Below are 55,377 nucleotides of genomic sequence, written 5' to 3' on the forward strand. Positions count from 1 at the left end.
CTGGACGGCAGGATGTTGGAAAATACCTGCATACAACTCTCAATCAGCTTCTCCGTTTTTTCCGACCAAAGTGTGCTAAGGGCTTTATCGAGAACTCCGTGCGCTTGACGCCTGTTTCTAAATTCGACCCATTCGATCAAGGCTTTTGACACAGGAGTCTGGACCCCGCGGATGAGTTCGAACCATCCAGATAAAAATTGTTTATCAAAGTGAGCCCGTACGAAGGGCACTAAGTTGTCCAGGATTTGTAGGGGAAGGCCATCCGATGGCTTTTGAAATCTATCCGCTAACTCTGCCAAGTCGCTTTCGTCATGCGGCGTAAAGTTTTTTGTTATTTCAAATGTACAAATAACTGCGGTTTGCAATATTGAACGCAATATTGAAGTCAGGAACGTTAGCTTTTCTGTATGGTTGTCAATACTTAAGGCTTTAGAAAAGCTCTCTTGATAAATCCGTTTCATGGCTAGTCCTTGCTAAGGTTGTAGACTGTTTTTACGGCGCACAAAAGCACTGGCTGTTAGTTATACTGCAAACGTTGACTACCAGTATTGATGCGGCGCGCCAAGGACTATCATCATCTTTTTTTTGATTGGCGGCAAATTTTGAGGACGAAGGTGGGACGGGGGCTTGCCTCTCCTATCTGAAAACGGGCTAGGGTTGCGAATGCCTATTGTCCTGGATGCCAGTCATGAGGACAGGGGGAGAGCTTGTCTGATAAGTGACACTTGAATTCCTTCGGATCTTCTAGTGTTATGTACGGTTATTTCGCTTATCTAAAAGCGCAACAAATACGACGCAAAATATTTCAATATAGATAAATTAATTAACCGCTCAGCCCACTAGACATATGATGTCTGCTCTTGGCCGAAAGCAGACGTTCATTATCTACAATTAATCGTCCACAATTGATCCAGGCGCGTCGTATAGCTCTGGCTCATCATCTCCCGCCGCATGCCCCAGTCCGGATTCCTCGGCACACTGGCGGAGCGGAGCGTCCCCCTGCCCCACCGTCCATTTATTTCGTCCAACACCGCCATCACCCTTGTCGCGTCAGTGGGCTGAGAAATGGCGAACAGATCGTCCGTGTATTCACCCTGTTGGCATAAATTCAGCAGGAGAACTTCCGCTTTGCTGTAACTGAAACCAGGACGGAACACGCAGTCTAGTGCGTCGACGGCCGCCGTCGTTAGCAGCCGAACGTCATCCGTTGGATAAGGTAGATCGATCACGACACCGTTTGCGTATTTAGCCTCATCGGGGTTGAACATTCCGGTGCGTATGCTGACCCGAATCTTCTTGCACAGCGACCGCTGCGCTCGGAGCTTTTCTGATGCACGCATCATGTATGTCGCCACTGCCTCCTTGATTGGTGGCAGCTGCGTCAGTCTTTTGCCGAACATCCGGCTGCAGCAGATCTCTTGCTTGGGCGGATCTGGCTCATCCAGCTCCAGGCACGGTGTACCAGCCAATTCCCGGGCAGTTTTCTCGATCACTACACTGAAGTTTTTTCTCAACGTCCACGGGTCTGCTTTGGCCAGATCCATGGCGGTCTTGATCCCCATGCCGTCGAGGTGCACTTTCATGCGGCGTCCTACTCCCCAAACCTCCGCTACGTCCGTGTTACGCAGCACCCAGTCGCGCTTGATTGGGTCGCAGATGTTCACAACGCCACCGGTTTGCCCCTGCAGGCGTTTGGCGGTGTAGTTGGCCAGCTTGGCCAAGGTCTTGGTGCGCGCGATACCGACACCAACAGGTATACCCGTGCAGCGCAGTACCTGGCTGCGGATCTTGCGGCCGAGGCCGTCCAAGTCATTGATGCCGGTGAGGTCGGCGAAGGCTTCGTCAATGCTATACACCTCAACGGCCGGAACCATCGACTCAATCAGGGTCATGACGCGTTCGCTCATGTCGCCGTACAACACGTAGTTCGAGGAGAACGGGACGATGCCGTGCTGCTTGAGCTTATTCTTGATCTGAAAGTACGGCTCGCCCATTTTCACGTAGGGCTTGGCATCGTAGCTGCGGGCGATGACGCAGCCGTCGTTGTTCGAAAGCACCACGATGGGCACCTTGGCAAGGTCAGGGCGAAACACGCGTTCGCAACTGGCGTAGAAGCTGTTGCAATCGATTAGGCCGAACACCGGCGTTACTTTAGACATGGCTGCGCACGCTGCCGATGATTACGCCCCAGATGGCCAGCTCGTCCCCTTCCAGCACATAGCGTGGTGGATACTTGGGGTTCTCCGACAAAAGGATCACATCCTTTCCGCGGATGCATAGTCGTTTGCACAGCGGATCGTTGTTCAGCAGCGCCACGACGATGTGACCATGGGCCGGCTCCAGCGAGCGATCTACCACAGCCAGGTCGCCGTCAAATATTCCTGCCCCTTGCATGCTTTCGCCAGTGATTTTCACCAGGTAGACATGCGGGGCGCGGATGTTCAGCACCTCATCCAGGGAGATGTGTGCCTCAATGTGATCCGCCGCCGGCGAAGGAAAACCAGCCGGTACTTGGAACAGACATAGAGGCAGCTTCCGGCCGACCTCTGCAATACGGCCTAAAATTGAATAGCTCATGACGCACGACTTCCGACACTGTACGAATGTACAGTTAACTTTCAGAAGCGCTTGCGGTCAATTTTTGTAGGAGATATCTGATAGGCGGGCGAGCTATGTGCGGACGACTTTCACAATACGACGGTATCCACGACTTTATGGTGGCGCTGAGCATTCCTAACGCGCTGGTTAATAAAACAGGCGACCAGCCCTTTGAGCGCTACAACGCAGCTCCCATCACCCAACTGGCGATTTTTCATCAGGAAGGTCAGTACCTGCACGCCGACCTGGTCCGTTGGGGATGGCGTCCACACTGGGCGAAGGACCGCGCAGCCCCGATCAACGCCCGGGTAGAGAAAGTGGCCCACGGCCCATTCTTCCGCGCAATCTGGCCGCACCGGGCAATTATCGCGATCAACAACTGGTTTGAGTGGGTCGATGAAGGCGGCCCAAGAAGCAGCCCTACTTGATTCGCCGTCGAGAACGCGTGCCGATCCTCTGCGCCGCAATTGGACAGTATCCCAATGCCGAACATCAACCAGCAGAGCACGACGGCTTCGTGATCATCACGGCGGACAGCGCTGGGGGCATGGTGGATATTCACGACCGGCGGCCTGTGACACTGTCACCGGAATAGGCTCGAGAATGGTTAGACCCGGCCACACCCAAGGACCGTGCCGAGCTGCTGGTGTTGCAACAAGGCGAACCTACAGAAACTTTCGAATGGTTCAAGGTCGACCGAGCCATTGGCAATGTGCGCAATCAAGGGAGGGGTTTGCTAAATCCTAAAGAGGAATAGCGCTTAATAGTTACTTTCGGACCCTCCCGGCTAGTCAACCACCTTTATTTCGTCATTTCGTCATTTCGTTAATTCGCTAATTCGCTAATTCGTTAATTCGTTAATCCATCACTTAATAAATATCCTTTGGATATCCTTTGGATATCCGTTGAGTATCCTTTAGATATTAATAGTTGCAAAAGCACTAGTGCAAGGACGAAGATATCGCCTCCCATACACCTATTGCCCTATGACAGGGTGCCGTTATACACCCATTGCCCTATGACGCACTCCTAGGCCTGCGTAACGAGTTGATACTTGACGAGACGCGACAATTAAAATTAAGGTGCCACCTAAGGAACTTATAGCTGCAACATCAAACGGCACCTTCCAGCGCCGCGACCTTACTTACCTTACGAGAAGCCAATGAAATACATTAGCTATGCGCGTCTGTGCCTAATTTTCGCAATTGAGTTTATTCGACTGCTTCAGCTTCTCGTTAAGAAATTGCCATGGTGATAGTTAAAACAACCCGCCCAGTGATTCTGGCGACCAGTTCATGATCACCAGCTCGCCGCTCACCTCAGCTTTGCCTTGCCGCTGGTTGGTATTTGAATAACGGATGTCCAACGTCTCGAAGTGGAAGCCCTCGAACACGCGGCGGATGTCGGGATGGTCATTGATACTGACCATCACTTTGCCTTTACAGCGGCGCATGAAGTCGGCCATCCGCTCGTAGTTTTCGAACGGAAAGTCCACTCCGTAGCCGGCGGTCTGCCAGTAAGGCGGATCCATGTAGTGGAAGGTATGGGCGCGGTCGTAGCGTTCAGCACATTCAAGCCAGGGAAGGTTTTCGACGTAGGTGCCGGACAGGCGCTGCCAAGCGGCCGAGAGGTTTTCCTCGATCCGCAGCAGGTTGATGGCCGGGGTAGTCGTCGCCGTGCCGAACGCCTGCCCAGAGACCTTGCCCGCAAAGGCGTGGTGCTGCAGGTAGAAGAATCGGGCAGCGCGCTGGATGTCGGTGAGGGTTTCGGGGCGGGTCATTTTCTGCCATTCGAACACCTGCCGAGAACTGAGCGCCCATTTGAACTGGCGCACAAATTCTTCGAGGTGGTTCTGCACGACGCGGTAAAGCGTGACCAGATCGCCGTTGATGTCGTTCAGGACTTCGACCGGCGATGGCTGGGGCTTCATGAAGTAGAGCGCGGCACCACCGGCAAAGACTTCGACGTAGCATTCGTGTGGCGGAAAAAGCGGAATGAGGCGGTCGGCCAGGCGGCGTTTGCCGCCCATCCAAGGGATGATAGGTGTAGACATGAAAGCAAGACCTTTACTGTATGGATAAACAGGTGCTAGGCTCGCCGCGCTTTGTGCACGGAGCAAGAGCCTTGGCTGGACTTGCAGGGATCATCTGCAGGGACGGCGGTCGATCCGGATGTTGACGCATCCGGACCGGCCGCTCTTTTTCACTTCGGTGTTGAGACTTCTTTGGCGTATACCTGACAGGCCGCGAGGGCGATTAGCCCCCGGTCGCCGTCATCGGTGACGCCGATAATTCGTTGAGCATGCGCTGGGTCAAGTTCGGCTCTTGTGGGGCCATGAACCACGCCGCCGGTGGCGGTGGTGGCTGACAATGATCCGTTGCCGGCGCCGGTGGTGGCGTCGAGTAGGACTGACAGGCGCAGATCAGCAGTGGCAAGGCGGTCGCGCAGGCGACCTTGATCACGTTGGGCATCACTCAAGGCTCGGTAATGGATTTGTTCGCTGGTAGCCAGGCGCTGCTCGAGCGCGAGGCGTTTGTCCTGTTCGGCACGCTGCTGATCGGCCGAGGCCTGATTCAGTTGGTTAAGAATTTCGGTGTGGAGTCGGGCCTGCTCTGCGAGCTGTTTGCCGTAGCGCCAATCCTGGACTTGCCAAGTAATGGCCGCGGAACCACCGACCAAAACGACCAGCAGCACTCCTTTCGCCAGCAGCCAACATGGCGCCGGGATCAGTTCGCCGAAATGCATAGCACTGCCCTCGCCCGCCCCCACAACTCCAGCCGATCCTGCAGGCCATTGAGACCGCCATTGATCCTGCGGGTAATCGTGTTGAATTCATTTTGATCGGCCAGCGCGTTCAGCCCATTCACTGACCAGAACCATGCGGCCGACTCGGCGGCCCACTGCGGCAGCTCCAGGAGCTCAGGCGTGCGCAGCAATCGCTCATCACTGAACAGCGCCAAGCTGCAGCGCAGGTAGTTGTCGTGGCCGGTGACCTGGATCAGGCCGCGACCACGATAGCGCTGGCCATCACCATCCGCTGCCGGGGTATTGCCCAGTTTCGCAGCCAGGTTGCCGGTGTCGTATTTGCTCAGGTACTGGTCGCCGCCCAGCTCCCGGACGTAATGCAGTTGGCCCGACTCGTGACCGACTTGCGCCAGAAACGCGGCTTGGCGCTTCGGCGTGTCGATCTGCCGATGGGTCATCGCTGCGTTGAGCGCGGAAACGAAAACGCCCGCTTGGCGGCGGGCGTTGGGCATGATGCTTTGCAGCTGTTGTTCAGTGATGGACATACAAACTCCAGACGTAAAAAAACCGCACTCAGGCGGCGATGGAATGCGGCTATTGCTTCTCGATGTTCACAACCTTGAGTGGTGGTTTCGGCCCTTTCTTTTTCTTGCCCTTGGATTTACCGGCTTTGCCGGCGTTGCATTCGACCGTGGTGGACCAGCCAGACTGGGTGAACACCTGCTCGACCGAATCCGCCAGGTATTCGCCATCAAGCCCTACCTTGAAACCCTGAGCGATGATGGGACGCTCGGCGAAGATGTCCGTGCGGCCGGGCATTTCAAGGCGCACATCGGCGGTCGAGCGATTGAACGCCGACAAACGTGCCTTGGCCGCCGCTTCAGCAGCGCCTTTGTCAGGGTAGATATGTCGGTCGGTATGCACTGCCGGCAGGCCATCCGGAGCGTCATCATTGTCGATGGTGACCACCGCCAGCTTGCCGTTCTTTTTGTCCTGATGCTTGGTGGCCACCGCCTTGTGCGAATTGCGATCGCCGAGACTGAATTGCCAGCGGCTAAGGTCAATGCGGGTCAGCGTGATAGCGCCAAATGCTTTGCCGCTGGCCGTCTGGCCACCTTGGCGCGGCATCACCAACAGCTTGCCGTCGGCCACCTTGGCCGTGCAGTCGTATTGCTTGGCCAGACGGGTGATGAAATTAAAATCGGACTCGTTGAGCTGGTCGACCCGGGAGACCTTGGTCGACACCGGACACACCGGCGTCCAGCCATTGCGCGCGGCGACGTCAGCCACGATCTTCGACAGCGGCACGTCTTCCCAGCTTCCGCTACGAATGGTCTTGCCACTGCCACGCATGTCGCTGGCCTTGCCCTTGATCACGATCGTGTCCGGCGGGCCTGATACCTCGACCGTGTCCACGGTGTAACTGCCCATGCGTGCCAACGTCGTTTCGGCATAGCCCAGGTAGATCTCGATTGAGCTGCCACGCCGCGGCAATTGCACTTGTCCGTCACGGTCGTCGATGCGCAACTCAAACTCGTCGGACTCCATGCCCGGCTTGTCAGAAGTGCGCAGCAATAACAGCCGATCATTGATCTTGGCCGTGACGTCGGCCCCATCGGCGACAATTCGAAACATCGGAGTCATGGTTTTTTCCAATAAAAAACCCGCACAAGGCGGGCCAGAAAAACAAGGTGTCGTTACGCGTAACGCGACGCGGTGCCGGCGAAGGCATCGCCCCAGGTCAATCCCACAAGCTGACGCCCTCATTGGTCGGGCTGGGCAGATTCGGCAGGACGATAATCACGCCCGACCGAAACGGCTGAGGTTCATCAGCCAGCCCCTGATTGGCATCGAGCACGGCCTCGACGCTGCCATTCAGATGGCCGTAAACGTTGTTGCAAATGACATCGAGCATGTCGCCGTCAGACGTCCTGCATGTCGTCGCCATAACGCTCAAACTCCAATGTAAAACCCTGTTTGCGCGCAATCCCGCCGTGCAGCAGCGCGGACTGTTCCTCGTTGATGTTTTTCAGGCACCACGTCCCGATCACCTCGCCATAGCCCGTGGTCAGGGTCAGCGGTTGCAGCCTGGCCCCGATGGAACGCAACGTGTCGAGCTGCTTTAATCCGCCTTTGAAGCCTGGGTAGATCGTGCCCTTGAGCGTCAACTTTTCATCCCCCATACCGATGGCCTGCTTTGCCGGCCGGCGCGTCAACCGCTCCTGCGAAGCCCAACGGAATTCGGTCGAACGGCTCAGCTCGTCGAACGCTGCCGTGTCCAGGTTGAAGTAATACGGCTCAATCTTCGGATCGCGCGGCTGAATGATCATCAGGTGCGGGAACGGTTTCACCGCCTCCGGTGCCGGCGTGGCTTCCCCGGCAAAGGAACTGGTGGGCACGATGTTGGCCAGCGACGGGCTGACCTTGCCGGCGACGTTGTTGATCGCCGTGGCTGCCTTGCCCGCCTGTTCCTTCAACGTGCCCAGCCGATCCTGCACTTCAGCCGCTGCCCGGGTGGCGCGGCCGTACACCGCCACCACCTGACCGACCTTGGCTTGAGCTGCGTCGACGCCGCGCATCACCCGCTGAAGTTTGGCGCCGATGGTGGGACCGACAAACGGGATGTTTTCCAGCTCGGACGCGGCGCCGGTCAATTCGCGGATCGCACCGTTGACCGGGGTCAGCATGCCGTCAGCACTGCGCCGCCCAGTTTCCGCTGCCTCGACCAGGTACTTCAGGCTCGATTGCATTTGCTCCATGTAAGCCATGAATTCTCCTTAGACATGGGGTTCGTCGTACAGCTTGGCGGCGTTACTTTTCGCCGCGTCCGCCATCATTCGTTGCATGTGCGGCATCAAATCCTGAGCCAAGGCTTGCGGGTCTTTCACGTCCCCCTGCACAGTGACCGGCATGCTCAGCGAGTATTGAAACTGCTGATCCACCTTGGCCGGAACTGGCTTCTCCGCCTCCTTGGGCTGGATAGCCAGCGCCGCCGACTTGAGCGGCGCCGTCACTGCCATCGAGCGCGCGACATCCCCCAACGCCGGGCCTTGCTGCGCCGCTGACGCCATCATGAGCGGAGTGACTGGCACCGGCGCCTTTGCCGTTTGTTCGGGCTTTTCATCCTCACCACCGAACAACGACTTACCCAACGACCCGCCCAGCGCCGCACCGCCCTGACTGCCCAGATAAGCACCGATCAAGCCGCCAATGGCCGTACCGATGATCGGCACCACCGAACCGATGGCGGCACCAGCTGCTGCGCCCGCCATGGTGCCGGCCAGGTTGCCAGCGGCAGCACCGTAGCCCTCGGCTTTTTCATCCTTGGTTTTGGCGTTTTGAAAGGTTTCAAAAGCCATCGCGCCGGACTCCAGCAGCGTGCCGCCAGGAATGACCTTGGCCGCCTTGCCGACCTTACCGACGGCTCCAGCGACGACGCCGAGCTTGGACAATGCCCCACTTGGAACGGAAGGGACTGATCGCGATGGGATCGAAACAGGTGGCCGTGAAACCGGAACAGATGGACGAGGCACAGACGGGCGAGGACCTCTCGAACTCGGCAATGCCCGGCGCCGAGCGCTGCGCCTTGACCCACGCCCACGTCGGCGCGATTCGCCCGACGCATCCACACCGCCACCCATAGCGCCGGCATTGACGACAAAAACCTTCTTGACGCCGTCGTTACCTGCACCACTTTCAGTACCAAGGCCCCCACCTGTTGCCGCTTCCTTCACACGCGAAACAACATCCAGGCCAGTCGCTACCAGATCAAGTTCTCCTGGGTTTTTATTGCGGGCTTCGCTCTCGCCCCTGCCACCGCGCAACCCACGCGCAAGGTTTAGCAGCCCCTTGCTGATCTTGATCGTGCTGAAGATACCTTTTAATGCAATCAGCCCCGCCCCGACCGTGGCGATACCGGCAACTACCCCGGGCGCACTATCAGCCAACGACGTAATGCCTTTAGTAACCTTGGTCAACGACTCGGCCACGGTGTCTGTCACCGGGCGCAGCGCATCACCGACGCTGCGCATGGCGTCATCCATCGACTGGGCCATTTCAGCCCACTTCTGCGATGACGACTCACGCCGCTCGGCGAGGTTTTTGTCGAGGATCCCGGTGGCGTCACGCGAATCGTTTTTGAGCTGGCTATACAGCGCCTTGTTCTGCATGTAGGCCGACAGCGCGGCCTTGACCTGCATATCGGCGAACAGGTCGCCGGTGCGCAGAGATTCTTCCAGCGAGGCCATCATGGCCTTGGCCTTTTCGGGATTGGCTTCCTTGCTGATTTTGGACGTCGCTTCGGCCATGGCCGCCGCACGCTTCGGATCGGTCGCCTGAATGTATTTCTGAGCCAGGGCCATGCTGGTCTCAAGCGTCGACATACCGTTTTGCAAACCGGTCTGCATCGATCCCTTGTAATCGATCCCGGCTTTTTCGTAAGCCTTGACCGTATCGGTCGAACCGATTTTGCCCATCCAGTTTTTCAGGTTGTTGGCCGCTTCGTCCGAGCTGCCGGCCTGCTTCATCTGTACCTGCAGCATGGCGCCCAATTGCGTCACCGCATCCAAGCCGGTGATGCCGTTGCTGGCCATGTTGGCCAACAGCTCCGGAAACCACTTGGCCATGTCGGCCGCTTCAAAGCTGCCCGCCTGCCCTTGGTAGGCGATCGCCTCCAGCGCCTGCTGCATCTGCTTGGGGTCGGTGATCTTGGCGTTCTGCCCCAGGGCGTTGATCATCTTCGCCGTGTCGACACCGCTGGATCCCTGCCCCACGACAAACTTGGCCGCGACAGGCGCGTACTCCAGCGCCTTGCTCAGATCCATACCGGCGCCGACCAACTGATTGACCACGTCGGCCACATCGTTGCGCGCCATGCCGGTATCGCGTGACGTGTCGATGATCTTGCGCGACATCTCCTGCTCTTGCGGCTTGTTGGCAATACCGGCCTTGATCGCGATGTCACGGACAATCGCGCCAAAATCAGCGCTGACCTTGGCCGGCACCGCCATGGCACCAACACCGACCACCGCCGCACCGACAGCGCCCTTCATGCCCTTTACGCCAGAATCGATCTGCTGATGCCCCTTGGCTTTCAGCTCGGCTTTGTTGGCCGTCTGCCCCATGGAGCGATAGGCTTTTTCCAGCTTGCCGACCTCGATCCCCTGCTTTTTCAAACTGTCCAGGTTCGAGTTCAAACGGTTGAGTAATTTGGACGCACCGGCCGCGCCGGTGTCGTGAGCCTTTTTCCATTCTTCGCGCAAGCGGATGGTGTCGCCAATCGTGCGCTGCAGCACGCGCGCTTTGTTGCCTTCAGCCTCAAGGCGCTTGATGCGCCCGGTCACGTCCTTGAACGCGGAGCCGACCGTGGAACTGACGGCACCGCCGATCACCAGCCCGAGGGCGATTTTGTTTGCCATGTCATGGACCTCATGTGCCCAGCACTACCGGTGGCGGCTCAATCCGTGAGCCACCACACCATATCCGCGAACGGCATCGACTGGATCTCAGCGGCGGAAAATCCGGTTTCCGCCGCCAGACGTTTCGCCGCCGACTTGATCACACCGGGGTTAAAGCCCGTCGTCGTTGTCCATGCGAAAATAGCCGGCCTGCAAGCGGTTAAAATCCACCAGCTTCAGCCCCTCCAGATCCGCAACCGACGTGCCGGACAACGCAGCGAACAACACCAGCTCGCGCTGCTCATCGTCACCACCCACTTCACGGTTGGCGGCACGCACGTCGCCCACGGTCGGCGAACGCAAAACCAGCTTGTCGACCGTCACGCCGTTGATCTCACTCGGGCACGCGAGCGTTACCTGCACCTGATCGGTGGTCAGCGACAACCACGCCGGCATCGAGTCCGAATAATCGGTTTTCGGTACCAGGTGCGAATACGCTGTTTGCACGCGGCGATAATCCGTCAGCTTGAGGCCTTCCAGATCCTTCAGTCCGACTTCGGCGAGACCTGCGAACAGCATCAGTTCACGCTGTTCATCGTCGCCGTTGGCAGCACGATCAGCCGCCCGCACTTCACGCACGGTCGGATTGCGCAGGTTCAACGTCTCGACGTCGATGCTATTGGCTTGGCTTGGCCGGGTCAGCGTTACAGCAGCGCCGAGTGCACTGAGCGACAGCCAGGCCGGCAGGTTTTGAGCGATTGCTTGAGTCATTCGAATCTATTCCTTACAAGCCGAGTGCGTTGCGCACTTCGAGCAGTTGGTCTTTGCCGTCGATCACTTGAATGCCAGCGACCATGTCGATCTCGTACATCAGGCGCCCGTCGATTTCGAGCTTGTAGTACGTGACCGCAACGGCGTGTTTGATCTCGGCGGCATCGCCCGCTTTCCAGTCACCGAGATCGACCTCTTTGAGCCGGCCGCGCAGGGTGGCAACGACTGCCGTTACCGCGCCCTTTTGGCCCTTGAAGGCACCACGGAACGTGGCGTTGAACGCCGTGCCGTCGGCCAGGCCAAAGTATTTGAGCGACTCGCGGCGCACGCCCTTGGTGACAAACGAGGCTTCAATTTTTTCCAACCCCTGATCCATCTCGATGGGGCCGGCCATGCCGCCCCCTCGATATTCGTCGGTCTTGGTGGTCAGCTTGGGCAGCGTCAGGCTCGGCACGTCGCCGGAGAAGTTCACGCCGTCGACGAACAGGTTGGTGTTGTACAAAGTCTGAGGAATCATTGGTTACGCCCCCTTAGGCTGCTTCAAGCACTTCGGTCATCCACTGATCGGTGACTTCGAAAAGGAAATTCGGGTTTTCTGCCGGCGGCACGTCGGTGAAACGGATGCGCCAATACACCTTGCCCTGGGCGATCTGGCTGGCCGTGTTCAATTCGGTGTCGGGAAACACTTCAAAGTTGATGATCGCGCCCTGAGCTTTCAGGTCGCGCATGAATGCATCCAGACCGTTGGTGACATCGGTCACGTAGGTCTTGGTGATCGAGCGGTCAACCGCCCACTTGTGCCCGGCCTGCACCGCGTCCATGAGGATGAACAGCGTGCGAACGCGGGTAACGAACGCCCACTTCGGATCGCTCGACAGCGTGCGGTTACCCCACAGGCGATAACCGTCGTCGCGAATGATCGTGGTGATATTGGCGTTGTTGAGCAGGTTGGCCCGGCAGGTCTCGTCGCCGTCCAGGTACTCGACCGCGCGACCAGTGCCGGTGATGCCGGTCAACTCTTTGTTCGATGGCGAGGCCCAGAAACCGTATTCAGCATCCGTCCAGGCAAACAGGCCTGCTGCCCAAGCAGAACCGGGTGCGTCGACGGTCTTGCTGGTGATGGTGTCCCAATACTTGACGCCCGGGTCGACCATGAACAGGTTGCGACTGCCGAAGTTATCGGCGTAGGCCATGGCGGCCTCGTCGGTCGTACCGGGGCCGTCGATGATGCCGATGGCGCGCAGTTTCTGCGCCAAACCATCGAGCGCCGTGGCCACCGCCTGAGTCGCGGTATGGCCCGGCGCGATCAACAATCGCGGTTGCGCATTGAACAGGCTTTTACCGTCGAGCAGCGCCTGTAACCCGGTGCGCTGGCCCGAGGCCAAAACGCCGCCGATGATCGCCGAGGTTTGCAGCGCAGCGTCTTCCAGCCTGGGCACGCCGATGGCGACGATCACCGCCTTGGCTTTGACGTAAATCGCCTGACAGGCCTTGGTGATCGCCGAGTCGGCGCCGAAGGCGGCAATGGCTTCGCGCTCGGTGGTGATCAACTTCAGCTCGCCCGCCTTGGCCGTACCACCGCCCAGAACGCCAGGCGTGAAGGTGTCGCACAGACCGATGATCGAGGACGACGGCAACGAGATGGTGCGCGCGCCAGTGTCGACCGACGTGGTCGTAACGCCGTGGAAAAAACTCATAAGGGTCAGTCTCCAGAAACGAAAAAGCCCCGCATAAGCGAGGCTGTGAGGATGTTGGTGTTACGCGTAACGGAAAAGAAAACGCCCCAACAGTGCGGGGCGTCTATTGCAGGTCAGTGACCTTGGGTGAAGAGGAGTCAGGCCAACCCTCGGTCAGCATTTGTTCGGTGTAATCACCCGTCTCGACAGCTCGCAGCAAAGCCAGCTCACGGTCGAAACAGGCCTGCACGTGCGCCCGTACAGCTTTGGCAATCACAGCGATTTGCTCGGAGCCGATTTCGACAAACCCCGTCGCCGTTTTGAAATTGCAACGATAGTCAGGATCATAGATGGCCGCTAACCCGGTACTGGCAATCAGCGCCTGGCTGTCGCGTGTTGTCTCGATGGACAGCCCCTCGACCACGACGCCCGTACCCTCTCGGCGGAAGCGCTCGGCGGCAATGATTTCGGCAAGCGGCACAGGGGTTACCACCGCAAAGCCCGGCGGGGAGAACTGCCAAGCGCCGTCGGTCTCGACTGCTTTCCAGCCCACCGCCGGCATCGGCTCGACGTCGTCCACGCACACCCACACCATGGATGGGTGATACAGCGTCGCGATGTCGCCGCTTACCTCGACGAACTCAAACACCTGCTCGCCGTAGACCCGCGCATAAATACTCATGTCCATTCCTCAATATCGATCCAGCCATCAGCACCATGACCGCCGCGCAAATGCGCAGGGTAGGAAGGAAGCGCAACAGCACCGCCACCACCCGAGCCCGGATTAACCGCGTCAGCCCCCTGCGAACTGGTTGAGATTGAGTTACCACCCGGGCCCATTTCGCTCGCACCGCCCTCGCCAGACACGACAAAATCCGTCTTTGGCCCAATGACGCCACCGCCACCCTTGCCCTGCCCATTTTTCACAGTCGCGCCGACTGCCGGCTGTGAATTCGGGGTCTGGCCGAGGTAAAGCGGCGGCACCACGTTCGCCGACAACCCGCCACCGATTCCGCCCGGCGCGGTGACATGTGATCCGAACGAAGTTGCGCCGCCGTTATTGCCCGGACCAACCAGCACACCGGGACCGCCCTTGCCGATGGTGGCCATCACACCGTCGAAACCGCTGGTGATCCACGTATCAAATGGCGCGCCCGCACCGCCACCACAACCGGCGGAAACCTGACCGGTGGCCGTCGATGCCGCACCGCCGCCGGCAGCGCCGGCACCCTGCCCCCTCACCCGGACTTTGTTGGTTCCAGGCGTCGACCAGTAAATCTGAGTCGCGCGAATTCGGCGCGTGCCAATCATTCGGCCTGTGGCCAGACGCACCTCATTCGCCAAAGCACCGACATCGATCACGCCTTGGTTAACTGGCGCGTTCCACGCTTTGATACACCACATAACTGCGACGTTACGCGGACGCATAACGCCGCCGCCTGACGGGTAAGGGCTGTAGCTCACGCTGGCGGACGTGAAGGTAATCCCTACACCGGGATAATCAGCCTCCTTGTAAACGTCCGCCTGAGCATCGACAGCAGACCCGCGCACGATGTCGACCGACGCGCCGCCGGGGTAATTACTGTCGAACACGGCAAGCGTACCGAGCTGGGCGCTGCCAATCGCTCGTCCCGTATCAATTCCCCGGCCATGATCCCAGCCGCGCAGAAATTCAGCGCGCAGATCCGGCAAGCGGAAATTGCCGGCGCCCTCGTTACCCTTGTTGAAGGCCGTCCCGAGGAAGGCCGACAGATCCGGGTAAGCGGCGACACTCTTGACGCTGCCGTCCAGCTCCAGAAACCCGGCCGGCTGCTTGTCGACCGGGAACGACACAATGGCGCCAACCGGCATGGCCGTGGCCTTGGCAATCAGCGCGTCGACCTGTGCCGACGTATAGCTGTCGGTGATGCCCATGCCGGCGAGCGTTTCGGGGTTGTCTCCCGACACTACGATCCCATGGTCGTTAGTCTTGACCCGCGTCCACTGGCCCGGCGTTTTGTTCTTCGGCAGCACCTCCAGGATCGCCGTGTCGACGTAGGACCGCGTGGCCAGCACCACGGCTGGGTCAATCTTGAGCTGAATGTTGCCGGTGCTGGTGACGATGAAGTTCATCCGCACGATTTGCGTACGGCCCGAGCCTTGCGACAGCAACGGCTTGAAGCTGGGCGCGCAGTTGGCCACCGCCACCAGATCGCCGTCAGCATCGTAGAGGCCGATTTCGCGGATCCACTTACCGCCCTCGTCGGCCGGGATGATCTGCTCAGCGATGATCACCGCCGGTTTTTTTGGGTCGACCAGCAATTGATTCAGCGGCTGACGGCGCCACTCGTTGAGCAGTTCGGTTTGCCCGGCCGAGGGCACCGGGTTGGGCGGATCGGCCAGCCCGTTTGGGTTGGCATCCCCCACGCCCATTTGCGTGATCAGCCAGGGAATGCCGAGCGCGTCGGCGTTCGCCTGCTTGGCCATCCCCACATTCGTAAGGATCGCGAAAAACTGCGAATTCGCATCAATCATAATAAACGTCCAGGGTATCAATGGTGTGTTCGCGACCGACCACGCCAAAGCTGCCAGTGACCTCGATGTCACGCATGACGGGCGGGTAAATGTCGATTTCGTCGCCCTCGTAGAGAGACACGGCGATATTCAATTCGCCTTGAGTTTCCAGGCTGATCGCCAGCCCGGTCAGTTGGCGGGTGACGGGTTTGGCGTCGTCAATCAGTCGCTCGAGCTCCTGATACATTTCTTCGGTAATGCCGGTATCCAGCACCCCGACCTTGAGCGCGAAGGTGCCGGGCACCCCCTCGGGCATGGTCTGGAACCACTCGACAATTTCGATCAGGTAGCCCAGCGGCTCGACCACGCGGCGCAGCGCACCGATCGTGCCCTTGTGCTTGTGGATATAGAACGACGCCCTGATGGCCGCGCGCTTGGTCGCTTCGCTCCACCGGTAATCCCAGCGATCCACTGACCACGCCCATGCCAGGTGCGGCAGTAGATGCACCGGGCAGGTATCAGCGTTGTAGAGGTCGCGCAGAGGGACAATCGTCTTTTCGAAAAACGCGGCCTCCATGGCCCGTTCCAGTTGCGTGCTGTTGAGCGGTAGTAGACTTTTCATATCAGCCCGCCAGCCTCACGTTGTAGCGTGTACAGAACGCCGCTTGCGCCTTGGTCGGGGCCAGGTCCTGCCATCCGACCAACTCAACCCGGGCAACGCCGGCAACGTGCAGCTGGGCGTCGACAGCGGAGCGAGCGACCTCGACGCCCAGCCGCTTGCGTGGATTGACCCACGCTGCCAAGCGACTTTTCGCCTCAGCCAAACTGGCATCCGCTTCCGGGCCGGCGCTGGCCATGTGCAAAATGGCGTCAATCTCGTAACGGATCACCTGCGCGCTCTGCACGGTCACTCGATCACCAACCGGGCGCACGTCATCGTCATTCAGCGCAGCGGCCACCGTCGCCAGCAGCTCTGGCGGCGCTTCGCCTTCCCCGTCCAACCCCAGCACCGTGACCGTGACATAACAGGGCGCCGGGCTTTCGGCCGTGGCATCTGCCACCAGCCCAGAGGCGTTACGTGCATGCAGGATGTAGCTGTTACGCGGGCCGGCCGTGGTCAAGCCTTCATAGGCCAACTGGATGCGCTCGCGAAAGGGGTCGTCGTCTTCCATGACCTTGGGCACCGGTGGCACCGCCAGCAAATCCTCGGCCTGAATGACCAGGCGCTTCAGATTGACGTTGGCCCCCAAGTGATCGAGGTCACCGCGAATTGCATGTGCCAGTAACAGCGCCTTGCCGGCGTCATTGACTCGGGCGCGGTTGCCGACCTTGTTGTAAGCCCCGACCTCAAGCACTTTGACTACGGGATCGCTTTCCAGCGCGGCCGTCCAGTTGCCGCCCATGTACCCGCGAAAGACGCCTAAACCGTCCTGATAAACCTCTTCGAAGTCCAGAGGCTCCAGCACGGTCGGCGCCGGCAGCGACGAGAGATCAACGGTACTCATGCAGCCACCTCCAACGTGACGCCGTCGCCCAGGTACTTCCCGACGATTTGCAGATTGATTTGCCCACCAATGACGGAGAGGACACGCACCTGGTCGAGTTTCAAACGTGGCTCCCACCGCCCCAAAGCGCGGGCGACCTCAGCCTGTACGGCGCTTTTCCAGCCCTCGTTAACGGGCAAATCGACAAACCGCCGCAGCTTGCTGCCGTACTCCATGCGGTGCCGGCGACTGCCCAGCGGCGTGCTCAAGATGTCGGCAATGGATTGCCGCAGGTGCTCGATGCCGGATATGGGTAGGCCGGTCTGGCGATCCATTCCGATCATCGATGTCACTCCTTGAACGGCTCGTATTCTTCGCTGGCTTTCAGGAACTTGACCGCTTCGAGGTCGGAGGCCGGCACCACGACCGTTGCCTTCTCGACCGGATAAGAACGGTCAGTACCGGGCACAATCAACAGTCGCGACGTGTAGAGCTTGTCGCGGTATTTCAAGAACTCGGGCGATGAGAACGTTGAGGATGCAATTGCCGGTTCCGAGGACGTTTGAGCCTCGGTTGAGGTCGTATCGATCTTGGCCATCTGTTTCTCCAGGCATGAAAAAGCCCGCACGGGGCGGGCTGTGGTGAATGAATTAATGCGTGTGGTGATTACTGTTGCCAGTGGCGTCAATGATTGCGCCGGCGCTGGTGATCCCCTTGGTAACGTGTAGCGCGCCGTCGATCATCACCGCCGCTTTCAGATTGATGTTGCCGGTGGTCACGCTCACGGCGCTATCGGTTACAACCGCTTCCGTGCTCGCCACTTTGATGGTGACCGTGCCGCTCGGCAGCGTGATGCTGTAGCTCTTGGCCTGCCAGTCGTAGATCAGAGAGCCGCCATCATCAAAACGCCAGACCTCGACATGGTCGCGGTTATCTGGCGGCGGTCCGGCATTGCCATACAGGCCCGGGACAAACGTGCCTTGCGACACGTCACCGCTGGGACTGATCAAACTGCCCTGCTCGCCCAAAGACGGCGCCCGCCAGTGCCTGGCCTTGCCCGCTGCAATGCTGTGCCACCGCACCCAGGCGCTGACCCATTCACTGCCATCCGACACGCGACATACTGGCGGCGAAGCGGACAGATCCACCGCGACCACGTAGCAAGCCTTTACCGCACCCGCGATCATGCGGTCATGCTGCGCGCTTGCGTAACTCACGGCAGATCCTCCGGCCTGAATTGCCCGTCACCCGGATCGACTTCAAACACTAACGACCCCGGCGGTTCGTCCGGCCACGGCCATTCCTCAAGGCCGAGATAAACCTGCTGAGTCCACTCCACCAGCCACACCGTGTATCCATCCAGGTGCGGCTGGGTCCAGTCCTGCAGCGATTGCACAAACTCGGCGGGTTCAACTGCCAACCCCCACGTTTGCGCTCGCAGCAGCACCGCCAACTGCGTCGCTAACTGCACGGCCTGCCGATGATGGTGCGGCTTGATCGGGTCAACAATGATCCGAGCCTCGAACTTGCAGACCAGCGAGGTTTCGCCGGTGCCGATATCGGTACCCGGCTCGATCTCGGCCACTTCCAGAAACACCGCGGGCAGCAACACGCGATCCTTAATGTCTGGCCAGGCTGTGACTGCCTGCACGCCAGGCAAGTGGGTACGCAGATGCTGTTCTATGGCCCGATAAAGCTGGTCCAGGCTGAACGGTTCCTCAGACATTGCCGATCCTCTTAAGGTATTTCTGCAGCTCAAAGTTGAGCTCCTGCTTGAGGATCTCCAGCAGGCGCTCATCCGCCTTTTTTACCCAGCTGTCGAAGTGGGGCCGGGCTTGCTCCAGCGATACCTTGGCCTTGGCCAGCGGGAAACGACTGCCGTTTTCGGCAACCCAACCCGAACTCGGCCCGCGACCAGGTGACACCGTGCTGTCGGGGTAGTCGTCCGCGTTGAAATGCTTGCTGGCCGTGCGGATCCAGATATCGGGCTTGTTGCCGTAGACCTTCTTGAGGAAAGCCCCTTGGTAACGCCGCCCCGCTACTGACACGCCGCTGCCGCTCTGTCGCGCCCGGCCGATCCGGCTGGACTCGATGGCGTTCAAACCGAACCACAGTTTGCCGCTCGCAGCCCCGCCGGAAACCGGATAGCTGCGCAAACGCTGACGCACCGCCGCAACAGCAATGCGCTCCGACCGGCTGACCGCTCGGGCAATGTGCGTGCGCAACCAACCCAACGTCTTGTTGATCGCGCGCCGATGCGCCGCAGCGGCCGCTTTCGGTACCACCTTGGCAAAGTCCTGGAACGCCTGAAAGTCTGCGGCCGAGGACTGGATGGAGATCATCCCGCCCCCGGCCGAGGGTTTGAAATAGCTACCGACACTCATGGCCGCAACCTCAGAATCAGGGCGACCAGGCCGTCGCCGCTCGGTTCGAGCTGGATCAAGTCGTAATCACCGCCGCCGTCCAAGGCAGGCAAGTCGACGCTGACCAGCATGCCCTGTTCCAGACCTTGCGAATCGCTGACGCGGATCTCGAAGCGCGGCTCGCGCAACCCGGTGTTGAGCTTGCCGAATTTGGGTTGCAGCCAGGGCGCGGCGAACATGCCGAACACCGGCTCGTCGCGACCCTCGATCCGCGCCGTATCGCCCAGCGTTTCGAACACCACTGCGTCGACTTCGGCGATCAGATCGCGAAAGCCCATGGTCAGAGTTCCAGCAGGACTTGGGCACGCGGTCGAGTACACAGGTGCAGTGGGTTCGACTGCGCCTCACCGGCCATGCCTTTGTTGAAGGGCAGCGGCTCGATCATGCTGTAGTACGGAATGCCTTGAGTGTTGACCGTTTCCATGTAGTCAGCCGGCGCAAACACCGAGATGTACAGATCCGGCACGCCTTCCGGAACCAGAAGCGCCTTGTCGTCATGCACGAACGAAACGCCAGCGACCTTGCCACGGTAACGCTCCCAGATAATGCCGCCGAACTCGAAGCTTTCCCGGGCATCACCGCGCAGCGCGGCCGCTTGCTGACTGTTGAGGTAGGTCTCTTTGACCGACTTGTGAACAATCAGCTTGTTCCAGAAGTTCTTGCCGCAGAAAGCGCGCGAACCGGTACTGGTCACGCTGCCCAGCGCATCTTCCTGCATGTCCAGCGCCTCACCGCACATGACCCGCAGCTCGGTATCGGCCTTAGTCAGCCCCATGGACATCTTCTGACGCTGCACACCGAAGCGCTCATACAAGTCCAGCAGCACCGTCGAACCATCAGCGTCGAGGATCTGGCCGTTGAGTGCGCCCATGCGCTGGAACTCATGCGTGGCGTCCAACTGACGACGCGCCTTAGCTAGACGCGCATTGACCACGTCCTGCACCGCCTGCAACTCAGTGCGAGTACCGAAGGCACGGATGCCTTGGATCTCGTCAGCCTTGATGGTGAAGCGCTCAGGCAGGTGCACAGTGTTGAACGGGATCAGGTTGCGCTTGCTGGCAGCAACCACCAAGCCAGAACCACCACGTTCACCAGCGGGCACCAGTGCAAGGGTGTCGCCGTCCTTTTCAATCTGCACGGTCAGCGTGGTAATGCCTTCCTCGCGGAACAGGCCCAGAGCGCTGATGCGCCCTGGCAGGTACGGTTGATCATTGAGTGCAGCGGTGAGCGAAGTAACGGTGAACGCTTCGTCGTCAAAAATGGCGATATCGGCCATGGGTACTCTCCAGAAACGAAAAATCCCGCACGCGGCGGGATGCATACAAAAGAAGGATCGCCTTAGCGAACGATCACGAAATGAGTGGCGAGTGCTTTCTCGGCGGCCAGATCCAGACCGGTCAAATGCGCTTCGCTGACTTCGGCCAACCGCACCACGGCGCGACCGCGACGCACCACATCGGATTCGCCCAGCGGGCCGTAGAGAATGGCGACAGCGTTCTCCGTGCCGTCCTCAGCAGTCGGTTCGTACGGTGCGAATTCGCCGGTGGCGGTCACCAGTCCGAGAATTTGGCCCGGCCACAATGCTGGCCCCGCCGCGACATTGATCGCTTCGCGCGAGATCGTGCCGGCGCCCTCGGACAGCAGGAATTCACCTGCGTGCATCGGTTCCTGTTTGATGGTCATGCTCGTGCTCCTTTCGCGCCGTGCGCGGTTCCAGTTTGAGCCGCTTGGCGAGCAGCCCAAATCGAGTTGGGATCAGGTTGTTTGGCCAGCACCTTGGGCGCTGGGTCATCCGCCAGCGGCAGACTGTTGTCGATTTCAAAGCCTTTGCCGCTGGTGACAATCTTGTCGAACAGACGCGCCCGAACCGCCGCCGCATCCAGACCGGCCGCGACATACTCGGCGCTGAATTCCGGCAGACGCGCGGCAACGCAGAGGTCGTTCACCGCCTTGGCGCGAGCCAAACCGGCGAGAACGATTTCCTCGCTTTCGAGCTGGGTAGAATTGAGCAGCGGCTCGACCAGATTGCTGATGCCCGCCGCCGTGCAACGCTGAGTAATCATCAGTGCCAACTTTGCCGAGTCGACTCCAGGCGGCACCAGCGGCGGATCGACAGGTTCAAGTTCGGGATCCGGTTCAGGCGGCTCGTCGAGCTGGGCCACCAACTCAACCGGAGCATGCTGGAACCGTTGCAACACCGCGCCTTGACCGAGGCATGCTTTGACCTTGATGCCGTCGCCGACTTCGTCTGCAAGGCCAAGAGCCACCGCTTCGTTAGCAGTCAGCCAGGTTTCAGCATCAACCATTCGCCGCAGTTCAGCGTCATCGATGTCGGGCGCCTTGGCCTTATAGGCCGCGATGATCGCCTCCAAGGTTTGATCCAATACATCAGCGACCCGGCGGAAGTCCTCAGCGCCCCCGCCTGCATAGGTGTATGGGTTGTGAATCATCAACATGGCGTTTGCCGCGATGACTACGCGGTGTGCACCGCACACGGCGACACTCGCGGCACTGGCAGCAAGCGCATCGATTCGCCCGGTGCAACGCTCGCCCAGACGCGACAGCGCGTTGTGCATGGCCAGACCGTCGAACAGGTCGCCACCGATACTGTTGAACGCGGCCACCACCGGAGACACACCATCATCCATGGCGCGCAGATCCTGCACGAATTGATTGGCAGTGATGCCCCACGCGCCGATCTCGCCATAGACGAAAACCTCGATCACTCGCTCGGTGGCCTCTCCACTGGCGTGCAGGGCGTACCAGGTCTTGTCCTGAACCTCGACGCGCTTGCCTGCGCGGTTGTAAATGCGCGGTCGCGCTTGCTTGCTCATGGTTGCTCCTTGTCGTCGGTGTCTTCGACGGCATCAAGGGTGTTGTAGTTGAGGCCCAGTTTTGTGGCCCGCGCCAGATCGGCGGCGTTTTCCAGATCGACCGTTTCCGCGTCGTAGCCGGTGCGCAGCACCATCTCGCTGCGAGAGGAAAAGCCGGCCTGTACTTCCATCCGGCGTGCCTGCACGTCCTGTACTGGCTGGATATAGGCCCAGCCTTGAGGCACCCAGCGAGTGCGCAGGTACTGGCGGCGTTTCTGTGCGTAATCGTCCAGCACCAGGACGCCAGACAGCACCGCCATGTCCATCCACGCCGCCCGCACGGGACGGCAGAGCTGATGCACGTAGACGCTGAATTGCAGTTGTTCCAGTCGGCGTCGAAACTCGTTGAGCACCACCCGAAGCGCTCGGTCGTTGATGCCGCGCATGTCGCCCGTGAGGATCTCGTAAGGCGTGCCCGACCCTGCTGCAGCAGCCATCAGTTGCTGCCGCATGAAGTCAGGGTAGTTGTTGCCGGCGTCTGGCGGTTTGGAGAACTCAACCTCCTCACCTGCCCACAGTTCCTGCATGGTGCCGGGTTCGAGCGCAACCATCGGCGTGAAGCCATCGCGGTCCAGGTCGAGCGGCTGACCGGTCACCGGATCTCTGGGAAGAGGCCCCGAGTCCGGCGCTGGACGCTTGATGAAACCGGCAAAGAGGTTGGCCACTTCCTGACGGAACAGCACCGCGTCGTCGTAGTTGTCCAGACTGCGCAGGCGTTTGAGCACCGGCGACAATCGCGGCACTCCGCGCAACTGGCCCGGCTCCACCGGTTCGAAGATGTGCAGCACCTGAGTAGCCGGCACGCGGACCAGTTGGTTGTAGCCAGCGTTCAGCGAGGCTGCATCGCGCGGATGCGACAGGTACATCCAGTACGCCACACGCTTGCCGCCGGGGGTGAACTCGATGCCAGCGCGGATGACGTTGCCGTTTTTGGTGGTCTCGAATTTGTCGTGCGGCACAAATTCCGGTGCGAGGACCTGCAGCTGCAGCGGAACTGCCAAGCCTTCATTCAGACCGCGTGGACGCAACCGAACGAAGCATTCGCCCGAGGTTTCCACCGTGCGCGCCACCAGAGCCTGCTGGCCGTAGAAGTCGGTGCGATCATCCGCGTCCGACTCATCAACCCAATCCCCCCACAGCTCCTGCAGCAGCTTGCGCAAAGCATCATCGTCGGTCGTAGGCCGAGGAGTAATGCCCGTGCCGATTAGGTTACTGACGCGCTTGTCGATGACGTTGAAGGCATACGGGTCGTTGCGAACCGCTGCCCGAGAACGCGACCGCAGGTTGCGCAGTGCCGGGGTGTTGATGCTGTTGATCCCGTTGTCGGGCGCGTCCCAACCAGTGGAGCGGCGCCCTTCTCCAGCGCCTTCGTAACTGGCTTTGATGTTGGACGGCAGGACAAAACCGTTACGGGTCAGCGTTGGAAAGTGTCGGGCCATCAGACCCCCTTACCGGCATGGTACAGCCGGACGACGCGCGAACGTGGCCCGGCAGCGCTGGCAAGCGACGAGCGTATTTCTTCGCGCGCCTTGAGCAGCTCATCGACCGTGCGGTATTCCACGGTGCGGTCGGTGTAGCGCACAGTTTTTTCACCGCGTGCGATAGCCGCCTCAACCGCGTCGAGGTGCTTTTTCGTAAAGGACATATCAGCGTCTCTTCAGATAGCCGCTGGCAGAGCTGCGGCGTTGAGGGGGTGCCGGTCGCGATTGTGTAACCGGTGCAACGGGGGGTGGTGCGGGTTGGGCTTGGCGTACAGCAGCGGGCGCCGGTGTCTGCTCAGCATCAAGTCGCTCGCCCTGAACAGGCTTGATGCTCAAGGCATCATCGAACAATCCGGACTGGGCCAGGGCTTGTCGCACCCTGTCCCAATCGTGTTCCTGATAGCGGTTGATGCCGAGGTAATGCGCCATCGCAAGGCAGTACACCATCAGGTCGAGCGCTTCGTTACGCTCAGCCTTGCCTTTCACCCATTCGATGCGCTTGTGTCCGCGCACGTAGCGGACGACTTTGCGCTCGGCGACGCATTGGGCGAAAAACTCGTCCGGCAGGTCGTTGGCAAAGTGCAGCGAACCCGGGCCATCCGGGAATGGATAGCGGTTGTAGATCCAGTCTTTGGCGGTGTCAGTGCCGACGAACCACAGCTCGGCGCCGTTGCGTTCGGTCTGGCCTTTCCACGTCACGTCAACCATGGACGGGCGCTGTGCAATCACCGGCCTGCCCGGCTTGCTCGCGCCCTTGATGGCGAAGATGTTGCGCCAGCGGCGAACGCGGCAGAACTGGTAGACCTCATCGGTGTGATGACCGCCGGAGTCGACGCCCACGGCGAGAATCGCAAGACCGACTCCGCAGGGATGCCGGTAACGAGCTTTGAGTTTCTCGTCCAGCACCGCCCAGGTATGTTCGTCTGCCGGGTCGCCCCAGATGATTTGGTGATCAACAACCCAGCGCTCCATGCCGACACCGAAGCCCATCACCATCAGTTCCAGACGATTGGCCTGAACGTCGACGGCGCCGGTCAGCATCAGCACGCCCAGTGGCATCGTGCCGAGGGTGTAGGTTTCCTGCCGAGCCCTGGCGATCAACACTTCAGCCTTAGTCTGTTCGAGCGCGCTGTCCCAGACCTTCGCCAGACGGGTGTTGTAGAACACCTGCATCAGGCTGGTATCACCTTGTGACTGAGCCTTTTTCGCATCCTCGAACTCGACGGCGAGCGAGGCCCAATCCATCCAGCCGGTCGGCGAATACAGGGCGCTGAGATGAAACCCCACAGTCTTGCCATCGCCACGACCATGCGCGCGCCACTCACCTCGGGCGAGCATATCGCTTTTGTGGTGCTCCTCGATCAGCACGTCGCATTCAGGAGCGGCGCACTCGTAATGCACGGTGGCGAAGTCCGCGCTGTAGTGCAGCCGCTCCCACTCCAACACCTGCATATGGCCGCAGGTGGGGCACGGCACATAATAGTGACGCTGGTCGCTGGACTCGAACAGATCGGCGATCCGCGAGGCACCCTTGATCGTCGGCGAGCTGGAAAAATATATCTTAGCGTTGCGCCCGAAGTTGGTCGCCCGCGTTTCGGCCAGCCTGATGGGATCCCCCTCCTGACCGACATCGTTTTCCCAGCGGTCGACTTCGTCGCCATAGATGTAACGTGCCGACAGCTCCGAGAGGTTGGCCGCAGAACCGGCGGTGGTCACGTACAGCGAACCACCTTCAAATTCCTTGGTGTCCATCGTATTGCGGGCATCCCGTGAGCGGCTGGTAGCCACGCGCTCACGCAGCACCGGGGTAGCCTTGATGGTTTTGCTGATCCGCCCCGAGACCCGCTTGGACAATCCAAGGCTGGGCAGCAAGGCCAGGATGTTTGAAGGCGCCATGTGGATCAGGCCACCCATCCAGTTCAGGGCGATCTGGGTTTTCATCAACTGCGAGGCCACCATGGTGACCACGCGCCTGCAAGGGTGAGCCGGCGACAGGCAGCGCATTGGCTCGCGGGCATAAGGTGTTCGTGAGGTGCGGTACTGGCCGGGCTCAGGGGCGCCGGTGTCCCGTGGAATCCGCATGTACTCGTCGGCCCATTCATCGATCCAGAGATCGGGGTCGGGACGCAGCCCACGGAAGTAGTTCTCACGGTACACCTGTGCACCGTCAGAAAATTCCGTGTGCATAGGTTCAGTTCACTGTTAAGGCGTGATCAAGGTCGGCTGAAGAGAGGCGCTCGGCTTCCTCCAGCGTTCGTCGGATTGTCGCGGTGAGGTGTTTTTCGATTTGCCAGGGATCGGTCATGGCCGCCAAGTCGTAGGACAGCTGAGGCAGCGGACTAAACAACTGATCCCGTAGCAATCGACCGGCGTCGTAGGCACCGGTCTCGACTGCCTCCCTCGACACCAACGAACCTTGAGCCTTACCCAGTTCGATCTCGGCCAGTTTCGCCATGTTGTGTTCGCGCAGCGCGCGGGACTTCTGGTAGTCGGGGTGTTTACCATCGACAGGTATTAGTTGCGGCGGCGCAGCCGTGGAAGTCGGCTCAGTCAGTGGGGACAGTTGACTGTAAACGTCACGCTGAATCCGCTCTTGCTGGTGACGTTCGGCGACTGCGGCCTTGCTCGGGTCGCTGGTCTTATCGAGCAGCGCCTCAGTAGCCTCAAGATCAATCTTGCCGTTTTCGGTAAGCACCAGACGATCCTGGCTGGCCAATTTGGAAACGTAGGATTTGGCCCACCCGCGCCGGGCCGCAAACTCCGTTTTGCTGATGATTGTCATGGTTAATTTCTCCAGTTCACCCCGCGAGTTCACCTGTTCACCCCCAGTTCACCTCAGTTCACTAAGCTGGTGAACCGCCCGCTAACACGATCCCGCGGGTTTCCGACCCCGTACCTTCCGAATAACCCCAGGGTCCCCGGCGGTTTCAGGCTGGCCCGCCGCCATTCGGCGGGACATCGCACACGCCAAGCCGCTTGGCAGCCCAGCGTTCGTACAACCCGATGGCCACATCTGCACCTGCCATCGCCGTCAGGCAACCCAAGGCGCCCGCCGTCCAGATTGTCATGCCGGCGGCGATCATCAGCATCATTGCCGACACCCCGCACACAATGCAGGCACCGGATCGAAGTGCCAGCCTGCGCAACAATGCCCAGCCTCGCGCGCCGTCCTTGTCGGCCCGCCACATTTCCCCCGATACGCCACCGACCAGGGCCAGGACGATCACTAACCAGATCGGCATTTCTGCCAGTGCTTGTTGCTCGCTTGTCATCGCCAACCCCTAAACGCAAAAACCCGGCGCAATGGCCGGGTTTGGTGGTGTGGTGCCTGCCGCTCTCTGCGGTCGCACCTATCGAAGATGACTACTTTTTACAGGTCGATTCCGGTGGCAGCAACCCTGTTTCAATGCCACCCGGTGAATAAGTGGGCAACGCAGGGTGAACGCCTAATGAATGTCGGCGAATACACCTCCCCGGCAATCTGTTGTTGCGGTGGTGTCCCATAAGTCCCACTTTCCAGAATTGAAGTGGGACGCCTGAGAGCGCCTAAATTCGGGGCTTCGCCCCACTGTCCTACTTATCTTTCTCTTTTCTCGTGTAAAGGAAGAATTTTAAAGAACACGCGTTCGCGCGTAAGCGCGTAGTGCTCGCCCGCTACGCTCACACAGGCGGGAGGCACTTCTAGGCGGGACGGTGGGACAGCCCAACAACGACAAGGCCCGCACCTGTCCCACTGCATCAAAACGCAGCGAGACAAGACGGGCCAGTGGGACAACCACAACCGGAACGATGCCTGGGGTCACGCAGCCAGCCCCATCATCACGCCGAAGATCTGCAGATGCGCCTCATGCAAACGCTGGTAGTACGTGTCGCGGCCACAACCGCAATGGGCGTACCGCAAGCGCATATCCACATCGAGCGTGCAGTAATGCTCCCGCACCACCGTCACCAGCTCTGGCGCAAGGTGCTTGGTCACGATCAGTTCGATGTCCAACGAACTCTCCAGCGGCGCCCGGAAAGCACGCCGCCCCCTGATCAGTTGCCCGTTGCTCTCCATCATCATGGCAACTATGTTTCCCCCTGCCAGCCCTCCTTTCGAATGTTCCGAATGCAGCTCCTGCGCCCACAACCGAAGCAGCGAATCGATCTCCTTAATCAAAGCAAGGCTCCTCGATCGCTTCCCGCTGCAACGCCGAGGCACCGCCCCACCCTGCCGGCTTCTTGTACGCCCAAGGCCGCTGGCCACTCTTAGCCAACGCCGGCAACCGAACACGCCGCCAGCCCAACCGATGCATAATCGCTCCGACGCGCATCTGCTCCGGTTTGCCCCAATGCCCGAAGTCCAACTTCAACGCACTGGTGAGCACGTCACTGCCGGTGGTGGTCTCGCCGATCTGCGACTCCTCGAGCCAGGTCAGAATCGGACCTTCCCATTCATCCACAACGAAACGCTCGTCCTGCTCTTCGCCGAACATTGCCGCCTCATCCAGCGTCACCCACCAAAGGTCGCCCGCGTCGTAGCAGAACACCGCCTCGGCCCACAGCTGATCGCGCATCGAGCGCAACAACTCCAGATCCACCTTGGTACACGCGACCGGCCAGTAACGCCGGTTGCCGGTGGCGTCCTTCAGGTACTCGTCTTGGTTGGTCGTACCCACGAAAACACACTGGCGTGGCACGTCCATCGTTCTACGGCCGTAGCTCTCGCGGTAAGTGTCGGTGGACGCCGAAAAGAACTGCTTGGCCTTCGTACTCTCGGCCTTGTTGAAGCTGTCCAGCTCGCCTAGCTCCACGATCCACTTGCCCCGGATCGCCTGAAAGCCGTCCTTGTCGCCGAGAGCAAACGGCGTGTCCATGAACCACTCGCCACCGAGAATGCTCATTGCGGTCGACTTACCGGCGCCCTGCGCACCTTCCAGAATCATCACCGAGTCAGCCTTGCAACCCGGCTTCATTACCCGCGCCACGGCCGACAACATCCAGCGCTTGCCGACCTTTGCCGAATAATCTGTTGCCTTCACGCCCATGACGTCCGTGAGCCAACTTTCAAGCCGAGGCACCTGATCCCACTGCAGCTTGCGCAGGTACTGGCGCACTGGATGAAACGCATGATCATGCGCAACCACGCTCACCGCCTCGATCACATGCGAAGCCTTGACCCGCAAGTTGTACTGCTGCGCGAGCCACTTCATCACCCGCATATCATCAATGTCCGCCCAATCACCCGTGCCGCCGCCATAAGGCGCCGCACGCAGCTTCACGATCTTCGAGCTGAACGCGCTGTAACTGATGACCCCGGCCCAACGCTCATCATTGGCCAGGATCAGCTCGACATTCTGCATGTGCGCAATCAGCGCGCCGCTCTCGCTACGTGCGAGGAGATCTTTCCAACCACCAGCGGCCGGCGGTTTGACCACTGCAAGCACCTGACGGCGCACCGCCTCCAAACCTTCAGTAACATGCAGGTCGTTAAAGTCGGTCAACTTGGCTTCCCGCTCGCCGGAAAAGATCGGCGCGACCACCTGGCCGCCGACAATCAGCGCCGCGTTGTTCGCTTTCTCTTCACCGGGGTTCCACGCATCGCCATTCGGCTTCGTGGTTTTCCAGTCATCGTCCCGGCAGATGATCAGCGGGCAACCGGCGAAACGCTCGCGCATGGCCTTGCAAACCACCAACAAGTTGCCCGCGTCAAACGCAACGGCCACGGTCAGAGACGTGGCCATATGCAGACTTGCGCCGGTTGCATAACCCTCACACACCAGCACCGGCTCGCCCGGATCCGGGTGCGGCCCGATCAGATGGAAAGCGCCCTCCTTCGACATGCCGTAAGGCCAATATGACTTGTCCCGGCCGGTATCCTCTTGCTTGGTTGGGAACACCACCTGCAGGCCGACAATCTCGTCGCGTACGTTGCTCATCGGCACCAGAAACGCACCGGTGCGCGGCGCATAACGAACGCCAAAGCCGACGATCTGCTTGCGATCCAGATAGTCGCTACGGCCCTTCTCCGGCATGCGCTTGAACATACCCGCCGCACGCTTCGCCGCACGACGTGCCGCGTTGGCTGAGATCTCAGCCGCACGCCGTTTGGCCTCTTCCTGTCGAGCGCGCATAACCTCGCGCTCTTCAGGTGACATCCGCCCGGCCTTGACCTTGACCTTCTGAGGCTCGCCCGAACGCCAGTCACCGAACGCACCGAAGATCAGCGTCTCGCCTTTCTCGGTGCGTTGCTCATGAACGACATACCAACCGTTCTTTTCCTTGCCCTTGTCTTGCGTCGTCTTACAGCGTGTCAGCTTGCCGAACACCAATGGCTGCGCAGGTTCAAGACCGTAATCCGCGAATTGCCCCAGTACGTCATCGAGCATGGCGTGCCCCTTTCAATTCCGCGAGCGAAAGGCAGTCGACGCACTGGGTACAGCCGGGTTGCGCCAAGCGGCGCGCTTCCGGAATCGGACCATCACAGGTTTCACAGAACAGAAACGAATGCGCCGCCAAAGTGGGCTTGGCGGCGAGGAGACGTGCAGCCAGCGCCTGATCAATACGCTCTTGCACCAGGTCATTAGCGAAATCGACGATATCAACCACGATCAGTACCCCGCGTCGTCTGATTGACGTAGGTGGCGCGGTTGAACAATCCCAGCAGTCCCTGAATGCCTCGAAATACCTGCAGGCGAATCGCGGCCAGTTCCTCATCAGAAACCACACCGTCACCAATGCTCTTGGCCCAGGTATCCGCCAGATCCGCCACCTGCCGGAAGTACTCGGCAATACCGGTGGTCAACGTCTCGGGCATGTCGTTGGTGTACGCCTCAGCCAGCTCCTGCCAAGTCGTGTCACCGACCAATGCATGCACCGCATCCAGAATGCGGCGATCCTTGGTCAGCTCCAGAATCTCGCCGAACTCTTGAATGTTCACCGTGTGGCTAGGGTGGGTTGGGGACAGCTTGTGCTGCAGCGTGGTCGCATTCCGGCCGGTAGTGGCGGCGATAGCTGCGGCGCCGCCGGGGTAGTCCCGAGCGGCATGGTAAAGCGCGAGATCGAGCGGCAAAACTTCCCGCTGCGCCCGCTCAACAGAACTCAGAGCGATACGGCTCATGGCATTAATCCTTGTAAGTTGCCAGTGCCGCGCGACATGCAGTGGTGATACATTTGCCGCGTGGCTTGAAAGGGCCCAAACGCCGGCTAGATCTTCGGGATCGACACCGGCACCGTGCCGGGGCGAGCAATCCGTTGCTCACCCCTGGCGCAACAGCTGCCAAATCTGTGGTGGAAGAGGCAGCAACACCAAGGCTTCCGAGCCTTGGAAAAGCGCGATAAAGAAAGGTGGTTGCATGTGGTGTGCCCGCCTTTATTTATCGCGACCCGACAGCGCTGTGGTGGTGCGTGCCGGGAGGAACTGGGCGGCCTATGGGTCGCCTTTTTTCTATCTATGCCGCGTTGCGAAAAGGTTGAGCCTCAGTAACACCGAAGTGTTCCAACACCTCACCAAGAGAGACCTTTCCCTCACTTTCGCGAGCTAAAGACTTGATCAACGACACGCTGGGATCTTTGCTCGCATATTTTATGTGAAGACGCAGATAGCTCACGGCAATGCCGCAGCGCTTTGCGTACGCTTTTTGAGCAGCATGGTCTAGGTGATGAATGTAATCGCGAAGCTTCATGTGCACCTCCTCACTCGCAACATTAACCTTTAGGGTTATTTTTTTCAATACCTCCAAGGACATTCACCTTCTAGGTTAACCTGCTCAAAATCCACTGATGAAAATTTCTGATACTCGCCTTAAAAATTTCCGACGCGTCTTAGCCGACAAAAAGCTGAGATTGACCGATATCGCGGACCTTCTAGGCAAGGCACCTGCTCAAGTGAGTGCTTTCGGCGGAAAAAATCCAAGCAAAGGTATCGGCGACCAAATTGCTAGAGAAATTGAGAAGGCTTTGAATTTGCACCAAGGCTACCTCGACATGCCCTTTGGTCTTGGCGAACTCAATAATGCTACGGTATTGACCATCACTGGCCGAAAGCTGCCAGTGATTGGCCCTATCGCAGCAGGAGCATGGTGCGAATTTAAGGGTGAGATTGATTCCAGAGAAACTGAAGAATGGATTGATGCGCCCGGTCCAGTTGGCCCTAATGCATTCATACTTCGAGTGGAAGGGATAAGTATGGAGCCTAAGTTTTTTGAGGGGGATAAGATAGTCGTTGACCCTTCACTTGAAGCCCTACCAGGCCACTTCGTAGTGGCAAAAAGGGCGCGTGATGAGGCTGCAACGCTTAAACAATTAAAACAGGAAGGCAACGAGCATTATCTCTACGCCCTCAATCCAGACTGGCCAGATAGAATTATTCGCTTGACGGAAGACTGGAGTATATGCGGAAGGGCGCGCTGGAAAATTTCTGACCTGTGACTCATAGAACAACCAGTTACGCCCTGCTATATTAATCGTTATTGATTTACGACAATCATTGCTGGGGGCCAAAGCATAAGATTTGCTAACACATGTCTTTTTATCATTGACCTATTAGATGCAATAACAGAGTTCCACCGTGCATTCCAACAGGCAAATGCGTCCCACGAGTACCCATGCATAAATGTATTAGTCATATTAGCCATGGAAGACTGAACAGCAGACAAATAAAGAGTTTCAATTGACGTTCCTTTTATTTCTAAAATACCACCCAAGTAAACTAACCATTTTGCCATATGCGCGTACTGGTCCCAAGCACCAGTAACAGAGCTCAATATTTGCTTCGCTTGGATAATCCTACCTATGCTGTTCACTACTGCTGGGTTGTTAATGCTCACACCTACAGCAGAGAAAGACGAAACAATCTCGTAAAATGAGCTTTCCGCCTGTAAGTGCGCCGGCGTGTACTCTTGCCCGTGGTATAGAATCTGTCGAATGTTGTCCAACGACGGCAGCGCACAGCGAACCGCGACGGGCATGTATTGATTCAGCCTGAAGAAAAAATCGTGTACTTGCAAAGAATCTAGGACTCTTATTCCATAACAGTGATAGTAATAATCCTTAACATACTGACTTACAGCCGACCGGGACACCAAGAAGATATTAGAGCTGATTACGTGCGCCTTAGAAAATGCTTTATATTCATTGATAATTGCTTTGAGATTTGTGTCTCCAAGCGAATACCCCAAAATCACGACCGTATTCTCATGTAGAACGGTGCTTAGTTTTCTTGAGAAATACGATTCGCCGTTGATGAAACGAAAGTAGTCTTCAGAAGTCACGACCATATGACTAGGTGATACTACAGAACCATGAACATGATATATACGCACTCTCGCATCAGAGCGAGGCACAGGGAGTCCAGGTGAAAGAGATTGCCAGTTCGTCCCTGACAGACCTTCTAGAAGCAGATCATAATTAGTGGTGACTACTTCCACATGATTGTTAGCCATAAAGTTACTAATTATGGAATTATCTCCCACCAACACCAATGACTTGATTAGCTCAGCAATTTCGAAATGGAGATTTTTATCAACCTTCTCTAACTCCAAAGCTATAACTTGGGCTGCCTCTTCCAAACTTAAAGGATTTAACCCCGAAGCAGGAAAAAGTGCTTGTTTTAAGGAAGAAGGATTGGGAGTCAAGTCACATACATGCTCTAAAAGCTCCTGCCAACTTGGAGCAGAGTTGCCCGTCACGGATTTTGAAAATCCGGTTCCCGTAAAAAAGCACAGTCTCTTAGACGCAGCCGCATAGGCAATCTCAAAATACTCACTCACAGAACCGCTCCTTGTCACATGTGAGGCAAATAATAGCTCCTAGCGATGACACATTGCCATCAAGCGACCACCGATAAAAAGAGATTATCAAGACAGTCGATGTAGTGATGCTTGACATAAATTAACCTTAAAGGTTAATTTTTGCTTCCTCTCCACCACAGAGCGAAGCAAATTATGCGCACCACAGCAACCCTGCATGTCCACCCGGCCGCTGCAAACGCCTTCCAAATCTTTGAGATCCGGCGCTTAGCCCGGGAGTACGGCTGCGCGTTCGCCATCAGCAAACCGAAGCTGACAGCACGCACCTCTCCTGCCCCAGTCAATCCGAACGGTGGAGGGCATGCAGCATGATCAAGTACAAAATCGACAACCGCACCCTGCAGCTGCTCAATGCTCAGGTCAACCTGACCGGGACCTTCAACCACATACTTCGGACCGCGCCCAAGCGCGATTGTCTGGCGTTTCGCCTCAAGGTTGAACGAGGCATTACAGAAAGCACCTTCGTGGTAGAGCTTGGCAGCGAACGCCATACGCTGACCCTGAAGAACGAAAAGAAGATGCATCTCAAACTGGCCGACTTCATCGAAGAGATAGCAAACGGCCCGTTCGATGCGAGCAATACCAGCGACCTGCTGCACCGTCCCCACGCCAGCCGCGAATACGGCCGCTTTGAAGTCTCGGACAAGCAACGAGTGTTTGAACTGGTGCACACCGGCGGCGTGCTGAACCTCGATATGGGTTTCGACTATCCGCTAATCGTCGCGCTTCATCGCACTCACACTCGATCAGGTGTCACCACCATCCTGAGCATCGGTCACAAAAGCCCGCACACCCGTTGCTTCACCGTGTACGGCAGCGATGTCGAGATCTACGGCAAAGTCAGTGAGTCCATCAACCACCTTGCTGCAGCGGCAACACCAGCTGCGCACGCGGCATGAGGGGCACACCGTGGAACGCACTCTCGCCCAAGCCGCAACCCACCTCGGCATGACTCGCCCGAAGCTCATCGCACGCATGCGTGAAAAAGGACTGCTCAACGATCGGAACCTACCGGCCTACCCCAACCGTGATCGCGACTACCTGCGAATCAAGGACGGCCAGTGGCATCACGACCAGCTCGGCATGCAGTACAGCCAATCGACCCGGATCAAACAGCCCGGTATCCGCTGGCTAGCTGAGCAGTTGGGCATCGACCTGCCTGCCATCCCGGCAGACAGCCGTGACGTGGCCTAGGGAATACGCCCGCCAGATCATCGCCATGCGGACACGAGAGGAGCGCAACGCCGCGCTCGTCGAAGTGCCCGAACATCTGCGCGAGCTGACCAGAACGCATTGCCTGAACGCCTGGAACCACCGGGCCAGAAAACAACGCAAGGAGGCCCAACAAAGCCATGAGTAACACAGCACAAAACCCGCTGCGCCTGCACCCTGCACCGGAGTCAGCCACCGTCGAACTGCTTTACCGCATCTTCGGCGACGTCCTGATCCCCCTCGACAAAGTGCGCGAGCAGTATTTCCGGAATCTCAACGAGCAATCGTTCGTAGCCGAGATCAGCAGCGGCCGTATCCAGCTTCCCATTACCACGCTAGACACCAGCCGCAAGGCACCGAAGTACGCACACATCCGGCACGTCGCATCCTTGATCGACATCCGCGCCTACAAGGCCGACGAAGACATGCAGCGGCAGCAGGACGGCTCGGACGAATAATCATTGCAAACCAAATGGCTGCCACCACCAGCCGTAGACATCACCAGGAGCACACCACATGACGACAGTTCAACTCTACGCCCTGATAGCAATCGCCCTCATGATCGCCGGCGTTTACTGGCTCGCCTACCGGCACGGCTTCAACAGCGGCCGAGCCAAGGGACATTCAGAGGGCTACAGCGAAGGCCATGACGTTGGGTGCTGCGTTGGATTTCGAGACGGGATGGATGAAGGAAAAACCATTCAGCGATCTGAAAATTGGGAAGAGGTCCGCAACCTAGAACATTACCTCAATCAGGCAACTGACCAGCGCAAGAAGCTTTACATCCAGTACGAGCGCGCCTTGGCAGCTTCAAAAATCGGTGAACAAGAACGACTGACGCTAATAGAAATCGCCGAGAAACTCCGGATCGCATCCGAAACGTTCAGCGCCTTTCGCACCGGCAAAAAGCTGGAACGCGACACCCGCACACTCCGCGACCAGGCGCTAGCCATGGCTGCCCTGCTGGAACCGGCCGAACAGGTGAACGCCGCATGAGCGAGATCCGACCCCAAACCAGCAACCACCGCAACCCGGCTAACGCCGCATCAGCGGCTGGTGCACCAACGCGCACTCACACATCGGAGGAAAGCGGCATGCAAATGGACCAGGACGACACTCAATCCACGACCGCTTTGCTCCGCAAGGAAATCAGCGTCGACACGCTAGAAACAAAAAGTCTCTGCTGCGAAGCAGCAGGCATTATTGCTCCTTCCAGCAGCACTACCGAGGCGCTTGTACCCCACGAAAAGCTGCGCGAGGCAGCGACTCCCAATGCCACGCTAAACGCTCAGAAACGCCCGCTCGCGCAGCCTGTCGTGGGGTATGAGAGATCACTTAACTTCAGCATCGATTTCCTTAATGATTTTCTCAAGGCTAAGAATATAGCCAGGAATATCATTATGGATCTCGACCAGACGCTCTTCGAACCCACGCCGAACGTTGACGCTACAAGCGTCGCTCGGGCTGATAGATCCCAAAAAGTCCAGAACAATCAGGCGCACATCATAGGTGCTCTTCAGCAGAAACTTGTCAGATCGCCCAGACTCCAGAGAACTCAAACGCTGGAGGATATCCAGCATTCCAGTTTCAACCAGAGCCCGATTCCTTCCGAACCAACTGGGATTGACCTGATCACCCTTGGTAAGCAGATGCTGAATTTCTTGAATGAGGCGCCTCAACTGAAAGCAGTCGGCGATTTGTCTCTGATATTGGTCGGCTTCTCGTCGAAGCCCCTCAAGCCTTCGTTGCCAGGCCGGAACAGCACCCGCAGCCAAGATGGCGCCAATCGAACCAACTGCCTGCACCCAGGCAGGTGCAGCCTGACTTTCCCAAGACCACGTAAATACCCACCAACCTATCAACACAACCAAAGGCGACAGCATCAAAGCCTTCAACAAAGTGATGATGGGAATAGTTACGACAACTCTCTCGGGAAGCATCTTCATCTCCTTGTCTTCAGTGGCGGCGAAAGATTGCCCCATCGTCCTTATAAGATCCAGGGGGAAGCATGAACACCGCGTTCATCCTGATGGCCCAATACAATGGCCGAGCAATCATCCCCCTGGACCAGATCTGCAAGGACTACTTCACACACCTGACACCGGAGATGTTCCAGCGCAAGGTGCTGGCAGGCCAGATCAAAATTCCAATCACCCGATTGGAGCCCAGTCAGAAAAGTGCAAAGGGTATACACATCACTGATTTAGCGGCCTATCTAGAATTGCAACGCGAGGCAGCCGTGAAGGAATGCAACCAGCTCAACGGATACCGCCGAGCCAGCTAATTTACTGCTTGCCCCAGGCGCCCAGCTTCACGGGCGCCTGAATAATCTTCTCTAGCCAAGGCCATTCGGCATAGTGGTCACCTCGTCCGCGCAGATGAGTGTATCTACGCAATGAATTCCAATCACGATGCCCAGACACACTGGCCACCCGCGGAATATCCCAATCTATCTCAAACAACCGACTCACTCCGTCGTGTCGCAGATCGTGGAAGTGAAGATCTTCGATCTCTAGAAACTTACACGCCTTCGCCCAGGCCGTGGAGATCGACGACGAGTTGTACGGGAAAATTTCCCCACGCTCTTTTGGCATGCTCTGCAGAATTCTCCAGGCTTCGTCGGGTAGGTGGCACCAAACATCATTGCCAATTTTCTGCCCTGGGTTTTTCATATCTCTCACCAGCACCCGCTGATTAGACTCATCGACGTCGTCCCACACAATTCGGCTTATCTCATCCTGCCGACGTGTGGAAAAAATCGCGAACCCAATCACCTTCAGCATGTTGATCGAACTAGGCCGACGCTGCTGCATGCTGACGAAGTGCTCCAAAAGTTTATCCAGCTCGTCCTTGGTTGGACGGCGATCGCGCTCCCGGCTCTTCATGTTGTAACCGAGCTTCCTCAATACCTTCCGAGCGTCCGGCATCGCGTGAGGGTCTACCTCATACCCCCAAGCGGGACGCGCAATCGAAAGGACAGCCCCAAGGTGCGCCAGATCGTTGCCAGCCGTCTGCGGCTGGACGCCGCCGCCCTCTTTACTCATTCGCCAGAGTGCAAAATCCACCAATCGTTGACTGTTGATAGCCGAATCAACGGTCTGGCCAAACTCCGTCGCCGCGATAGCATTTAATGTGGCTTCCTTAGTTTTACCCAACGGCCGGACTTTCTCCATTTCATCCAGGTACTGCTTGATCATGTCCTGAACGGTGACGCCCTTGCGGTTCGCCCGCTCAATCGCACCAGGCTGATCTAGCTCTGCCTCACGTCGCCGCACCCACGCTTGTGCCGCCTGTTTCCGGGCGAAGGTCTGGCTCTCTTGGTAGACTTGCGCTCCATCGCGAAACAGGCGTATCTGTGCCGTGTAACTGACTGAGCCATCGGTGCGTTTTCGTGCTCTGATCGTTGCCATAGTCGACTGGTACAATTCCGAAAGTGATTGGTACATTGTACCAGCGCCATCGAAAAAACGCCTGAAAACGCCTAAAAACACGCTATAAATACGTTGAGCCAAATGGTACCAAACTCCCACTCCAGCCCAGTAAACTCAAGCCCTGCGCTATCTCGGCGGTTCTCCGTTGCGCCTATGATGGATTGGACTGACCGCCATTGCCGTTTCTTCCTACGCCTCCTATCGAAGAACGCCCTGCTCTACACCGAAATGGTCACCACCGGCGCGCTGCTCAACGGCGATCACGAACGTTTCCTGCGTCACAACGAAGCCGAGCACCCGCTGGCGTTGCAGCTCGGCGGTAGTGTTCCGCTCGATCTCGCCGCCTGCGCGCGCATGGCTCAGGAGCACGGCTACGACGAGGTGAACCTCAACGTCGGCTGCCCAAGCGATCGTGTCCAGAACAACATGATCGGTGCGTGCCTGATGGGGCATCCGCAGTTGGTGGCTGATTGTGTGAAGGCGATGCGCGATGCGGTGTCGATTCCGGTGACGGTGAAGCACCGGATCGGCATCAATGGGCGCGACAGTTATGCCCAGTTGTGCGATTTCGTCGGTACGGTGCGGGATGCCGGGTGCACGAGTTTTACCGTGCATGCGCGGATTGCGATTCTCGAGGGGTTGTCTCCGAAGGAGAATCGCGACATTCCGCCGTTGCGCTATGACGTCGCGGCGCAGTTGAAGGCGGATTTTCCGGAATTGGAGATTGTGCTGAACGGGGGGATCAAGACGATGGAAGCCTGCCATGAGCATCTGCAGACGTTCGATGGTGTGATGCTCGGGCGTGAGGCTTATCACAATCCGTATTTGCTGGCGGAAGTCGACCAGCAACTGTTCGGCAGTACCGCGCCGGTGATCAGTCGGGCTGAGGCGTTGGCGCAGTTGCGCCCTTATATAGCCGAGCATTTGCTCGCCGGTGGCGCGATGCATCACATCACGCGGCATGTGCTGGGCCTGGGCACGGGATTCCCGGGGGCGCGGAAATTCCGTCAGTTGTTGTCGGTGGATATTCACAAGGCCAAGGATCCGTTGGCGTTGCTGGATCAGGCGGCGGAACTGCTTGAAGGGCGTTGATGCCCTCCCCTCATTCAGCCAGGCGGTTTGATTCGCCTGGCTTGACGCCTCAAGCGGCCGCAGCCGCCGTCCAGTTCACCCAGCCAAACACCCACGTCGCCAGAATCAACAAACCAAAACCGATCCGGTACCACGCGAACGCGGCATAGCTGTGGTTGGCGATAAATTTCAGCAGGCCACGCACGGCGATCATGGCGAAGACGAATGCGGTGACGAAGCCGAGGGCGAAGACTGGCAGGTCGTTGGGCTGGAACAGGTCGCGGTATTTGTAGCCGGAATACACGGCGGCGCCGACCATGGTCGGCATGGCGAGGAAGAACGAGAACTCGGTGGCGGCTTTGCGCGAAAGGCCGAAGAGCAGCCCGCCGATGATGGTCGAGCCGGAGCGCGAGGTGCCGGGAATCATCGCCAGGCATTGTACGAAACCGACCTTCAACGCGTGGGACCAGCGCATGTCGTCGACATGTTCGACGCTGACTACATGGCTGCGCTGTTCGGCCCACAACATGACGATGCCGCCGACAACCAGGGCCACCGCAACGGTGATCGGGTTGAACAGGTATTCATGAATCGCGTCGGCGAATAACACGCCGAGGATAACGGCCGGGAAAAACGCGATCAGCAGATTAAGGGTGAAACGTTGCGCGTTGCGCTCGGTGGGCAGGCCTTTGACGATTTCGAAGATCTTCGGACGAAATTCCCAAACCACAGCAAGAATGGCCCCCAGTTGAATAATGATGTTGAACGCCATGGCGCGTTCGCCGCCAAACTCGAGCAGGTCGGCGACAATAATCTGGTGGCCGGTACTTGAAATGGGCAAGAATTCGGTCAGGCCTTCAACCGCGCCCAATATCAATACCTGGAAAAGGGTCCAGAAATCCATTAATCCTCCGTCAGAGCACTCAGGGTGAGCGACCGGTTCGATAACACTCAGGGGTTGAGTATCTGAAGTATGCATACAGCGATTCGCCGATCCGGAAGAATAGGGTTTATGCAGAGTTAGACTCAAGGGCTGTTAGTAATCGTCGGCCGACGAACTAAACGGAAAAAATTTACATCTATTACAACAAATATTTCAGTTCAGATATGAAGTGTGATCAACCTCACACATTGTTGACATGGCCAATCAGTGGCAAAAGGACACAGACAAAGCCATCGCCACAAGCTCAAAATAGTGGCACCATTGCATATAGCCATCACTTACGCATTAGTTCACAAGCCCGAGAAAATCAACTAAAAGCCCGAAAAGCTTAGTTATTGTTAGAAAACTCGGGAGACACGTCTAAAATCCGCGCAAATGTTACCAATTGTCAGTCACAGATGAGAACCGGTGCTTTAACATCCCGATGTCAGCACCTAATTCGAGTCAACGCATGATGCTCTCAGGGAACTTGGCGACTAGAAGTCCGCGCCCGACAAATGATGAATCCGGTGTTCTTGCTCTGGGTCGTACAATGGGTGTGGCTGATCATTTCAGATCGCTGATCGCAAAGCACATGCAGCCCGATATGACCCTGGAAACAGGTGCTTTCACTAGTTCATATAAACAGCACGGTTACATCGGTTCCTACCGCGCCATTTTCGTCATCATCGATAGTCCACAAGCCATCGAAGAAAATCTGGCCCTGGTGCAGACCCTGCGCGATGACAACTTGAAGCCACTTATTTGCGCTGTCGTTACCGGCCGCGGTGCCGTCAACAAGATCAAATATTTCCTCGCCGGGGCGGATGCCTGTATCAAGCTCAACACATTGAGCGATGACAGCGAAGACTTGCTGGCGGAATTCTTCAACAGCGAAGACTGGCAACGAGATATCAACCTCACGCTTGATCCGACGCGGATCTGCCTGATGGACAGTCGGCGCAAACTGGATATCTCTTTCGCCGAAATGAAGATCCTCGAGGCCTTTGCGCACACAGGCAATCACATTCTGAGTCATGATGAAATCGCCGGCATCATGGGCCTCAACACCAATTTCTACGATCCTCGAGCGCTGGAAAAATCAATCAGCCGCTTGCGTGGAAAAATCAAGGACATGTATGGTACAAACGCGATTCAGAGCATCCGCGGCTACGGCTATCGCCTGATGCGGGGCCTGATATCGACTGCCTGAGTCTCGGGCAGTCTTCCCTTTTGCATACGTACGAAGGATCGTCTGATGCAGCCATATCGTTTCAATAGCGCCTCATACTTATTAAAACTCAAGCACTTGAATGAGCACGGCATCACGCCACATAACAATAAAACTCCATAACATAGCAGCAGATCGAGTGGAATTTATCGATGGCCATTTTCGGCCAGAACCCTGCCTACGATTACTTCCGAGGAAGTCATTGCTCGCCTGCCGATTTATCTTTTAGCCAATTTTGGTGTGTATTTAGGAGAGAGACATGGAAACGAGTACAACCCTCCCCAGAAAATATTTTGTTGTTGTGACGCACAGCACAACGTCGCAACGTGAACTGGAAAGCATCTTGTCCAGTGAGCGTTTCAATTCGTTTGGCACGTCGCAGGCACAAATGTTTGTTGAAGGTGTTGCTTCGCCCTCTTCCGCCCCGATGGTCATGGAGTTCAGTTACCCAAGCCTCAGCCGAAAGAATGTTGCGCGCAGTATCGAACATGATACCCAACGCATACTGGCCACTCTTGAAAATGAATGGCGAGCCGCGCAAACAGACAATCCGTTTCAAAGCTTCCCGACCCGCAGTGCAGAACGCGCTCATATCTCCAATGTCACCGAGAGCACTGAGCCTTGCAGTGACACCTGGCATCTTGACGATGAACAAGGCGTGCTGCTCAAGGACAATGTTGCGATCAGCCTGACTGGTCTGGAAACCGCTCTGGTCAGAAAAATGCTGAGCCATCATGAGCGTGTGGTCAGTCGTGATGACCTGATCATCAGCATTGGTCGGGAACCCGAGCAATACCGTGGCCTGGAAATGTGCCTGAGCCGATTGCAGGACAAGTTCAAGAGTGCGAGTAATGGCGAGCGATTGTTCCGAGCCGTAAGAAATCGCGGATATTGCCTGATCCAGGAAGTCGTTGCGTAAGCGAAGACGACTTCAAACCAAGACAAACAGATATGAAGTGCGACTACAACAACAAGAAGAGCACTCTGTTTGGTTTTCCTCCCTGATTCAATAAAAGCTCCCAGCCTCCACCCCTCAACAGTAACAAATACGCCCCCGCTATTTCACCCCCCTCTCCACGACCTTTTCTAACAGCCATCTATTTAATTATTAAAAAGTTGGCACTGTGCCATCTTGTTAGAACTCGTCAGACACCATTCCCGGCAATAACTTAGTCTATTGGCTGACGACAGTTCGGCTCTCGATGTTGTTACCTCAAGACACTCGCTAAAACAAAAACAATAAGTCTGCATAACAACTCGGCTTTCAACTGTTGAAACCTGAATGGACGTCTTTTGGGGATATCGTATGGATCTTTCTCTCAGTATTAATCGAAGCACGGGCCTCAAGGGACTGACCTTTTGGGGCCAATGGGCGCTGGCACAGACTTTCGTCGTGACGCTGCTGTTCATTCTTGCTGAACAGCACACCGGCACCGTCGCGTTCTACTACCGAATGTGCGCCACCCTCGCCGTCCTGGCCTCGGTGCCCGCTTACACATTCACGGGTGTTTATCGCAAACGCGACAACTACCTGACAGGCCTCGGCCGCCTGTTCATGGGCTGGTCGATGACCATGGCCGCGCTGGCGTGCATTGCGTTTGTCTGTCAGGCCGATGAGCTGTTTTCCCGTCAGGTGATCTTGAGTTGGGCGGTATACGGCTTCCTCGGTCAGGCATTCCTCTACGCGCCGTTGCACGCGTTTTCCAAGTACTACCAGCGCTCGCGTAAAAGCGAACACCGGACGCTGATTGTCGGCACTGGCGAACTGGCGTTGGGCCTGGCGAAGAAACTCAGCCAACTGGAAAACCTGCCGCTGATTGGCCTGGTCAGCAACGGTGACAAACCGGTCCTTGCTTCCGACGCACCGCGTGTCGTCGGCGCTCAGGACGAGTTGCTCGAGCTGATCGAAGCCCACGACATCCGCCGCTTGTACATCACCCTGCCGCTATGCGAAGCCGCGAAAATCGAAGCGATGTATGTCGATTTGCTCGGGGCCAACGTCGACGTGGTGTGGGTACCGGATTTGAACAGCCTGACCTTGCTCAACCATTCGGTGAAAGTCGTGGATGGCCTGCCGGCGATCTACTTGAACGAAAGCCCGCTGACCAGCCGCCCGACCGCTGCCCTGAGCAAGAGTCTGGTTGAGAAAACCGTGGCGTTCCTGGCGATCATCGCCCTCAGTCCGCTGCTGTTGATCATCGCTCTGGCGGTAAAACTCAACTCGCCCGGCCCGGTGTTTTTCAAGCAGGACCGCCATGGCTGGAACGGCAAGGTGATCAAGGTCTGGAAATTCCGTTCGATGCGTGTCCACGATGACCGCGAAGTGAAGCAGGCCAGCCGTAATGACTCGCGCATCACCGCAGTAGGTCGTTTTATCCGTCGCACTTCGCTGGATGAGTTGCCGCAACTGTTCAACGTGTTGCAGGGACATATGGCGCTGGTAGGTCCACGGCCGCATGCGGTGGCGCACAACAATTACTACTCGGGCAAGATCCTCGCTTACATGGCGCGTCACCGAATCAAACCGGGCATCACTGGCCTGGCACAGATCAGCGGCTGCCGCGGTGAGACCGATACCATCGACAAGATGCAAAAGCGTGTCGAGATCGACCTGCAGTACATCAACAGCTGGTCGTTGTGGCTGGATCTGAAGATCCTGGTGAAGACGCCGTTTACGTTGTTGTCGAAGGATATTTACTGAGGCTCAGCGCTTCAAATCACAAGGGGACGAAAGTCCCCTTTTTTGTGAGCGGGATTTGGGTAATCAGTATCGACTACAGGTGCGCCCCCGTGGGAGCGAGCCTGCTCGCGAAAGCGGTGTGTCAGGCGATGGAGATGTTGGATGTGCCGGTCCATTCGCGAGCAGGTTCGCTCCCACAGGGATTAGGGTTTGGGTCGAAAATTGTGGTGTAACACAACCCGCTGTGGGAGTGAGCTTGCTCACGAAGCCGGTAGGTCAGGCGATGAATATGTTGGATGTGCCGGCGCCTTCGCGGGCAAGCCCGCTCCCACAGGGGGTTGGGTTATGGCCGGGATGTGTGACGTGACGCAGGCTCACGCCTACACAGGATTTGTTTCGGCTCGGGAGACCAGCGCTTACTCGGTAATCTTCTCGAAGTTGCGATAGAACATGTCCCCTTCCCGGCTATCCGTCATCGAGTGCAGTTGATAGCTGCGGCTCAGTCTGGCGCCGCCATCTCGGGTCAGTGGCGCCCAGACCAGGTTGGCGCGGCGCATGGTCGACATGCTCATCATTTCGTCGAACGGGATCGACAGGTACAGGCCCTTGTCGAAACTACCTTCGCCATATTCCGCGCTGCTGGCCGTGGTGATGGTTGCCCAGGCACCGACGCGCACGCCGTTAAAAAACTCGCGCGAGATGTCCACGGTGGTGCCCCAGTCTCCGGCCAGATACCGCCCGACACTGACCGCCGCCAGCGTGTCGAACGGCAGGTCGGTATAGCCGGTGATATGCCCGGTCACGACCGAGTAATCGCGCAAGGCAAAGCCCTGATCGAAATCGCGTTGGCGCACCCAGTTCAGATCCGCGCCCAGCGACCAGCGCTCGCCGGTCGGGCGGAACAACACTTCCGCGCCGACACCGGCAAACATCGATTCCAGGTAACCGCCGTACACCATGCCATACAGATCCTTGTCCAACTGCTCGGCATGGCTGAGCTGAAACAACGGCATGGTCGTGTTTGACGTGGTCAGGTACTGGCGCAAATCCGTGCGCACGCGGGGCAATCCGCTCGGCGCGTCGTAGACGAATTTGTCGAAGTTGTTGACCAGGTTGGCGCTGAGCAAACCGCTCCACCAGGTGTTGCGGTTGAAGCGGTATTCCGCGTCGGCGTCAGCACTGAACTGATAGAGCAAACCATCCGGGCCGCCGACGTTCTGCTTGAAGCCCAATCCTACGCCGTAACTGAAATGCTGCGGCGCTTCGCTGTAGAGGGTTTTCTCGTTGTGCGGCATAGCCGGGTTGATTTCGGTGGTGCGGTGCAGCGCCTCCAAGGGTTCTTCGTTGTTGATCACTTCGCGGAAAGTCTGGCGCGGCAGGCTGGTTTCTTCCAGCGGCAAGTCATAGCGCTTGTTGACCACGGTGAACCAGTCGATGTCTTCGTTGACGCTGTTGTCGAGAATCCGGCTCGCGCGGCCAACGGCTTTGGACGAATGGAAATACCGCTGCTGCTCGCCATAGACGATCAGTTCGGAATCGCGCTGGCTGATGCGCTCGACCTTGTACCCGGCATTCTGCTGCAAACGCCGCGACACATCGGCCCAGTTGACCTGTTCCATCGAGGTCGTCGGCGCCTTCGCCGGCAGCGGTTCGGGAGTCGGATCGTAAGTCTTGGCCGGCGCTTTGCGGCTGACGAAATTGGTGTGAAAGGTCACGCCGAACATCGCCGTATTGCCGCGTTCCCACGCGGCGCTGAGATCGATCGAATCGGTCACCTTGAACACCGCGCCAAGGTTGATCGGCGAGTCCTGTTTGATCTCGTTGTCCTTCGGCTCGTTCTTGTAGTCGTTGCCTTCGAATTCAAGCTTCAGACTGAGGCGGTCCCAAGGCGTCTGGTAGCTCACGCCGCCGAACAGCGAAGGCTTGCCGCGGAAGTACGCGCCGGAGTTGACGTCGCCGGTGCCTTCTAGCGCCGGGCGGGTATCGAAGCGACTGCTGGCATACCCCAGAGGGTTGTCGAAGTCGCCGCGATTACCGATGTAGCCCCAGGCAATGCCGGCGCTGAAGTCGAAATTGTCGAAGCGCTTGTTGGCGACGAAGAATTCGCTGGAGAACAAACCGGTACCACCGATATCTCGGAAGCCCAGCGCCACTTCCGGCGCCCAGTGGCTTTCCTGCCACAGGCGCACTTTGGCGTCGACCGCCTTGTCCTTGTAGCTTTGACTGCCGCTGAGGGCCTCCGAGCCGTACGGCCGGTTGGTGATCGCGGTGTAGCGGAACGAACCTTCGAGCCAGTCCAGCGGTTGCAACGACACGCTGTAACGGCTGTACGGATCGGTGCGGTTGGCATTGACGCTCAGCTCGCCGGCCGGGGCCATGCGTGCGGTCGGCGTCTGCAACAGACCGGCGCCACCGAAGTCATTCTGGGTGATGCGCGGCTCGGCGTGAGCCAGACCGCAGGGCAATAACAACACAGCTGCAAAACGTAACTTCAACGAACCACCTCGGCCAGCTGCGTGGCAATGAATTCGGCCAACTGCTGATTCAGTTCAGGAAGAGGCGGATCCAGATCATCATTTTTAATCGGCACCAGAATCCTGCTGCCGGCCACCGGAAACTGCCCGCTCTCGCGATTCCAGTGCGCGATGCCGACGCGCCGCGACACGCCGTTGGGCTGGATCAACCACAGGTAATCGGCCTCGGCATCGTCGAGAATCGAGCAGCCTTCGAGATATTCGCGGGCCTCCTGCAATGGCTGATAGGGCAAGTGGCATGGCTCGGTGACCGCGCCCAACACCTGCACTTCATCAACCCGTTTCGGATAGATCAGCCGATCGCCGTCATCCAAACGAATGTTGCGCGCGAAGCCGACTTCCACGGCCACCGGATCTAGGTCAGCGATCTGCCGGCCGGTCACCGGCATCTGTCGAACCTCTTCAGCAACGCGCTGCGCCAGTGCCGCGCGACTAGGCCGATCAAACAGCGTCGCCATGCGTTGCAGCACCTCGAGATCGAACAGCACGCCGACCTTGAGCCGCGTCTGTTCCGCGACCAGCGACTGGCGCAACAAGCCGCCTGCCAGCCAGTAGCCTTCGGCGTTCGGCACGGCTTCGCTGATCACATCGAGCAGGCGCCCGCCCGGCGGCAATGCGATCGGACCGGGATTGGCGACGTCGCCGGACACGGTGACGGCGGCCTGACACGCCCCAGAGATCAGCAAAAGACCCGCCGCGATAAGGCCCAGGCGCTTCACGGCAGATGCCTGCGATCAGGAGTCAATTGCACCAGCTTGACGCGCAATTGCGAGGTCAGTTGTTGCTCACTTTGCAAAATGAAACCGTCACGTGGGTCGACCCAGTAACGGTTGGTCGCGCTAAGGCCGATCGCTGGCGCGTCGATCTGTTCATCGACGCGCAACACCGAGTAAGCCTTGTCGAGAATTTCCAGGGTTTCGGTGGAACGGCGCGAAAAGCGGCTGTTGACGATCACGCCGACTTCCTGGCCCTTGTACAGATCGATCCAGCGCCGTGTGGTGAAACCGTCGGCGACGTGATGCAGACCCTGTTTGAACGGCGAATCATCGGCCAGCCGCGTGCCATCCAGATCACCTTGCAGGCCGAGGCCGATGCTGCGCACGGCGAGGCCATCGCGCAGCAGCAAAACCTGTTTGCCGGAGGCGACCCAGAACTGCAGATCTTCGCGCTCGCGCACCAGCGCCAGCACGCCTGAGCCGGACGGCGTAGTCAGTTTGAGTTGCGGGTAATTGACCCCGGCGACTTCGGCCGCCGAAACGTCAACCTCGTCGGGGCCGACGACGGCGGCCTTGAGGTTGTTCAGCGATGCACTCATTAGCGGATTGCAGCCGCACAGCAACGAGGCCGCCATCAGGCAGACGCCCACTTTCAATAGATTCACAGTCGGGCGGCCTTATTTGCTGTTGTTGCTGTATTCGCTCCAGTTCTTCGCTGCCGAAGCCCCGGTGCCGACAATCGACGCCGACGGCACCAACTGGCTGATGAAACGGTTCCAGCGAGTGACGTTGGCCGGGCCGACGTAGACGACATCCTGCGGCCGCACCTGGAAGTGCGAGGCCAGCGCCATGGCGGTCGGCGATTCGGCTTCGAGCTGATAGATCTTCGCCGGCTCGACGTCGAGATTTTCCACGCCGCGAATCACGTACACCGCGTTACCGTTGGAACTGGTCTGACTCAGGCCACCGACCGAACCGAGCACGTCGGACAGGTTCATGGTTGCGGTCTTGAAGCTCAGCGCGCGCGGCTGGTTGACTTCGCCCATGACGTAGATGCGCTTGTTGTCGTTGTATGGCAGATACAGCTGATCGCCGCCCTTGAGGTAGACGTTCTGCAGTTCGGAATTCTGCTGATTGAGCGAGTCGAGATTGAGCGGATAAACCCGCCCGTTGCGCGTCAGCAACAGCCCGGACAAGTCAGCATTGTTGGTGTCGATGCCGGCGGAACCGAGGGCCTCGACCACGCTCAGCGGATTGGTCGAAATCGCTTGCGGGCCGGCCTTCGTGACGGCGCCGGTGACCACGACTTTCTGGCTGGCGAAGCGCAACACCGCGACGTCGACCTGCGGCTCGGCGATGAATGCCGACAGGCGTTGTTCGATGTCCGCGCGCAGTTGCTGGATGGTCCGGCCGGCGGCCTGGACTTCCTTGATGAACGGGTAATACAGCGTGCCATCAGAGCGCACCAGTCGGCCGTTGGCATCGATCTGTTGTTGCGCGCCGGAGGGGGCGGTCAGCTCCGGGTGATCCCAGACGGTGATGTACAGCACGTCATTGTTGCCGATGCGATATTCCGCCGGCGTCACCAGCAGCTCCGCCGGCAGCGATTCACGCTTCTGCGTGGCGCGGTTCATGGCGATCAGCTTCGGGGTGATCGGAATCAGCTCGACCCGACTGCTTTCGCTGGCACCCTGGCGGGTGATATCGCTGGTGCTCAGGTACTGGCCGGGGGAAAACATGCAACCTTGCAAAGCGAGACTTGCCAACATTAAAAGATAAACACTACGAGTCATAATGGCACTACGCTATTCAAGGGCGAATCCAAAAAACAAAGTCACCCGACTTGCGTCGGGCGACTCTGTACTGCACTAACAAATGTTCCTGTTAGTTATGCGTGCCGGTTGTACCGGTGGTACCCGTCGTACCGGTGGTACCGCCGTTGGCACTGCCACCGCTGTTGGACGCCGCTACAGCACTGGCAACCATTGCAGTACTGGCCGCGGGCGCTTGCGAAGCCGCCACACTGCCACCTACATTGGTTACCGCTGTCAACGGTGCTTCAGCGGCGGCAGCCCAGTTGCTCAACATCGTCAACAGGGCAACTGCCATCACTTTTTTCATAACAACTCCTTTCTAACATTCGAACTGTTAAAAAACAGATCTGTGTCAGAGCTGGTAGCTTTCAAGTCCGCAAAGAGCGCGAACAAGATCCGTTGTTCTTTCACAGTCCTGTGCAACTGCTAAAGTCGAACGGCAGGTTTATATCTACGGATTTGCAAATGGCATTGCCAGTGTAATTTCCCGACGTTATCTAACAACCTGACTGAAACTAACATCGGACTAAATGGCCATCATCGCGAATAACCATTGGGATGATTCGATTGCCAGCGCCAAGTGTCGGCGACCATGTCCTGCAAGTTGCGCGTGGCTTTCCAGCCGAGTTCTTTCGCCGCTTTCGAAGCATCGGCAAAACTCTCGGCGATATCACCGGCGCGGCGCGGCATCATCCGGTACGGCACCGGCCGCCCGCAGGCCTGTTCGAACGCATGCAGCACTTGCAGCACGCTGTAGCCATCGCCGGTGCCGAGGTTCCAGGTGTGAATGCCGGTGCGCTCGCTGATCGACTGCAACGCTTTCAAATGCCCGTCCGCCAGATCGACGACATGAATGTAATCGCGCACGCCGGTGCCATCGGCGGTCGGGTAATCGTTACCGAAAATCGACAGCTCACGCAGGCTGCCGACCGCAACCTGGCTGATATACGGCACCAGATTGTTCGGGATGCCGTTGGGGTCTTCGCCCATGTGCCCGCTGGCGTGGGCGCCGATAGGGTTGAAGTAGCGCAGCAGCGCAATGCTCCAGCGCGGCTCGGCGAGGCTCAGGTCGCGCAGCACGTTCTCGACGATCAGCTTGGACTGGCCGTAGGGATTGGTCGGATTGCCCGTCGGAAAATCCTCGCGAATCGGCATCTCTTCAGGCTCGCCGTACACCGTCGCCGAGGAACTGAACACCAGCCGGAACACCCCCGCCGCTGCCATCGCCTGACACAGAGTGATGCTGCCGCCGACGTTGGTTTCGTAGTATTCGAGCGGCTTGCGCACACTCTCGCCCACGGCTTTGAGCCCGGCGAAATGCAGCACGGCGTCGATCTGATGCTCGCGGAAAATCCGGTCGAGCAGCGGCCGATCGCAGACATCGCCGCGAATCATCCATGCACTTTTGCCGCAAATGGCTTCAACGGCGTGAAGTGCTGCGTCGCTGCTGTTACAAAGATTATCCAGAACGACAACTTCATAACCTGCTTCAAGCAATGCAAGTGTGGTATGCGAGCCGATATAGCCGGCACCACCCGTTACCAGAATCTTCATAGCGCGGTCCGTCATTGAATAAATACCCGGTAGCGTGTCAAGCCATGCCTGGTGGAGATGCGGAGCAATTCACACAAACAGGGCGACAACAACCTCAAACAAATTTAGTTCAACCACTGGCAATAATTATTTTTGCCGGTCAAACTGTTTGCCGGGTACTTATTAGCACTCCCTGGACGCTTATCACTATTGACAGATACCGACTAAAAATAACTAATAACCAAGTAGTCGACATCTCATAACATTAGCGCTTTTTAACAGCGCAACTAATTGCCAGCAACAACCTGACTCGGGTATTAAAGTAAGCCTTCAATAATCATTGAAACTTGCCGCCACTTTGTGGTGCGCAACCGTCGCCTGTGTTCCATGACTGTCCAGGATACTTTTATGATTCGTAAATGTTTGTTCCCCGCTGCCGGCTACGGCACGCGTTTCTTGCCGGCGACCAAAGCCATGCCGAAAGAGATGCTGCCGATCGTCAACAAGCCGTTGATCGAATATGCCGTTGAAGAAGCACGGGACGCTGGCCTGCAACACATGGCCATCGTCACCGGCCGGGGCAAGCGCGCGCTGGAAGACCACTTCGACATCAGCTACGAACTCGAGCACCAGATCCGTGGCACCGAGAAAGAGAAATTCCTCGCCGGCACCCGCGAGCTGATCGACACCTGCACTTTTTCCTACACCCGTCAGGTGGAAATGAAAGGTCTGGGCCACGCCATTCTCAGTGGCCGCCCGTTGATCGGCGATGAGCCGTTTGCCGTGGTGCTGGCCGACGACCTGTGTCTGAACCTCGAAGGCGACGGTGTGCTGTCGCAGATGATCCAGCTGTACAAGAAGTTTCGCTGCTCGATCGTCGCTATCCAGGAAGTCCCCGCGGACCAGACTCACAAGTACGGGGTGATCGCCGGTGAGCTGATTTCCGAGGGCATCTACCGGGTCAACAACATGGTGGAGAAACCGGCGCCGCAGGACGCGCCGTCGAACCTGGCGATCATCGGGCGCTACATCCTCACCCCGGACATCTTCGACCTGATCGCCGACACCGAACCGGGCAAGGGCGGCGAAATCCAGATCACCGACGCACTGATGAAACAAGCGCAGAACGGCTGCGTGCTGGCCTACAAATTCAAAGGCCTGCGCTTTGATTGCGGCGATGCCGAGGGTTACTTGCAAGCGACGAATTTCTGCTACGACAACGTGTACCTCAAGGGCCGCTGAGACGACTCCCCACCACCAGAGGCAGGCAACCATGAACATTGCACAACATTCGACAGAGATTGAACGTGAGGTGGGCAACCTCGGGGTGATGAGCTGGTTGTCGCGCCATCAACCGCTGCCCAGCGCCAACGAGACCTGGCTGGGCACGATTCTGCTGGTGGAGCGGATCGGTGTGTTTCCTGCGTCCGGCGATATTCGCCGGCCGCTGCGCGATCCTTATCCGCTGCTCGCGCACCTGAAAGCGTTGTATGGCGAACAGGCGCTGGAAATGGATGACCGCGATGGCCTGAAGGTGATCTTCAGCGACTGGCGTTTTCGCGTGCGCATCTGCTGCAACGACCCGGCGATCATCATCAACGTCGAGACGCGCTGTGATGCGCGGTTGATGCCGCGCAAGCTTGACGAACTGCTGGGGCTCATCGACGCCTTCAAGCACGACGCCTGATCACCCGGGCGTCACGCCGATCCATTGTGGGAGCGAGCCTGCTCGCGAAAGCGGCGGCACAGTCAGCATTGATCGTTCCCACGCGGAGCGTGGGAAGACGATCATGGTGGCGAGTCGTCGCAACCGGTACTCGTACCCGTTATCCAGCCATAAAAATAATCGGCAATCACCTTCCCGCCCGTGGCCGGCAACGGATGAATCTTGTCCGGGCCGATCATCGCGCTGGCGTAGCGTTTGATGTCGGGGCCGAATGCGCATTGCAGGTTGGCAAAACCCAGATGCTGTTCACGCGCCCACGGTTCGAGCACCTGCGCATAGGCCGACATCGGATAAGCGCTGGAGCGCGTGGTGTCCTGACGCATGATCAGGTTGATGCTCGCCGCTGGCTGGATCTCGCGCAGCATGCTCACCAGGCCCTGAACGTTTTGCAGGTACTGCGCAGGCTTGACGCCGAAGCCCTGATCGTTGCCGCCGAGCATGATCAGGTAAACGTCGGCCGGGATCTTCGCCACCACAGCTTTCCATTGCGTCTGCCACTGTGGATCCGTGTGATAAAAATCGGCCGATGCCGCGCCGGAAGCCGCCAGTTTCGACACTCGCACGCCTTGCTGAGCGTTGCCCAGCCACAGGCCGAACAGTGTCGGCGCGCCCTTCACCACCTCTAGTTTGAATGACCAGTCTGCGGCTGATGGAGCGCTGGGTAGCGCGACCTCCTGAACGCCTGAGCCTGCGAGCTGCAACGGTTGCCAGTCTTGCGCGGGCGACCAGCGATAGCGCAGCTCGTCGGCTTCGCCGCTGCCCAGATACAACAGTTTCGCCTGAGTGACCGCGGTATCGATGCGCAGCGAAGGACTGGCATCCACTTGCAACCACGCGCCCGGTCTGCCGCTGATCGTGCGACTGTCCGGGCTGGCCTGGCCCAGCTCGGAAACCTTCCAGCCGCCTCCGAAGTATTTGTCGCTGCTGCGGGTGTATTTGAAATGCGTGCCGCCCAGCGCCGCGCCGTGGTTGAAACCAACGTAACCGGGGCCGGCGAAACCCACATCGGCGGCCACTCGCTGCACCAGTTTGTTCAGGTAGAAATCCTGCCCGGCGGTGTAGCTGTCGCCAATCACCGAAACCGCCAGCACCTTGCCGGCCTTGCCTTCGCGCCATTGCGCAAAGCGCTGGCGGGCATCGTCTACCGTGATGGCCGTGGTGGCGACGGGTTGAGGGGCGTCTACTGGCATCATTGAATATTTCCTTTGTCCGGGATGGCCCCTTCGCGAGCAGGCTCGCTCCCACAAAAGACCTTGTGCAATTCACACAACCTCTGTGGGAGCGAGCCTGCTCGCGAAGCTTTCAGCTGTTCTGCGTCTGCACCACCGGAGCGACAATCACCGGTGCTTTTTTCTTCGCCGCGCGCTCGCCAAGGAACAGCACCGAAGTGAAGTTGAAACGACTGAACACCATCGCCAACAGCACCGGCCCGAGCAATCCACAACTCAGACCACCAAGCACCAGCAAGCTCTCATCCTTCACGCCGAGGCGCCCAAGGACAAACCGCGATGTCGCTGCGAACAGCACATGGAAAAGGAAAATCGCATAGGAATATCCGCCGAGCCAGGTCAGCGCTTTCGAGCGCATGTCACTCGACAGCAATGCGATACAAGACACGCACCCCACCGTCAAACCAATCAGGCTGCGGCGATCGACAATCAGCTCACGATCAATCGCCGCGACGTACAGCAACGTCAGCGAGATCAGCACAAACAGCAGCGGCCCGATCACTTTCAAACGCTGCTTCAAAACATCGACACTTTCCTGCCCGATCATCCCTGCAACAAAAAACGGCAGCAGGTAAATCGCACCGTTGATACCGAACGCATCCAGCGGCAACGGCGGCAGCAGGAACAACACTGCCGCAAACGCAAACAAGCCATACAGCCGCGTTGCTGAACGCAGCAGGCCGCGCCATTCCAGCAAGCCGACGAAGATGAAAATGCTGAACACCGCCTGCAGGAACCAGAAGTGGTTGATCGGCACCCAGAACGACAACAACGCATCGATCACGCCGACGTCCTTGTTCACCCCCGGCCCCACCGCTTGCAGCACCGAGAACGGCACGCCGACACAGAACAGCGGCACGATCAACCGGCGCACCTTGCCGGCGAAGAACGCGGAAAAGTCATTGCCGCGAATCTTGTAGATCGAATAGATGTAGCCGGAGATGAACGTGAACAGCGGCATGCGCACGTACACCATCGAGTCGGCGATGACCCGGAACGGCGAGCCGATGTCGATCTTCAAGCCGCCGCCCAGCGGGCCGATGACGTGATAGAGCACCAGCAGCAGGCACGCCAGGCCGCGCAGGGTTTCGATCTCCAGGGATTTTTTCTTGCTCGACATAGAGCACCTGCCTTAAGTGAGAATTCTTGATTCGACCTGCACCGGTTTGTTCGCGCGCAGCATCAAGCCCAAGCCGACGAACAACACCGGCACCACCATCGAGAAGTGCCGGGCGAAGGAGCCGAAGTCCGGCTCGAACAAGCCTTGCACCAACAGAAACGCCAGCGGAATCGCGATCAGTTCCTTGGGTTTGGTCTGGATCGGCGCGCCCTTGTAGTCGGTCGAAGTGATGACTTTGAACAGCAGCAGTGCAGTCATGATCATCAGCGCAACGAAGATCACCTGCCCCGGCCCGGACAGCAGAATCAGCTCAACCGGGAACGACAGCCGGAAGAAAATGATCATAGAGTCCAGCGCCTGGGAGACGAAGTCACTGCCGCTGAGCCACGAGACGATCAGCGATTTCGAGCCCTCCTCGCCCGCCGTGCGC

At 58.2% G+C, this 55,377-nt stretch carries 61 protein-coding genes and 2 pseudogenes (2 of these 63 only partly in view); 13 read left to right on the forward strand and 50 right to left on the reverse strand.

Features of this window, described 5'->3' with window-relative positions; genetic code table 11:
- From ACZ0AZ_RS26485 to ACZ0AZ_RS26495, 3 genes are all read right to left on the reverse strand, one after another.
- Positions 1-461, reverse strand: the 5' portion of a protein-coding gene (locus tag ACZ0AZ_RS26485) for a tetratricopeptide repeat protein (protein ID WP_463538476.1). 2,005 nt of this gene lie to the left of the window's left edge; the window shows 461 of its 2,466 coding nt (coding positions 1-461); it begins with the start codon at positions 459-461; its stop codon lies off the left edge, out of view.
- Between the two features lie 420 nt (positions 462-881).
- Positions 882-2,159: a translesion error-prone DNA polymerase V subunit UmuC gene (gene umuC, locus ACZ0AZ_RS26490; protein WP_463538477.1), complete on the reverse strand. Its 1,278-nt coding sequence runs from the start codon at positions 2,157-2,159 to the stop codon at positions 882-884.
- A complete protein-coding gene (locus ACZ0AZ_RS26495; RefSeq protein ID WP_034154886.1) occupies positions 2,152-2,577 on the reverse strand; it encodes a LexA family protein in 426 nt (141 codons plus the stop codon). The genes umuC and ACZ0AZ_RS26495 overlap by 8 nt, the downstream gene beginning before the upstream one ends.
- A 95-nt stretch (positions 2,578-2,672) precedes the next feature.
- Here ACZ0AZ_RS26495 and ACZ0AZ_RS26500 point away from each other — a divergent pair.
- Positions 2,673-3,355: pseudogene (locus ACZ0AZ_RS26500) on the forward strand (SOS response-associated peptidase family protein).
- Positions 3,356-3,856: 501 nt separating this feature from the next.
- Here the strand turns inward: ACZ0AZ_RS26500 and ACZ0AZ_RS26505 are convergent.
- The 34 genes and pseudogenes from ACZ0AZ_RS26505 to ACZ0AZ_RS26670 all read right to left on the reverse strand — a co-directional run bounded on the left by ACZ0AZ_RS26505 (position 3,857) and on the right by ACZ0AZ_RS26670 (position 31,604).
- A complete protein-coding gene (locus ACZ0AZ_RS26505) occupies positions 3,857-4,651 on the reverse strand; it encodes a DNA adenine methylase (RefSeq protein WP_463538478.1) in 795 nt (264 codons plus the stop codon).
- Positions 4,652-4,800: 149 nt separating this feature from the next.
- On the reverse strand, positions 4,801-5,343 hold the full coding sequence (locus tag ACZ0AZ_RS26510) for a lysis protein (protein ID WP_463538479.1): 543 nt from the start codon (positions 5,341-5,343) through the stop codon (positions 4,801-4,803).
- Positions 5,325-5,888: a glycoside hydrolase family 19 protein gene (locus tag ACZ0AZ_RS26515; RefSeq protein ID WP_463538480.1), complete on the reverse strand. Its 564-nt coding sequence runs from the start codon at positions 5,886-5,888 to the stop codon at positions 5,325-5,327. The genes ACZ0AZ_RS26510 and ACZ0AZ_RS26515 overlap by 19 nt, the downstream gene beginning before the upstream one ends.
- Positions 5,889-5,937: 49 nt before the next feature.
- Positions 5,938-6,987: a phage late control D family protein gene (locus ACZ0AZ_RS26520; protein WP_463538481.1), complete on the reverse strand. Its 1,050-nt coding sequence runs from the start codon at positions 6,985-6,987 to the stop codon at positions 5,938-5,940.
- A gap of 97 nt (positions 6,988-7,084) precedes the next feature.
- Complete coding sequence (locus ACZ0AZ_RS26525; RefSeq protein WP_463538482.1) at positions 7,085-7,291, reverse strand: tail protein X; 207 nt, start codon at positions 7,289-7,291, stop codon at positions 7,085-7,087.
- Positions 7,266-8,111 carry a phage tail protein gene (locus ACZ0AZ_RS26530; RefSeq protein WP_463538483.1) on the reverse strand — a complete coding sequence of 282 codons (846 nt, stop codon included), beginning with the start codon at positions 8,109-8,111 and terminating at the stop codon, positions 7,266-7,268. The genes ACZ0AZ_RS26525 and ACZ0AZ_RS26530 overlap by 26 nt, the downstream gene beginning before the upstream one ends.
- 9 nt (positions 8,112-8,120) lie before the next feature.
- Positions 8,121-10,760 (reverse strand): phage tail tape measure protein, encoded by a 2,640-nt coding sequence (locus tag ACZ0AZ_RS26535; RefSeq protein WP_463538484.1) that lies wholly within the window; start codon positions 10,758-10,760, stop codon positions 8,121-8,123.
- A gap of 150 nt (positions 10,761-10,910) precedes the next feature.
- Complete coding sequence (locus ACZ0AZ_RS26540; protein ID WP_463538815.1) at positions 10,911-11,195, reverse strand: phage tail assembly protein; 285 nt, start codon at positions 11,193-11,195, stop codon at positions 10,911-10,913.
- A gap of 24 nt (positions 11,196-11,219) precedes the next feature.
- Positions 11,220-11,510, reverse strand: a pseudogene (locus ACZ0AZ_RS26545) (phage tail assembly protein); the annotation flags it as partial.
- A 13-nt stretch (positions 11,511-11,523) separates the two neighbouring features.
- Entirely contained in the window at positions 11,524-12,027 is a 504-nt protein-coding gene (locus ACZ0AZ_RS26550; RefSeq protein WP_463538485.1) for a phage major tail tube protein, read from the reverse strand.
- Between the two features lie 13 nt (positions 12,028-12,040).
- Positions 12,041-13,207: a phage tail sheath subtilisin-like domain-containing protein gene (locus ACZ0AZ_RS26555; protein ID WP_463538486.1), complete on the reverse strand. Its 1,167-nt coding sequence runs from the start codon at positions 13,205-13,207 to the stop codon at positions 12,041-12,043.
- Between the two features lie 103 nt (positions 13,208-13,310).
- Entirely contained in the window at positions 13,311-13,868 is a 558-nt protein-coding gene (locus ACZ0AZ_RS26560; protein WP_341638705.1) for a DUF4376 domain-containing protein, read from the reverse strand.
- Positions 13,865-15,700, reverse strand: a complete 1,836-nt coding sequence (locus ACZ0AZ_RS26565) for a phage tail protein (protein ID WP_463538487.1) — start codon at positions 15,698-15,700, stop codon at positions 13,865-13,867. Before ACZ0AZ_RS26565 ends, ACZ0AZ_RS26560 begins: the two co-directional genes overlap by 4 nt.
- A complete protein-coding gene (locus tag ACZ0AZ_RS26570; RefSeq protein WP_463538488.1) occupies positions 15,693-16,301 on the reverse strand; it encodes a phage tail protein I in 609 nt (202 codons plus the stop codon). The genes ACZ0AZ_RS26565 and ACZ0AZ_RS26570 overlap by 8 nt, the downstream gene beginning before the upstream one ends.
- 1 nt (position 16,302) lies before the next feature.
- Positions 16,303-17,184, reverse strand: a complete 882-nt coding sequence (locus ACZ0AZ_RS26575; RefSeq protein WP_341638702.1) for a baseplate assembly protein — start codon at positions 17,182-17,184, stop codon at positions 16,303-16,305.
- Positions 17,181-17,507, reverse strand: a complete 327-nt coding sequence (locus ACZ0AZ_RS26580) for a GPW/gp25 family protein (RefSeq protein ID WP_073473016.1) — start codon at positions 17,505-17,507, stop codon at positions 17,181-17,183. Before ACZ0AZ_RS26580 ends, ACZ0AZ_RS26575 begins: the two co-directional genes overlap by 4 nt.
- 5 nt (positions 17,508-17,512) lie before the next feature.
- The gene (locus ACZ0AZ_RS26585; RefSeq protein ID WP_463538489.1) at positions 17,513-17,761 is read right to left on the reverse strand and encodes a hypothetical protein; all 249 of its coding nucleotides are present in this window, start codon (positions 17,759-17,761) and stop codon (positions 17,513-17,515) included.
- A gap of 52 nt (positions 17,762-17,813) precedes the next feature.
- A complete protein-coding gene (locus ACZ0AZ_RS26590) occupies positions 17,814-18,380 on the reverse strand; it encodes a phage baseplate assembly protein V (RefSeq protein WP_201137026.1) in 567 nt (188 codons plus the stop codon).
- The gene (locus tag ACZ0AZ_RS26595) at positions 18,377-18,889 is read right to left on the reverse strand and encodes a hypothetical protein (RefSeq protein WP_463538490.1); all 513 of its coding nucleotides are present in this window, start codon (positions 18,887-18,889) and stop codon (positions 18,377-18,379) included. Before ACZ0AZ_RS26595 ends, ACZ0AZ_RS26590 begins: the two co-directional genes overlap by 4 nt.
- Positions 18,882-19,547 carry a hypothetical protein gene (locus tag ACZ0AZ_RS26600; protein WP_100847403.1) on the reverse strand — a complete coding sequence of 222 codons (666 nt, stop codon included), beginning with the start codon at positions 19,545-19,547 and terminating at the stop codon, positions 18,882-18,884. The genes ACZ0AZ_RS26595 and ACZ0AZ_RS26600 overlap by 8 nt, the downstream gene beginning before the upstream one ends.
- The gene (locus ACZ0AZ_RS26605) at positions 19,544-19,864 is read right to left on the reverse strand and encodes a head-tail joining protein (RefSeq protein WP_116254767.1); all 321 of its coding nucleotides are present in this window, start codon (positions 19,862-19,864) and stop codon (positions 19,544-19,546) included. Before ACZ0AZ_RS26605 ends, ACZ0AZ_RS26600 begins: the two co-directional genes overlap by 4 nt.
- A 2-nt stretch (positions 19,865-19,866) precedes the next feature.
- Positions 19,867-20,862, reverse strand: a complete 996-nt coding sequence (locus tag ACZ0AZ_RS26610) for a major capsid protein (RefSeq protein ID WP_415763233.1) — start codon at positions 20,860-20,862, stop codon at positions 19,867-19,869.
- 62 nt (positions 20,863-20,924) lie between these two features.
- On the reverse strand, positions 20,925-21,269 hold the full coding sequence (locus tag ACZ0AZ_RS26615) for a head decoration protein (RefSeq protein ID WP_064364584.1): 345 nt from the start codon (positions 21,267-21,269) through the stop codon (positions 20,925-20,927).
- A complete protein-coding gene (locus tag ACZ0AZ_RS26620; RefSeq protein ID WP_463538491.1) occupies positions 21,266-22,420 on the reverse strand; it encodes a head maturation protease, ClpP-related in 1,155 nt (384 codons plus the stop codon). Before ACZ0AZ_RS26620 ends, ACZ0AZ_RS26615 begins: the two co-directional genes overlap by 4 nt.
- Positions 22,417-23,898 (reverse strand): phage portal protein, encoded by a 1,482-nt coding sequence (locus ACZ0AZ_RS26625; protein WP_463570602.1) that lies wholly within the window; start codon positions 23,896-23,898, stop codon positions 22,417-22,419. The genes ACZ0AZ_RS26620 and ACZ0AZ_RS26625 overlap by 4 nt, the downstream gene beginning before the upstream one ends.
- Positions 23,898-24,104 (reverse strand): phage head-tail joining protein, encoded by a 207-nt coding sequence (locus ACZ0AZ_RS26630; RefSeq protein ID WP_008087653.1) that lies wholly within the window; start codon positions 24,102-24,104, stop codon positions 23,898-23,900. Before ACZ0AZ_RS26630 ends, ACZ0AZ_RS26625 begins: the two co-directional genes overlap by 1 nt.
- Position 24,105: 1 nt before the next feature.
- A complete protein-coding gene (locus ACZ0AZ_RS26635; RefSeq protein WP_463538492.1) occupies positions 24,106-26,127 on the reverse strand; it encodes a phage terminase large subunit family protein in 2,022 nt (673 codons plus the stop codon).
- Positions 26,128-26,131: 4 nt separating this feature from the next.
- The gene (locus tag ACZ0AZ_RS26640) at positions 26,132-26,722 is read right to left on the reverse strand and encodes a terminase small subunit (RefSeq protein ID WP_463538493.1); all 591 of its coding nucleotides are present in this window, start codon (positions 26,720-26,722) and stop codon (positions 26,132-26,134) included.
- A gap of 145 nt (positions 26,723-26,867) precedes the next feature.
- Entirely contained in the window at positions 26,868-27,212 is a 345-nt protein-coding gene (locus ACZ0AZ_RS26645; RefSeq protein WP_038362364.1) for a phage holin family protein, read from the reverse strand.
- 527 nt (positions 27,213-27,739) lie between these two features.
- A complete protein-coding gene (locus ACZ0AZ_RS26650; RefSeq protein WP_336356858.1) occupies positions 27,740-28,099 on the reverse strand; it encodes a PA0613 family protein in 360 nt (119 codons plus the stop codon).
- On the reverse strand, positions 28,092-30,308 hold the full coding sequence (locus ACZ0AZ_RS26655; protein ID WP_463538494.1) for a VapE domain-containing protein: 2,217 nt from the start codon (positions 30,306-30,308) through the stop codon (positions 28,092-28,094). The genes ACZ0AZ_RS26650 and ACZ0AZ_RS26655 overlap by 8 nt, the downstream gene beginning before the upstream one ends.
- A complete protein-coding gene (locus ACZ0AZ_RS26660; protein ID WP_137215291.1) occupies positions 30,298-30,528 on the reverse strand; it encodes a TraR/DksA family transcriptional regulator in 231 nt (76 codons plus the stop codon). Before ACZ0AZ_RS26660 ends, ACZ0AZ_RS26655 begins: the two co-directional genes overlap by 11 nt.
- Positions 30,521-31,039 carry a phage regulatory CII family protein gene (locus tag ACZ0AZ_RS26665; protein WP_083352342.1) on the reverse strand — a complete coding sequence of 173 codons (519 nt, stop codon included), beginning with the start codon at positions 31,037-31,039 and terminating at the stop codon, positions 30,521-30,523. The genes ACZ0AZ_RS26660 and ACZ0AZ_RS26665 overlap by 8 nt, the downstream gene beginning before the upstream one ends.
- 331 nt (positions 31,040-31,370) lie before the next feature.
- Positions 31,371-31,604, reverse strand: a complete 234-nt coding sequence (locus tag ACZ0AZ_RS26670) for a hypothetical protein (RefSeq protein ID WP_336356860.1) — start codon at positions 31,602-31,604, stop codon at positions 31,371-31,373.
- Between the two features lie 97 nt (positions 31,605-31,701).
- On the opposite strand from ACZ0AZ_RS26670, the gene ACZ0AZ_RS26675 reads away from it, so the two are divergent.
- Entirely contained in the window at positions 31,702-32,349 is a 648-nt protein-coding gene (locus ACZ0AZ_RS26675; protein WP_336356861.1) for a LexA family protein, read from the forward strand.
- Between the two features lie 38 nt (positions 32,350-32,387).
- Here the strand turns inward: ACZ0AZ_RS26675 and ACZ0AZ_RS26680 are convergent, their stop codons facing one another.
- Positions 32,388-33,689, reverse strand: a complete 1,302-nt coding sequence (locus ACZ0AZ_RS26680; protein WP_463538495.1) for an SIR2 family NAD-dependent protein deacylase — start codon at positions 33,687-33,689, stop codon at positions 32,388-32,390.
- A gap of 347 nt (positions 33,690-34,036) precedes the next feature.
- Here ACZ0AZ_RS26680 and ACZ0AZ_RS26685 point away from each other — a divergent pair, with 347 nt between their 5' ends.
- The 4 genes from ACZ0AZ_RS26685 (at position 34,037) to ACZ0AZ_RS26700 (ending at position 35,936) form a co-directional block, all read left to right on the forward strand.
- Complete coding sequence (locus ACZ0AZ_RS26685; RefSeq protein WP_463538496.1) at positions 34,037-34,627, forward strand: hypothetical protein; 591 nt, start codon at positions 34,037-34,039, stop codon at positions 34,625-34,627.
- A 10-nt stretch (positions 34,628-34,637) separates the two neighbouring features.
- Positions 34,638-34,922, forward strand: a complete 285-nt coding sequence (locus ACZ0AZ_RS26690; RefSeq protein WP_336356864.1) for a phage antirepressor KilAC domain-containing protein — start codon at positions 34,638-34,640, stop codon at positions 34,920-34,922.
- A 158-nt stretch (positions 34,923-35,080) separates the two neighbouring features.
- Positions 35,081-35,398 (forward strand): pyocin activator PrtN family protein, encoded by a 318-nt coding sequence (locus ACZ0AZ_RS26695; protein ID WP_336356865.1) that lies wholly within the window; start codon positions 35,081-35,083, stop codon positions 35,396-35,398.
- Positions 35,399-35,456: 58 nt separating this feature from the next.
- On the forward strand, positions 35,457-35,936 hold the full coding sequence (locus tag ACZ0AZ_RS26700; protein ID WP_463538497.1) for a hypothetical protein: 480 nt from the start codon (positions 35,457-35,459) through the stop codon (positions 35,934-35,936).
- Between the two features lie 335 nt (positions 35,937-36,271).
- Here ACZ0AZ_RS26700 and ACZ0AZ_RS26705 read toward each other — a convergent pair whose 3' ends face one another.
- A complete protein-coding gene (locus tag ACZ0AZ_RS26705) occupies positions 36,272-36,886 on the reverse strand; it encodes a hypothetical protein (protein WP_463570600.1) in 615 nt (204 codons plus the stop codon).
- A gap of 62 nt (positions 36,887-36,948) precedes the next feature.
- Here ACZ0AZ_RS26705 and ACZ0AZ_RS26710 point away from each other — a divergent pair, with 62 nt between their 5' ends.
- On the forward strand, positions 36,949-37,224 hold the full coding sequence (locus ACZ0AZ_RS26710; protein WP_463538499.1) for a pyocin activator PrtN family protein: 276 nt from the start codon (positions 36,949-36,951) through the stop codon (positions 37,222-37,224).
- Position 37,225: 1 nt separating this feature from the next.
- Here ACZ0AZ_RS26710 and ACZ0AZ_RS26715 read toward each other — a convergent pair whose 3' ends face one another.
- The gene (locus tag ACZ0AZ_RS26715) at positions 37,226-38,350 is read right to left on the reverse strand and encodes a site-specific integrase (RefSeq protein ID WP_463538816.1); all 1,125 of its coding nucleotides are present in this window, start codon (positions 38,348-38,350) and stop codon (positions 37,226-37,228) included.
- 102 nt (positions 38,351-38,452) lie between these two features.
- On the opposite strand from ACZ0AZ_RS26715, the gene dusA reads away from it, so the two are divergent.
- A complete protein-coding gene (gene dusA / locus ACZ0AZ_RS26720) occupies positions 38,453-39,463 on the forward strand; it encodes a tRNA dihydrouridine(20/20a) synthase DusA (protein ID WP_463538500.1) in 1,011 nt (336 codons plus the stop codon).
- A 49-nt stretch (positions 39,464-39,512) separates the two neighbouring features.
- Here the strand turns inward: dusA and ACZ0AZ_RS26725 are convergent, their stop codons facing one another.
- Positions 39,513-40,346: an undecaprenyl-diphosphate phosphatase gene (locus tag ACZ0AZ_RS26725; RefSeq protein WP_463538501.1), complete on the reverse strand. Its 834-nt coding sequence runs from the start codon at positions 40,344-40,346 to the stop codon at positions 39,513-39,515.
- Between the two features lie 490 nt (positions 40,347-40,836).
- Here ACZ0AZ_RS26725 and ACZ0AZ_RS26730 point away from each other — a divergent pair, with 490 nt between their 5' ends.
- The 3 genes from ACZ0AZ_RS26730 (at position 40,837) to ACZ0AZ_RS26740 (ending at position 44,296) form a co-directional block, all read left to right on the forward strand.
- Entirely contained in the window at positions 40,837-41,577 is a 741-nt protein-coding gene (locus tag ACZ0AZ_RS26730; RefSeq protein ID WP_129999661.1) for a winged helix-turn-helix domain-containing protein, read from the forward strand.
- A 277-nt stretch (positions 41,578-41,854) separates the two neighbouring features.
- Positions 41,855-42,514 carry a winged helix-turn-helix domain-containing protein gene (locus tag ACZ0AZ_RS26735; RefSeq protein WP_129999662.1) on the forward strand — a complete coding sequence of 220 codons (660 nt, stop codon included), beginning with the start codon at positions 41,855-41,857 and terminating at the stop codon, positions 42,512-42,514.
- A gap of 387 nt (positions 42,515-42,901) precedes the next feature.
- Positions 42,902-44,296 (forward strand): undecaprenyl-phosphate glucose phosphotransferase, encoded by a 1,395-nt coding sequence (locus ACZ0AZ_RS26740; protein ID WP_463538502.1) that lies wholly within the window; start codon positions 42,902-42,904, stop codon positions 44,294-44,296.
- Positions 44,297-44,691: 395 nt separating this feature from the next.
- Here the strand turns inward: ACZ0AZ_RS26740 and ACZ0AZ_RS26745 are convergent, their stop codons facing one another.
- From ACZ0AZ_RS26745 to galE, 6 genes are all read right to left on the reverse strand, one after another.
- Entirely contained in the window at positions 44,692-46,770 is a 2,079-nt protein-coding gene (locus ACZ0AZ_RS26745) for a YjbH domain-containing protein (protein WP_463538503.1), read from the reverse strand.
- Positions 46,767-47,528 (reverse strand): capsule biosynthesis GfcC family protein, encoded by a 762-nt coding sequence (locus ACZ0AZ_RS26750; RefSeq protein ID WP_129999665.1) that lies wholly within the window; start codon positions 47,526-47,528, stop codon positions 46,767-46,769. The genes ACZ0AZ_RS26745 and ACZ0AZ_RS26750 overlap by 4 nt, the downstream gene beginning before the upstream one ends.
- The gene (locus tag ACZ0AZ_RS26755; RefSeq protein ID WP_415761964.1) at positions 47,525-48,190 is read right to left on the reverse strand and encodes a YjbF family lipoprotein; all 666 of its coding nucleotides are present in this window, start codon (positions 48,188-48,190) and stop codon (positions 47,525-47,527) included. Before ACZ0AZ_RS26755 ends, ACZ0AZ_RS26750 begins: the two co-directional genes overlap by 4 nt.
- A 12-nt stretch (positions 48,191-48,202) precedes the next feature.
- Positions 48,203-49,318, reverse strand: a complete 1,116-nt coding sequence (locus ACZ0AZ_RS26760) for a polysaccharide biosynthesis/export family protein (protein WP_205884346.1) — start codon at positions 49,316-49,318, stop codon at positions 48,203-48,205.
- Positions 49,319-49,409: 91 nt separating this feature from the next.
- Positions 49,410-49,646 (reverse strand): hypothetical protein, encoded by a 237-nt coding sequence (locus ACZ0AZ_RS26765; RefSeq protein WP_016775457.1) that lies wholly within the window; start codon positions 49,644-49,646, stop codon positions 49,410-49,412.
- Positions 49,647-49,876: 230 nt separating this feature from the next.
- Positions 49,877-50,893: a UDP-glucose 4-epimerase GalE gene (gene galE / locus ACZ0AZ_RS26770; RefSeq protein ID WP_016775458.1), complete on the reverse strand. Its 1,017-nt coding sequence runs from the start codon at positions 50,891-50,893 to the stop codon at positions 49,877-49,879.
- 387 nt (positions 50,894-51,280) lie between these two features.
- Here galE and galU point away from each other — a divergent pair, with 387 nt between their 5' ends.
- Together galU and ACZ0AZ_RS26780 are read left to right on the forward strand one after the other, a co-directional pair.
- Complete coding sequence (galU, locus tag ACZ0AZ_RS26775) at positions 51,281-52,114, forward strand: UTP--glucose-1-phosphate uridylyltransferase GalU (protein ID WP_024013613.1); 834 nt, start codon at positions 51,281-51,283, stop codon at positions 52,112-52,114.
- Positions 52,115-52,145: 31 nt separating this feature from the next.
- Positions 52,146-52,559 carry a mannose-1-phosphate guanylyltransferase gene (locus ACZ0AZ_RS26780; RefSeq protein ID WP_016770593.1) on the forward strand — a complete coding sequence of 138 codons (414 nt, stop codon included), beginning with the start codon at positions 52,146-52,148 and terminating at the stop codon, positions 52,557-52,559.
- A gap of 101 nt (positions 52,560-52,660) precedes the next feature.
- Here the strand turns inward: ACZ0AZ_RS26780 and ACZ0AZ_RS26785 are convergent, their stop codons facing one another.
- The 3 genes from ACZ0AZ_RS26785 to ACZ0AZ_RS26795 form a co-directional block, all read right to left on the reverse strand.
- Positions 52,661-53,791: an SGNH/GDSL hydrolase family protein gene (locus ACZ0AZ_RS26785; protein ID WP_129999668.1), complete on the reverse strand. Its 1,131-nt coding sequence runs from the start codon at positions 53,789-53,791 to the stop codon at positions 52,661-52,663.
- A 109-nt stretch (positions 53,792-53,900) separates the two neighbouring features.
- Positions 53,901-54,947 carry an acyltransferase family protein gene (locus ACZ0AZ_RS26790; RefSeq protein WP_463538504.1) on the reverse strand — a complete coding sequence of 349 codons (1,047 nt, stop codon included), beginning with the start codon at positions 54,945-54,947 and terminating at the stop codon, positions 53,901-53,903.
- Between the two features lie 12 nt (positions 54,948-54,959).
- Positions 54,960-55,377, reverse strand: the 3' end of a protein-coding gene (locus ACZ0AZ_RS26795; RefSeq protein ID WP_016775461.1) for a hypothetical protein. It continues 686 nt past the right edge of the window; the window shows 418 of its 1,104 coding nt (coding positions 687-1,104); its start codon lies off the right edge, out of view — the gene reads right to left on this strand; it ends in the stop codon at positions 54,960-54,962.

The sequence above is a fragment of the Pseudomonas sp. AC239 genome, assembly GCF_979258545.1.

Bases quoted from the DNA above. Each gene is read 5' to 3' on its own strand.
- umuC (WP_463538477.1), bottom strand. From the start codon at position 2,159: ATGTCTAAAGTAACGCCGGTGTTCGGCCTAATCGATTGCAACAGCTTC.
- ACZ0AZ_RS26495 (WP_034154886.1), bottom strand. From the start codon at position 2,577: ATGAGCTATTCAATTTTAGGCCGTATTGCAGAGGTCGGCCGGAAGCTG.
- ACZ0AZ_RS26505 (WP_463538478.1), bottom strand. From the start codon at position 4,651: ATGTCTACACCTATCATCCCTTGGATGGGCGGCAAACGCCGCCTGGCC.
- ACZ0AZ_RS26510 (WP_463538479.1), bottom strand. From the start codon at position 5,343: ATGCATTTCGGCGAACTGATCCCGGCGCCATGTTGGCTGCTGGCGAAA.
- ACZ0AZ_RS26515 (WP_463538480.1), bottom strand. From the start codon at position 5,888: ATGTCCATCACTGAACAACAGCTGCAAAGCATCATGCCCAACGCCCGC.
- ACZ0AZ_RS26520 (WP_463538481.1), bottom strand. From the start codon at position 6,987: ATGACTCCGATGTTTCGAATTGTCGCCGATGGGGCCGACGTCACGGCC.
- ACZ0AZ_RS26525 (WP_463538482.1), bottom strand. From the start codon at position 7,291: ATGGCGACGACATGCAGGACGTCTGACGGCGACATGCTCGATGTCATT.
- ACZ0AZ_RS26530 (WP_463538483.1), bottom strand. From the start codon at position 8,111: ATGGCTTACATGGAGCAAATGCAATCGAGCCTGAAGTACCTGGTCGAG.
- ACZ0AZ_RS26535 (WP_463538484.1), bottom strand. From the start codon at position 10,760: ATGGCAAACAAAATCGCCCTCGGGCTGGTGATCGGCGGTGCCGTCAGT.
- ACZ0AZ_RS26540 (WP_463538815.1), bottom strand. From the start codon at position 11,195: ATGCCGGCGTGGTTGTCGCTGACCACCGATCAGGTGCAGGTAACGCTC.
- ACZ0AZ_RS26550 (WP_463538485.1), bottom strand. From the start codon at position 12,027: ATGATTCCTCAGACTTTGTACAACACCAACCTGTTCGTCGACGGCGTG.
- ACZ0AZ_RS26555 (WP_463538486.1), bottom strand. From the start codon at position 13,207: ATGAGTTTTTTCCACGGCGTTACGACCACGTCGGTCGACACTGGCGCG.
- ACZ0AZ_RS26560 (WP_341638705.1), bottom strand. From the start codon at position 13,868: ATGAGTATTTATGCGCGGGTCTACGGCGAGCAGGTGTTTGAGTTCGTC.
- ACZ0AZ_RS26565 (WP_463538487.1), bottom strand. From the start codon at position 15,700: ATGATTGATGCGAATTCGCAGTTTTTCGCGATCCTTACGAATGTGGGG.
- ACZ0AZ_RS26570 (WP_463538488.1), bottom strand. From the start codon at position 16,301: ATGAAAAGTCTACTACCGCTCAACAGCACGCAACTGGAACGGGCCATG.
- ACZ0AZ_RS26575 (WP_341638702.1), bottom strand. From the start codon at position 17,184: ATGAGTACCGTTGATCTCTCGTCGCTGCCGGCGCCGACCGTGCTGGAG.
- ACZ0AZ_RS26580 (WP_073473016.1), bottom strand. From the start codon at position 17,507: ATGATCGGAATGGATCGCCAGACCGGCCTACCCATATCCGGCATCGAG.
- ACZ0AZ_RS26585 (WP_463538489.1), bottom strand. From the start codon at position 17,761: ATGGCCAAGATCGATACGACCTCAACCGAGGCTCAAACGTCCTCGGAA.
- ACZ0AZ_RS26595 (WP_463538490.1), bottom strand. From the start codon at position 18,889: ATGTCTGAGGAACCGTTCAGCCTGGACCAGCTTTATCGGGCCATAGAA.
- ACZ0AZ_RS26600 (WP_100847403.1), bottom strand. From the start codon at position 19,547: ATGAGTGTCGGTAGCTATTTCAAACCCTCGGCCGGGGGCGGGATGATC.
- ACZ0AZ_RS26605 (WP_116254767.1), bottom strand. From the start codon at position 19,864: ATGGGCTTTCGCGATCTGATCGCCGAAGTCGACGCAGTGGTGTTCGAA.
- ACZ0AZ_RS26610 (WP_415763233.1), bottom strand. From the start codon at position 20,862: ATGGCCGATATCGCCATTTTTGACGACGAAGCGTTCACCGTTACTTCG.
- ACZ0AZ_RS26615 (WP_064364584.1), bottom strand. From the start codon at position 21,269: ATGACCATCAAACAGGAACCGATGCACGCAGGTGAATTCCTGCTGTCC.
- ACZ0AZ_RS26620 (WP_463538491.1), bottom strand. From the start codon at position 22,420: ATGAGCAAGCAAGCGCGACCGCGCATTTACAACCGCGCAGGCAAGCGC.
- ACZ0AZ_RS26625 (WP_463570602.1), bottom strand. From the start codon at position 23,898: ATGGCCCGACACTTTCCAACGCTGACCCGTAACGGTTTTGTCCTGCCG.
- ACZ0AZ_RS26630 (WP_008087653.1), bottom strand. From the start codon at position 24,104: ATGTCCTTTACGAAAAAGCACCTCGACGCGGTTGAGGCGGCTATCGCA.
- ACZ0AZ_RS26635 (WP_463538492.1), bottom strand. From the start codon at position 26,127: ATGCACACGGAATTTTCTGACGGTGCACAGGTGTACCGTGAGAACTAC.
- ACZ0AZ_RS26640 (WP_463538493.1), bottom strand. From the start codon at position 26,722: ATGACAATCATCAGCAAAACGGAGTTTGCGGCCCGGCGCGGGTGGGCC.
- ACZ0AZ_RS26645 (WP_038362364.1), bottom strand. From the start codon at position 27,212: ATGACAAGCGAGCAACAAGCACTGGCAGAAATGCCGATCTGGTTAGTG.
- ACZ0AZ_RS26655 (WP_463538494.1), bottom strand. From the start codon at position 30,308: ATGCTCGATGACGTACTGGGGCAATTCGCGGATTACGGTCTTGAACCT.
- ACZ0AZ_RS26665 (WP_083352342.1), bottom strand. From the start codon at position 31,039: ATGAGCCGTATCGCTCTGAGTTCTGTTGAGCGGGCGCAGCGGGAAGTT.
- ACZ0AZ_RS26670 (WP_336356860.1), bottom strand. From the start codon at position 31,604: ATGAAGCTTCGCGATTACATTCATCACCTAGACCATGCTGCTCAAAAA.
- ACZ0AZ_RS26675 (WP_336356861.1), top strand. From the start codon at position 31,702: ATGAAAATTTCTGATACTCGCCTTAAAAATTTCCGACGCGTCTTAGCC.
- ACZ0AZ_RS26685 (WP_463538496.1), top strand. From the start codon at position 34,037: ATGATCAAGTACAAAATCGACAACCGCACCCTGCAGCTGCTCAATGCT.
- ACZ0AZ_RS26695 (WP_336356865.1), top strand. From the start codon at position 35,081: ATGAGTAACACAGCACAAAACCCGCTGCGCCTGCACCCTGCACCGGAG.
- ACZ0AZ_RS26700 (WP_463538497.1), top strand. From the start codon at position 35,457: ATGACGACAGTTCAACTCTACGCCCTGATAGCAATCGCCCTCATGATC.
- ACZ0AZ_RS26705 (WP_463570600.1), bottom strand. From the start codon at position 36,886: ATGAAGATGCTTCCCGAGAGAGTTGTCGTAACTATTCCCATCATCACT.
- ACZ0AZ_RS26710 (WP_463538499.1), top strand. From the start codon at position 36,949: ATGAACACCGCGTTCATCCTGATGGCCCAATACAATGGCCGAGCAATC.
- ACZ0AZ_RS26715 (WP_463538816.1), bottom strand. From the start codon at position 38,350: ATGGCAACGATCAGAGCACGAAAACGCACCGATGGCTCAGTCAGTTAC.
- dusA (WP_463538500.1), top strand. From the start codon at position 38,453: ATGGTACCAAACTCCCACTCCAGCCCAGTAAACTCAAGCCCTGCGCTA.
- ACZ0AZ_RS26725 (WP_463538501.1), bottom strand. From the start codon at position 40,346: ATGGATTTCTGGACCCTTTTCCAGGTATTGATATTGGGCGCGGTTGAA.
- ACZ0AZ_RS26730 (WP_129999661.1), top strand. From the start codon at position 40,837: ATGATGCTCTCAGGGAACTTGGCGACTAGAAGTCCGCGCCCGACAAAT.
- ACZ0AZ_RS26735 (WP_129999662.1), top strand. From the start codon at position 41,855: ATGGAAACGAGTACAACCCTCCCCAGAAAATATTTTGTTGTTGTGACG.
- ACZ0AZ_RS26740 (WP_463538502.1), top strand. From the start codon at position 42,902: ATGGATCTTTCTCTCAGTATTAATCGAAGCACGGGCCTCAAGGGACTG.
- ACZ0AZ_RS26760 (WP_205884346.1), bottom strand. From the start codon at position 49,318: ATGACTCGTAGTGTTTATCTTTTAATGTTGGCAAGTCTCGCTTTGCAA.
- ACZ0AZ_RS26765 (WP_016775457.1), bottom strand. From the start codon at position 49,646: ATGAAAAAAGTGATGGCAGTTGCCCTGTTGACGATGTTGAGCAACTGG.
- galE (WP_016775458.1), bottom strand. From the start codon at position 50,893: ATGAAGATTCTGGTAACGGGTGGTGCCGGCTATATCGGCTCGCATACC.
- galU (WP_024013613.1), top strand. From the start codon at position 51,281: ATGATTCGTAAATGTTTGTTCCCCGCTGCCGGCTACGGCACGCGTTTC.
- ACZ0AZ_RS26780 (WP_016770593.1), top strand. From the start codon at position 52,146: ATGAACATTGCACAACATTCGACAGAGATTGAACGTGAGGTGGGCAAC.
- ACZ0AZ_RS26785 (WP_129999668.1), bottom strand. From the start codon at position 53,791: ATGATGCCAGTAGACGCCCCTCAACCCGTCGCCACCACGGCCATCACG.
- ACZ0AZ_RS26790 (WP_463538504.1), bottom strand. From the start codon at position 54,947: ATGTCGAGCAAGAAAAAATCCCTGGAGATCGAAACCCTGCGCGGCCTG.